This window comes from Deltaproteobacteria bacterium (assembly GCA_003696105.1).
Lineage (GTDB): Bacteria > Myxococcota_A > Polyangia > Haliangiales > J016 > J016.
Genome location: RFGE01000289.1, coordinates 1 through 56539, shown reverse-complemented (window position 1 = coordinate 56539; position 56539 = coordinate 1). Strand labels below are relative to the sequence as shown.

The window sequence follows — 56539 nt, the reverse complement described above, 5'->3', positions numbered from 1 at the left end:
GCCGGGGAACTCGGCGCGGCATTGCAATGTGTGTTCGTACCACGACGCGAACGTCACGCGCGCGATGGGCGCTCCGCGCGGGTCCACCAGGTCGTAGCGGGTCGTGTACACGTCGATGTCGTACTCGACGACGTGCGCGACGGCGCGGCCGCGGTGAAACAGCGTTCCGTCCGCGTACGCGTAGCCGGGGGTTTGGGGGGCGAACGCGCCGCGACGGCGCGACATCGGCGTGCACGCCATCGCGCACCACGCGACCGCCGCGGCGGCGAGCCAGGCCGCGCCGCGACGGTCGCGTCGCAGTGCCATCGGAGTCATCGCGCGCGGGCTTTGAGGCCGAACAGCTCCTGCTGGAGCCGTCCGAGCTGGGTCATCAGCGCCGCCATGTCCTGGTTGATCGAGTTGCTCTTGCGCGCGAACGTCTGCACGTCCGCCGTGCTCGGCGCGTCGCGAACCTGGTCGGCCCACGCCAGCAGTTCGTCCTTGCGTTCCGGCAGGGCGTTCGATGCGGCTTGCGCTTCGCGGTACTGCTTGTCGAGCAGGGCGAATTGCGGATCGTTTTTGGCCTTGGGCGGCAGGGATTGGAAGTAGCCCTCGACCTTGGCCATCGAGTTTTCGAGCTGCGACCACATCTGCTCGTAGTTGCGCTGGAACGAGTCGATGTTGGTTTCGAGTTGCGCCTTGTTGTTTTGCGCCTGCTGTTGCGACAGGTCCGGCGTGGCCGGCGGCTTCGGCGACAGCATCGAGCATGCGGACAGTGAAGCGACGAACAACACACAGTAGAGCTTGGTCATGGCAGGTTTCCTCCTGGGCCGGCGTGCGCCGGCGGTTGTCGGGGTGGACTTCACCCCGGGGTGGACGCGGGGCGGGCGGCCGCGCGGCGTGGGCCGCGCCGGCGCCGCACATCAGTCGGCGGGCAACGGGACCGCGTAGACCGGGCCGTCGACGCCGACGGAGCCGCTATCGCTCGTGAGCGCGGTGACGTAGACGGTGCCGTCGGCGGTCACCTGCGGATCGTCGTAGACGATGCGCGCGCCGCCGGGCAGCGTGCGCGGTTCGAGCATCAGCGGGGTCACCCGGTCCCGGTCGAGGTCGTAGGCGAACAGCCCCGACTGGCCGATGTAGACGACGGTGCCCTTGTGCAGGCGGGCCTGGCGGGCGAAGTGGTGCGCCGTCGCAAACGTGTCGTTGATGCGGAAGTCCGAGGCGGCGACGCGTTCGCTCAGGTCCGACGTGACGCCGTCCGCGATGCGGTAGACGCGAACGCCGTCGGCCTGCGCGTACACGACGTAGCGATCGTCGAACCCGATCCCGCCGGTGATCTGCTTGTCGTTGCCGAGCCAGGTCGCCGGTTCGCCGGCGAGGGTGCCGAGCCATACGCGGCCGCTTTCGATCGCGACGAGGCGGTCGCCGTCGGTCGCCAATGCATCGACGGAGCCGGTGATCCCGGCCCGTGCGAACGTCCACAGGGCGACCGGGTCGTCCGGCGGCGTCCACTGGACGAGCGAGTGTGCGCCGTCGACGTCCATCGCGAGGTAGACGTCGCCGGCGTGGACGGCGAACGCCCACCACCGTGCGGCCGGCGGCTTCGGGACGGTGAGCGTGCCGAGCGGCCGATCGGGCTCGCCGGCGGCGTAGGCGCGGTAGACGACCTCCTGCTCGCCGAGTTCGATGGTGACGACGACGTTGTCGCTGGCCTCGTAGGCGTAGTCGTCGTCGATCGAGATCGAAAATGCGTAGGTGACGTCGACGCCGTCTCGCTGCGAGTGCAACACGGGGTCGAAGGTGGGGAACTCGAGCCAGTACAGGCGGCTGCCGACCGCGCGCAGTTCGTCGGCGCGTTCGTCGAACGCGAGCGTGCGGTGCTGGTCGAGTTCGGCGACCAGGGCGTCGTAGTCGGCCAGATCGGCGTCGAGGCCGTCGCCGCCGCCGTCGCCGCCGCCGCCGGCGACGCACGCCGCCGCGAGCACGGACGCGACCGCGGCGGCCGCGCGAGCCAAGGTGGGGTAGGAGGGCAGGGTCTGTCGTCGCACATCCAGTCCGGACGGACGCCGGTTCGCCAGGTCGCGCGGTGAAACGATGTTTTTCTGCGCGCGTCGGGGTTTTCCGCGCGTCGGGGTCTTCCGCGCGTCCGGGGGGGGTCCGCGCTTCGGGGGTTTTCCGGGCGCGGCGGGTGGGCGGTTGCGGACGCGGTGGCCGACGTAGCCAGTTTGCGCGGCGAAGCGATCGGATTGGGCGTATGGCGCGGGCGGTCAACGCGCCGGACATCGGAGCGGCGCGGTGACGGGCCGCCCGGCGACGGTTTCGAGGCGCCGCTGCGTGGCGATCGCGTCCGCGCAGCGCCCGAGGCGCGCCTGGCACTGCGCGATGCCGATGCCGAGTCGGAGGACGTCGCCGATGTCGCCGTCGTCCGCGTCGTCCGGCGTGCGATCGGCCAGCGCGGCCCACACCGGCGCGGCGCCGGCGCAGCGCGCGTCGTCGTCCCCGTTGACCTGGACGTAGAGGCGGGCGATGCGCTCGGCGCGCGTGTCGGCGAGTTCGGCCGGGCAATAGGACGTGAGCAGGTTCCGGATCGTCGACGCCAGCTCCCGTTCGGTCTGCGTGGGCGCGAGCGCGGCGCGCAACGTGGCCACCCCCCGCTCGCACTGCCCCGCCAGCATCTCGCACGAGGCGCGTACGAGGGCCACGCCTGGCGGCAGTGGCGAGGCGAGATCGCCGGCGTCGAGGGCGGCGATGCAGCCGGGGCCGTCGCGGACCTCGAGCCGCTCGCGGGCGCGCTTGAGGAGGACGGCGACGGGGGCCGCGTTACTCGCATCGACGCCGGGCAGCGCGATCGCGGCAGCTCCGGCATCGGGGCCGGCGGCGGCTGGCAATGCGGGCGGGCCGGCAGGTCCGGCGTGCGCGGCGAAGTGCGCGGCGACGGCCAGTGCGGCGTCGGGGCCGGCGGCGGCGCGCGCGCCGGGCGCAGCGGCGGGCCGGCCCCGCGTGCCGGCGAGCGCGGCGGCGATCGCGACTGCGGACGCGACGGCGCCGATGGCGACGCGGCGGCGGGCGGTCTGGCGCCGTGTCGCGCCGGTCGCGATGCGCTCTAGCGCGTCGGCGAGGTCGGCGACCGAGGGGAACCGGCGGTCGGGATCGGGCTCGAGTCCTCGCGCGATGACGGCGCCGAGCCCGGCCAGGCCCGGCGGATCGGGGGCGCGGGCGCGACGGCCCGCGCGCACCTCGGCACCGTAGGCCGTCGCGGTGGCGCCCGCGAACGGGCGCGCGCCATAGACCGCCTCGAACAGAGACACGCATAGCGCGAACTGATCGGACCGCTCGTCGGGCGCGACGCCCGCGTACAGCTCGGGAGCCAGGTAGGCCGGCGTCCCCGCGAACGAGGCGGTGGCCTCCGCGCCGCCGGGCGCCGGCGCGCCGCGGGCGAGGCCGAAGTCGGCGAGCCGCACGCGCCCGTCGTCGCCGACGAGGATGTTGTCCGGTTTGACGTCGCGGTGGACGATGCCCGCCGAGTGCGCGGCCGCCAGCCCGCGTGCGGCCTGTACGAACACGTCGACGACCGCGCGCGGCGAGGGAGCGTTCGCGGCCAGCCACGCGCGCACGTCGCGCCCGCGCACGAGTTCGGTCGCGAGGAACACCGCGTCGTCGTGCACCCCGGCGTCGAACACGGCGAGCACGTTCGGATGCGCGAGGCGAGCGAGCGCGCGCGCCTCGCGCAGGATCCGCGCGCCGAGTTCCTCACGCGCTGCCGGCGCGGCGTCGGGGCGAACCAGCTTGACGGCCACCTCGCGGCCGAGGCGGCGGTCGAACGCCGCATAGACCGCGCCCATCGCGCCGGCTCCGATGCGTTGGCGCAGCTCGTAGCGGCCGGCGATCTCCGTCGTGGTCGCATCGGTTTCCAGTTCGGGGGACAGCGCCGCGAGCCACTGTTTGCACGCGGTGCATCGGTCGGCGTGTCGACGGATCGCCTCGCCGGTCGCCGCGTCGGTGCGGCCCTCGAGCCACCGCGTTACGGCGTTGTCGTCGGGACAGCGATCCGGACCGAGCATCCGATGGTCGAGCGTAGCCCATGCGTGCACATGCCGCATCCGCCGCGGGCCACCGGCCCGAGACCGCCCCCGATCCCGACCGACCGTCGTCCATTGCCGCGATCCGGCCGTCGATCTGGATCGACCGGAGTTCTGCGCGCCCCCGATCACGCCGATTCGGCCCCACCGTGGTCTTCCGCGCGCAATGCCCGAGGTTCCGTTCCGACGTTTCGATACAGGCCGACTGCAGTCGGCCCCGACCGTCGCGAGGGGGACCGCCGATCGTCACGGCGGACGATCGTTGTCCCGCGAGCCGCGAACGCTCCACGCAATTCGGCGCAGTTCGGATTGGTACGGGCCTTCTATCGTGAGTACGGGCCTTCATGGTCGCTGCGGGCCTTCATGGTCGGTACGGGCCTTCATGGTCGGTGCAGACCTTCTGACCGGCAGAACACCCGCTTGGGCCGCGGGCATGATCGCCAGAGATGACAGGCGGCGCGTGCCCGGGGAGGCGGCGGTGGGTACCGCGGACAGCCCCGGGAAGTCATCCGCGGCGCATCGGGCCGCGGTGCATCGGGCCGCGGCGCATCGGGCCGCGGCGTATCGGGCCGCGGCGCATCCGGGCCGCGGTGCATCCGGGGGCTTACCGCGTTGGCCGTACGCGCACGGCGGGGCGAGACGCCCCGCCGCGAGTAGTGCGAGCGATAGGGTTTGAACCTATGACCCCCGCCGTGTGAAGGCGGTGCTCTCCCGCTGAGCTACGCTCGCAAAAGCAGCTGCGGTTCTATCGAGTTCGCCAAGCGGTGTCAATGGCCGGGCGCGCCGGCTAGGAGGCTGTTGCGCATAGCCGCTGGCTGCGGTCGCGATCTGCGGGCGATCTTCGGCGTACGTCCTCGCGCCCTTCGGTTCCGTATGTGGATACGCGCCCTCGTGCGCTGCGGGCGTGCGCCGAACCTCGCCTCGCATCTCGCCACCTCGCTGGCGCGCCTATACGCGACAGCCTCCTAGTCGAGTGGCACGACGGCGATGGCGTCGATCTCGACCCGCGCGCCCCGCGGCAGTCGCGACACCTCGACGGTCGCGCGCGCGGGCGGGTCAGTGCCGAACCGCTCGCCGTAGACCGCGTTGACGGCAGCGAAATCATCCATATTCGCCAGGTAGATCGTCGTCTTGACGACCGAGTGCCAGCCCGCGCCCCCCGCGTCGAGTACGGCCTGCAGGTTGTCGAGCACGCGACGGGTCTGGGCCGCGACATCGTCGCCGCCGACGAGCTCTCCGGTAGCCGGGTCGAGGGCGATCTGCCCCGAGCAGAACAGCAAGTTGCCGGCGCGGATGGCCTGCGAGTACGGGCCGATCGCCGCGGGCGCGCGGTCAGTCGCGATCGCAATTCGAGGGCTCGCCATGGCTCCGTTGTATCACGTGCGGCGTAGCGTTCGCGTATAGTCGCGGGCATGTCAGGCGCGCGGGAGGTTGCGGCGGTCGTGGCGTTCGCCGCGGCATGCGGCGGGACGGCGGGGCGCTACGTCGTACCGCGGCACGCGATCGCGGCGGCGCGCGGCGCGCCGGACGTGACGTCCGTCGTGGACCTGGGCGACCTCGGCGCCATCCCGAGCGAGGGACCGTTGCCGCCGGCGGACGCGGACGGGCGGTTCGCGGTGGGCGAGCTGGTGCTCATCGCCGGGGACGACTTCGGGAAGTTGCCGACCGTGCGCATCGGAGGCCGGCCAGCAACGGTGGAGGCGCGCGTGGACGGTGGCGGAATCGTTGCGCGCATTCCGCCGGGCGTGCCGGCGGGACCGGTGCGCGTCGAGGTATCGCACGCGGGCGGCCGCGATGGGATGACGATCCGCGTCGACCGGTACGCGCTCGTGGCGCCTCCCGGCGGCGGTGAACTGCGCGTCCTGCGCGACGTCGGCGACGGCCAGCTCGCGCCGGTGGGATCCCTGGCGGTGCAGGGCGCGGTGGACGTCGCGTTTTCGCCCGACGGCCAGGCGGCGTACGCGCTGTCGACCTCGCCGCCGGCGCTCGCCGTCATCGCGCCGACGGCGGCCGGTGGCCCTCGCGTCGTGCGCCGGCTGTCGCTGCCGGCGACGCTGCGCTCGCCGCGGTGGCTCGCGGTGGCCGCCGACGCGCCGGTCGCGGCCGTCGTCGGCGCGAGCTTCGCCGCCGTCGTCGATCTGAGCGATCCGCGCACGCCGGCGCTGTACCGGCCGTTTTCACTGCGACCGCGCCCGCACGCTGTGGTGCCGCGCGCCGCCGCCATCGCGCCGGACGGCCGGACGCTGGTCACGTTGGTCGCGGAGACCAACCAACTTCGGGTCTACGATATCGCCGACCCGGCGTCGGCCACCGTGGCGCGCACGATCGACGTGCTGCCCGACGCCCGCGAACCGCTCGCTCGTGCGATGACGCTGTCGCCGGAGGGCGACCGGGCCTGGGTCGTCACGGGCGACAGCGAGCGGACGCTCGCGGCGGGCCGGCATCCGATCCAACTCGTCGCGCTGCCGCTCGGCCAGGGCGAGCAGCCGCCGCCACCGGCGCGCGTCGCCGCGGCAGGCGCACCGCTCGCGATCGCCGCCGCACGTCGGACAGCGCCCCCCGGCACCGCGATCCGCTCCGCTGCGCGCGCAGCCCTCGCGATCGTCGCCGTCGTCGATGCGGGCTGGCTACCGGCGGCGCGCCGGCCCTGGCGCGACGCGGGCGACGGCGGTCCGGCCGCGGTGTTGCGCGTCAACCTCGAGGGGGAGGCGCAGCCGTTGTGGGCATCGCCCGGGCCGGTCACCGCCGTGGCGCTGTCGCACGATGCGCGCTCGGTCGTCGCCGTGTACGCGCAGCGGGCGCCGGGCGGCGGCGCGTTGGGGGTCGCGGTCGTACCGATCGCCGGCGGCGACCCGCGCACCGTGGGTCTCGGCCCGCTTCCCACCGCGGTGCGCCCGCTGGACTCGGCGGCGCTCGCGCTGGCGCCCTGATCCATTCGCGCCTGCACCGCAGCCGCTCAACACAGGAGGACACCGTGCCCGAGATCGAATCCGTCCTACACGAAAACCGCGTGTTCGAGCCGCCGGCGGCGTTTCGCGCCCGCGCGCGTGTGGCCTCGATGGAGGCATACGAGCAGCTCTACGCCCGCTCCGTCGACGAGCCGGACGCCTTTTGGGCCGAGGTCGCCGGCCAATTGCACTGGTACGAACCGTGGACGCGCGTGCTCGAGTGGACACTGCCCGATGCCAAGTGGTTCGTCGGCGGCAAGACCAACATCGCGTACAACTGCCTCGACCGGCACGTCGCCGGTGCGCGGGCCGACCGGCCCGCGTTGGTGTGGGAAGGCGAGCCGGGAGATCGGCGCACGCTCACGTACCGAGAGTTGCACCGCCAGGTGTGCCGATTCGCCAACGCACTCGAGTCGCTTGGCATTCGCCCGGGCGACCGGGTGACGATCTACCTGCCGATGATTCCGGAAGCCGCGATCGCGATGCTCGCGTGCGCTCGAATCGGCGCGGTCCACTCGGTCGTCTTCGGCGGCTTCTCGGCCCAGGCGGTCGCCGAGCGCAACCGCGACGCCGGCGCCAAGCTGCTGATCACTGCCGACGGGGGCTGGCGGCGCGGCGCGGTCGTACCGCTGAAGGCCAATGCCGACGCGGCGTGCGCGGCATCTCCGACGATCGAGCGGGTCGTCGTCGTCAAACGGTGCGGCAACGCGATCGACTGGACCGACGGGCGCGACCTGTGGTGGGACGACGTCGTGGCCGCCGCGCCGGACGACCACACCGCGCGGCCGGTCGACAGCGAACACCCGCTGTTCCTGCTGTACACCAGCGGCACGACCGGCAAGCCGAAGGGCATCTTGCACACGACCGGCGGCTACATGGTCGGGACGTATCTGACGACCCAACTCGTGTTCGACCTGCGCGACGACGACGTGTACTGGTGTACGGCGGACGTCGGCTGGATCACGGGTCACTCGTACATCGTCTACGGTCCGCTCGCGAACGGGGCCACGTGCGTCATGTACGAGGGAGCGCCGAACCATCCCGCCCCGGACCGGTTCTGGCAGATCGTCGAGAACCACAAGGTGACCGTGCTGTACACCGCGCCCACCGCAATCCGCGCGTTCATGCGGTGGGGCGACGAGCATCCTCGCAAGCACGATCTGTCGAGCTTACGGCTGCTCGGCACGGTCGGCGAGCCGATCAACCCGGAGGCGTGGATCTGGTACCACCGCGTCATCGGTGGGGAGCGGTGTCCGATCGTGGATACGTGGTGGCAGACCGAAACCGGCGCGATCATGCTGTCCCCGCTGCCGGGTGCCACCCCGACGAAGCCCGGCTCGTGCGCCAGACCGATGCCCGGCGTGGTCGCGGATGTCGTGCACGACGACGGCACGCCGTGCGCGCCGAACGAGGGCGGCTACCTGGTCATCCGGCGGCCATGGCCGTCGATGTTGCGCGGCATCTGGGGCGACCGCGAGCGGTTCGTGTCGACCTATTTCAGCCAGATCGAGGGTTGCTACTTCGCGGGAGACGGCGCGCGGCGCGACGAGGACGGCTACTTCTGGGTCATGGGGCGCATCGACGACGTGCTCAACGTGTCAGGACACCGACTGAGCACGATGGAGATCGAGAGCGCACTCGTGTCGCACCCGGCGGTGACCGAGGCTGCGGTCGTGGGCCGGCCGGACCCGCTCACCGGTCAGGCGATCGTCGCGTACGTGACGCCGGCCGCCGGCGTATCCCCAGGCGACGCGCTCGCCGCCGAGTTGCGCGAGCACGTCGCCCGGGAGATCGGCGCGCTCGCCAAGCCCAAGGCGATCCGGTTCGCGGAGGCGCTGCCCAAGACGCGCTCCGGCAAGATCATGCGCCGTCTGTTGCGCGAGTTGGCCGCCGAGGGCGAGGCGCACGGCGATACGACGACGCTCGAGGATGCGTCGGTGTTGCGCGCGCTCGCGCAGACGCGCGGCGACGAGGACGCATGAGCGCGCACGTCCCAGCGGCCCGGGAACGCGCGGCCGGAGGATCGTCGTGATGCGGACGCAGCTGCCCGTCGGGGCGAGGGTGTGCGACTGCCGGCGCGAGGGCGACGGCATACGCTTCATCGCGGTCACGGGCGGACCCGGCGCCGGCAAGACTGCGGTGCTCGAACTCGCGCTCCGCGCGCTCTGTCACCACGTAGCGATCGTGCCCGAGGCCGCGAGCATCGTGTTCGGCGGCGGTTTTCCGCGTCGCAACACCGACGCGGGCGGCCGCGCGGCGCAACGCGCGATCTTCCACGTTCAGCGCGAACTCGAGGCGCTGGCCGCCGCGGAGCCTGCGCTCGCCGTCGCGCTGTGCGACCGCGGCACGGTCGATGGCGTCGCGTACTGGCCGGGGCCGCCCGACACGTTTTGGCCCGAGGTCGGCACGACGCGCGAGGCCGAACTCGCGCGGTATGCGGCCGTCGTTCACTTGCGGACGCCGGGCGCGGACGAGGGCTACAACCACCGGAATGCGCTGCGGACGGAGTCGGCCGAACAGGCGCGGGCGATCGACGAGCGAATCCTGGCGGCGTGGGAGGGGCACCCGAACCGCATCGTCATTCCCAGCAGCCGCGACTTCTTCGCGAAGGCGACGCGCGCGATCGACGCGCTCCGGGCGCAGCTGCCGGCCGGCTGCCGTGACGCCGTCGCCCGGTTGACCGCCGCCCCGGCGCAATCGTCGGCGGACTGACGCGCTCGATCCGCCAGCAGGCGGCCGTCACGTCCGTCACTGCGCGGCGCTCGGCTGCGGAACCGCACGGGGCGGGCCGGCGGATCGGGCCGCGTCCGCGGCCCGTCGGTCGACGGCGGCGGCGTCGTGCGGGCGTCCGTCCGGGGCGTACGCGCCGCCGTCGTCCGCGCGGTCGGCGCCGGCACCGTCGGCGCCTGCGCCCGGCGCGTTCGCTTCCCCGTCGGCCGCGCCGCCGTCCTCGTCCGCCGTCTCCGCCTCCGCGCCGCCGTTCTCGGCACGGTCGTCGTCCGCCGTCTCCGCCGCCGCGCCGCCGTCCTCGGCACGGTCGTCGTCCGCCGTCTCCGCCGCCGCCTCGCTGGCCGCCGGGGACGTCGTATTTGCGCCCGCGGCGTCGCCCGCCGCCACCGCGCCGCCGGCGCCAGGCGCGGGCTCGCCCGAGCCGCCGGCTTCCCTCGCTGCGCGCAGGAAGTCGAGAATGCGTTCGGCGGCCCGCCGGTGCTCGAACCGGACGACGTTGCGTCGCCGGTGTCGGTGCCCGTTGGTGACGAACGCAAAGGCCACCTCGCGGCCTCCGACCTCGACGAGCCCCGCGAGCGCGATCACACTCGTGAGGGTGCCGGTCTTGCCTCGCAGGATGCCCCGCAGCGGCGACCTGGCGTATCGGCGGCGGAGCGTGCCATCGACGCCGGCGATCGCGAGGGACCGTACGAACGCGCCGGCGCGGTCGTCCTTCGCACCGCGGCTTGCGGCGGGCCGGATGAGCCCGCCCGCGCGCAATCGGCCCGCGATCGGCGCGGGCTCGGGCGCCGGCGGTGCCAGCGCCGACCGCAGGCCGGCTGCCGTGCGCAGGATGCGCACGATGTGCCGCGTCGACATCCGCGTGTTGTAGGACAGGCCACTGCCTGTATCGACGACGACCTCGTCGGGCTCGACGCCGGCCCGGCGCAGCCACTCGCGCATGGCGTCGACGCCGCGGTCGAGCGACGGCGGGCCGCCAAACCGTGCCGCGCCGACGGTGGCGGTAATTCGATCGGCCAGGAAGTTGTTGCTCGGCTTGTTGACGCGCGCAATGAGTTCGCCGAGCGGTCGCGTCGCGCGCCGCGCCAGCTCGATCGGCAGCCGCCCGCGCGCCGCCAATTCGGCGACGTACGAGTCGAGATCGACCGTGCGTACACCGCCGCGCACGTCGATGCCCGCCTCGACGAGTGCGGCCCGCAGCACGTGCGCGGTGAACCACGCGCCGGCCGACACTCGGCGCCGCGCCGTGCGCGTGTGGCCGGGCCGCACGGCACCGGACACCCGCACCAGGAGCCGACGCGCGTCGCCGGCGGCCTCGACGACCTCTGCGCTCACCGACAGGGGCGGGCGGCGTCGGCGCCGGACGGTGGTCGCGGCATTGACGACCTCGACGATCGGCAGCGCCGGCTCGACATCGACGATGGGCGGCTCGCCGACGGCGCCGCCGCGCACGCGCACGGTGAGCGTCGGGTGGGCGAGGGCGTCGCGAATGGGCAGGTCGCTGACCGCGACGCCGCCGTCGATTCGGCGGATCCCGAGCGCGACGAGCTCCTCGGCGAACCGGTCGAGGTCGCGGCGGCCGAACGTCGGGTCGCCTGCGCCGTACAAGTAGACGTCGCCCGCGATCGTGCCCGCCGCGTCCGGCGCCGGGCCGACAAGTTGCGTGACGTATCGCCACCCAGGCCCGAGGACGTGCAGCGCGGTCGCGGTCGACAGCAGCTTGACGTTCGACGCCGGGTTCAGCGGGCGGTCCTCGTGGACGGCGAATAGCGGCTCGCCCGTGTGCGCGTCCACCACATACATCGCGGTCGTGCCGCGCCGAAGTGCGCGGCCCGCCCAGATCGCGCGCAGTTGTTCGGCCAGCGCCGTGGCCGGGTCCTGGTCGCCGGGCGCGGCCGCGGTGCGCCGCAGGTCGATGACGGGGCGCCGCGGCGGGGGAACCGTGGTGCGCGCGCGGCGATCGGCCGACGCGGGCGCACCGATTGCGACCGTAACCAGCGCGACTACAGCCGACAAGCGCCCCATTTTTTTAGAATACATCAACGCCACCGCGATCCGAAATCCGTGCGATACGGCGCGGCCGCGTTGCGGATGGCAACGGCCCGCGACCGCGGACGACCCGGTCCGGCGTTGCGTTTGACAACGCGGTGCGCCACGCGCGCGCCATCGTCGCCGCCGACGCGGCGCAATGTCGGCCGGTTGCGGGTCGGCCCGCGGTTCGCATGACGTCGCGTCGATGACGACCCCGCGCGTGGCTTACTTTTGCATGGAGTACGGGCTCAGCCCGGAGCTGGCGATCTACTCCGGGGGGCTCGGCGTGCTCGCAGGCGACACGCTCAAATCCGCCGGCGACCTCGGGTTGCCCGTGACGGGAATCGGAATCCTGTGGAGCGAGGGCTACACGCGTCAGACCCTGTGCAACGGCCAGCCGGTCGACAGCTATCCGCCGACGCGACGCGACGCGCTCGAACCGGTGGACGCCGCCATGGCGGTGACGATCGAGGGCGAACGCGTCGCCCTGCGCGCGTTCCGCGTCACGCGGTACACGACCGCCGACCTGTTCCTGCTCGAGCCGGTCGAGGACCGCCACCGGTGGATCACGCGGCGGCTGTACGGCGGCGATGCGCGCGATCGGGTTGCGCAGGAGATCGTGCTGGGCGTCGGCGGCGTCCGCTTGCTGCGCGCGCTCGGCCGCGAAGTGGACGTCTATCACTTCAACGAGGGGCACGCGGTGTTCGCGGGCCACGAACTGATCCGCGAGCATCGCGCCCGCGGTGCGACGTTCGAGCAGGCGTGGCGTCGAGCGCGCGACCAGATCGTATTCACGACGCACACGCCGGTGCCGGCCGGCAACGAGGTGCACGCGATCGACTTGCTCGAGCGCATGGGCGCGACGCTGGGCCTGTCGCGGGACGAACTCGGCCAGATCGGCGGCGACCCATACGGTATGACCGTCGCGGGGCTCCGGCTTGCGCGCGCCGCGAACGCCGTGGCGAAGTTGCACGCGCAAACGGCGCGCGACATGTGGCGCGGTGTGTCGAACGCGGCGCCGATCGACGCGATCACCAACGGTGTGCATCCGGGCACGTGGCAGGATCCGGACATCCGCGACGCGGCCGCCCGCCGCGACACCGACGCATTGTGGGCGGCGCACGTCGCGCGCAAGCGCGAGTTGTTGGCCGAGATCGAGCGCCGGACCGGGGTGGCACTCGATCCGAACGGCCTCGTCGCCGGGTTTGCGCGGCGCGCCGCGACCTACAAGCGGGCAGACCTCGCGTTCGGCGACCCGGAGCGGCTCGAGCGGTTGTTCGCGCGCGGATTGCAGCTCGTCTACGCCGGCAAGGCGCACCCGCGCGACCTCGACGGCAAGCGCATGGTCGCGCGCGTCGTCGAGGCGGCGCAGCGCTGGCCGCGCAACGTCGTGTTCCTCGAAAACTACGACATGCAACTCGGTGCGCTGCTCACGCGCGGCTGCGACGTGTGGCTCAACAACCCGCGCCGGCCGCTCGAGGCGTCGGGGACGTCTGGCATGAAAGCGGCGATGAACGGCGTGCTCAACTGCAGCATCCTCGATGGGTGGTGGCCCGAGGGCTGCCGCCACGGCGAGACCGGTTGGAAAGTCGAGGCGGACCACACAGGGGCCGTCGACGAAGCCGAACGCGACCGTCGCGACCGGGACGCGCTGTACCGCGTCCTGGAGGAGGAGGTGCTGCCCGCCTACGCGGATCGCGCGCGGTGGCTAGGGATGATGGCCGCCTCCATCGACATGGCGGCGCAGTTCTCGAGCGATCGCATGGTGCGCGATTACTACGCGCGCTTGTACCGACCGGCCGCGGCTGCGCCGCGCGCTGGCGCATCACCGGTCGAGTGTCGCCAGCAGGCGTGAAAACTCGACATCGGCGTGGGTCGTGCGGGCGCGCCGGCGCCGGTGGACCGGCAGCGTGACGCCGGCCTGTGCGAGGAAATAGATCAGGTCGTCGTCGAGTCGCTCGGGATCGTCGCTCGGCGCCGGGGCAGAGCCGCGCGCGCGGAGGCGCTCGTCGACTTCGGCGGTGGTCGACGCGTCGGCGGCCGCCGGCAGGTCGGACGCCGAGCTAGAGGCGGTCGCATCCGGTCCGTTCGGAGCGTCGGCGAGCGCGGGCAGCGTCCACTCGTGCGGTGGGCCGCACAGCGCGCGGACCTCGCGGCGCAGTTCGGTGAGCGAGATGCCGAGTCCGTACGTGTCGGCGACGCGCTCGAGATCGGCGAGCAAGTCGGCCGCGCGTGCGTAACGGCGGTCGCGGTCGCGCGCGAGCGCGCGCAGGACGACCCGGCTGAGCGCCTCGGGTACGTCCGCACGTAGCGCCGTGGGGGATGGGATCGGCATGTGCAGCACGCGGTCGATGGTGTCTCGGTCGCTCGCGCCGCGAAACAGCGGCCGGCCGACGAGCGACTCGTGCAACATGACGCCGAGGGAGAACAAGTCGGCGCGCGCGTCGATGTCGTCGACGCCGTGGAACTGCTCGGGGGCCATGTACGAGAACTTGCCCTTCACGACGCCGCTGCGCGTTTGGTGCACCTGGAACGAGGCGCGGGCAATGCCGAAGTCGATCAACTTGATGGTTCCGTCGTAGGCGACGAGGGTATTCTGGGGCGTCACGTCGCGGTGGATGACGCCGAGCGGGCGGCCGTACACATCGCGCAGTGTGTGCAGGTGATCGAGCGCCGCGGCGACCGCTCGGCCGACGGTGACGGCGGTGCGAACCGACACCGCGCCGCGGCCGCGCTGCGCCAGCCGCAGCAGGTCCAGAAACGTCGGCCCGTGAATGAACTCCATCGCGAGGTAGTGCGCGCCGTCGACGTCGCCGAGTTCGTACGTGACCGGCAAGTGCGGGTGCGACGCGCGCAGCGCAACGGCTCCCTCGGTGAGAAAGTGGTCGACGTAGTCGGGATCGTCGGCGCACGCGGGGTGGATTCGCTTGACGATTACGAATCGGCAGCCGCCGACCGGCAGGGAGTCCACCGCGAGGAAGATTTCGGCCATGCCCCCCGCGGCGAGTTTGCACACCAGGCGATAGCGGCCAAACGGCTGCAACGTCGGCGCCGGCGGCGGGATCATCCCCCCCATTGTTCGCAAACCGCGGCGCCATGTCAAAGCGTAACTATTTGTAATCACAGTTACTGTCGCCGCGTCGCGAGTCTGCGACACCGGCGCCGCCGCGCCCACATGCTCGCGCGCGGCGCGCCGCCGTGCGATCCTCGTCGCGATGCGCAATGCGGTAGCGCTCGGGCTGGTTGCGTCGGCGGTCGCTGTCGGCGGCTGCGTCGAGGAGTTGGAACTGCCGCCGGCCGATGCCTGTGAGTTGCTGGTGCAACCAGAGACGGCCGCTCCGGGCGACACGCTGGTTGCGCGCTTGGTGTGCGACGCGGCGCCGCCTCCGTGGGTGGAGTTCGACTTCGGCGACGGCAGCGAACTCGTGCGCACCGCGGCGGTCGAATGGGAGCACGTCGTCGCTGCCGGCGCGTCGCGCCAGCGGTTCCTCCGCGTCCAGGCGTTCTATCCCGACGCATCGGGCGCGCTGGTGCGCGTCGCGGTCACACTGCCGCGGCGATGACGCGCGCGGTTACCGGGCGTACGCGGCGGCGACGATGGAGTCGATGACGTCGGCGGGAGGGGGCGCGCCCGCGCCGATCTCGAAGTCCCATGCGACGTTGTCCGCGATTCGGCGGCGGGCGACGTCGCGCGGGTAGTTGAGCCGCCGCAGCAGGGCGGCCCGCTCGGCCAGTTCGGCCCGGTACATCGCGTCGCGGCGCGCCGCGCGCAGCTCCGCGGGCAGGCCGCCACGGTTTTGGATCCAATCGAACGACATGGCGCTCCGCCGTTGTACCACATCGGGCCGTGTACAATCGCCGTGTGAGGTGGGCGCTCGCGTGTGCGGCGGCCCTGGCCGTCGCGTCGGCTGCCGGGCCGGCGGTGGCCGCCCCGCGCGCCGGGATCGTGGTGCGCGCGGCGGCGCGGCCGCCTGTGCCCGCGCGCGCCGCCGCGGAAGCCGTGCGCGCCGCGGCGAGCGCCGCCGGGGCCGACGCAAGGGTCGATCCGGCGCCGATTCCGGGCGCGGTGCCGCGAGAGCGACTGCGGCCGTTCGGTCGCGCGCGGGCGCTGGCGGACGAGGGTTGGCGCGCGTACAAACGCGTCGAACCCGAATTCGCGGAGGCGCGACTGGCGGAGGCGCGGCGCGTCGCGCTCGACGTGCTGGCCCTCGACGGCGGCGCGGAGTTGATGGCCGAGATCTCCCTGCGGCTGGCGGCTGTGCGCCTGTACCGCGGGCGCGCCCGCGAAGCGGACGACGACTTCCGGTTCGCCCACGCGCTCGCGCCGGACCGCCCCGTGACGACCGCCGAGTTCCGCCCGCAGGTCGTCGATGCGTTCGCCCGCGCCATCGCGCAGTCGCCCGCCGAAGTGACCGTGTCCGTCAGCGCACCGGCGGGCGCGGCGATCGAGGTCGATGGGCGGCCCGTCGGCGCGGCGCCGGCGGCCGTTCGCGTTCGCGTCGGCCGGCATGCGTTCGTCGCGCGCAAGCCCGGGGCGCTGCCGGCCGCGCGGGTCGTGTCGGTGACGGCCGAGGGCGGCGCGGTGGAGCTGGCCCTCGAGCGCGATCCGCTCGCGGCAGCGGCGGTCGCGCCGCTCGACGTGGGCGTCGACGAGGTGCGCGCCGCGCAGCGGGTCGAGGCGCGCATCGTGGAGGCCGACCTCGACCTGCTCGTGCTCGCGGCGCCGGTGTGGCGCGGCGGCGCGCCGGCGCTGGTCGGTCAACGCTGTGAGGGGACGCCGGTCGCGTGCGGGCCGGTGGTCGAGATCCGGTTCGCGGACGCCGCGGGGCTCGCGGGGGCGGCGCGCGCGCTGTGGGTCGCGTTGGTCGAGCGGCGGGACCTGCGGTTTCCTCCCACGCTGCTCGCGGACGCGCGCGTGGCGCGCGGTGAGCCGCCGCCGGGGGACCGCACGGCGCGACCCGCGCGGCGCTGGTGGCAGAGTCGGTGGCTGTGGGCAGGGGTGGGCGCGATCGCGATCGGCGCGGTGACCGCGGCGGTCGTGACCGGCGGCGACGATGCCCGCGCGATCGTCGATGTCGCGCCGTGCGACTTCGGCGCGTGCGAGCCCTGACCCGCGCGGCGGGCAGGCGTCACCGGGTGAAGTCGGCAAATGGCGCGCGCGCCTGGCCGTTGGCCGGCACGTCGACGTCGAACGTCCGCGCCGTCACGCCGTCGGGGCCGACGACGCGCACGCGGTGCGCGCCCGCGGGGACGAGGCGCTCCAGTGGCGCTTCGCCGACGTACTGGTCGTCGACGTAGACCTTGCCCCAGGGGTCCGCGCCGACGATGAGCGTGCCGAACTGGCGGGCGCGCACGGCCGCATCCGGCCACACCGGACGGCGTGCTCCGCCGCCGGTCGCGCGCGCAAGCGCCGCATCGGCGCGGCGCCGTCGAGTGGCGGCCTCCGCTGCGTCCGTCACCCGGCCACCGTCCGTGCGCGGTGCGCGCGTCGCCGGCGCGGCGTCCACGGTGGGGAGCGCCGCGTCCGCGCGGACGGCCGAGGCGCTCGCAAACGGAGTGGTCGGTGCGGTCGGGCGGCCGCCGGGCGCCGGAGGCCACAGGGCGGCGACGGCCGCGCCGGCGATCAGGACCAGTGCGGCCGAGATCCACAGGGCGGGTCGGCGCCGGCGACCGCGGGCCGCCGCGGTGGCGCCGCCGACCGCGGGCAGCGATTCGCTGCGCGTCGCGGGTGCGGCGGCGTCGCCGTGGGCGGCCCCGGCGGTATCTGTGGCGGGCGGGCTCGTCTGCCGCGCGTCGTCCGGCGCGTCGGGGGCGGGGGTGCCTCGCGGATCGATCGCGTCGATCGGAAACAGCGGCGTCGCGCGCTCGAGCACCTCGCGAAAGCCGGCGTGCGTCGCGAACGTTTGCGTCTGGCCGCGGCGTTTGCCGCGCGCGCGACCGGGCAGCGGGCGCGTACCGTCGACCGGGTGCGTGTCGTCGACCGGGCGCGCGTCGTTGGGATTCGGCGTGGCGCTCGCGGTCGCCGGGCGGCGCTCGGAGCGGACCTCCGGGGGGCACGCGCGCGCGACCAACGCCGACAGCGCGTGGGCGGTCACCGGCGCGTCGAGCGAGTACAGATAGCGCGTGAGCTTGGCGTGAAACTCGGCCGCGCTCGGTATGCGGCGCGCCGGGTCGCGCTCCAGCGCGCGCGCACACACCGCGTCGAGTGCGGACGGCACGTCCGGGTTCAGTTGCGACGGCGCCGGGATGTCGGCCGAGCAGACCGCCTCGAGCGTCGCTTCCGGCGTGTCGCGCGCGAACAGGCGCCGCCCCGCGAGCATCTCCCACAGCAAGATGCCGGCCGAGAACAGATCCGACGACGGCGCGAGCGGTTCGCGCCGCACCTGCTCGGGGGACATGTAGGGAAACGAACCGACGGGCTGGTCCGTGCCCGAGGCGATGAAGTCGTCGCCGACGGTCGCCGCGATGCCGAAATCGACCAGCTTGACCTCGCCGTCGCGCGAGATCATCACGTTGCGCGGCGACAGGTCGCGGTGGATCACGCCGGTGCCTTTGCGGTGCGCATAATCCAGTCCCTTGACGATCTCCGCCGCGATGAACGCGGCCATCGGCGGCTCGATGCGAAGACCTCGGCGCGGCGCCGCATCCATCAGTTCGGCGAGCGTCGGCCCGTCGATGTACTCCATGGCGATGAAGTACGTGCCGTCGATGACGCCGAGTTCGTAGACCGGGACGATGTTTCCGTGGCTCAGTGACACGAGCGTCTTCGCCTCGCGGACGAACAGGTCGACGAACTCGGGCCGGTTGCCGAATCGCGGATGGATCTGTTTGACGACCAACAGCTTCTCGAACCCGCCGGGGCCGAGAAGCTTCGCGAGGTAGATCTCGGCCATGCCGCCGGTCGCGAGCTTTTCGGCCAAGAAATACTTGCCGAACGTCGTCGGCCCCGCGGACATGTGCGCCGAGTGTACCATCGGGACTGATGCGGCGCTCCATTGCGCTCGCCGCCGCGGTCGCGGCGGCCGGCTGTGGCGATCCGGCGGTACGCCGCATCCGGCTTACGCGCGTCGTCCCGGCGGTCGCCCCGGACTGCGGCGCACCTCCCGGCGCGCGCACGCTCACCGTCGCTGCGCGCGGCGAGTTTGCCCCCGCCGAGGACACCGGCGCCGCCTTTTCCATCGAGGACGGCGACGTCGCGGTCGACGCATTCCCGGCCGGCACGCGCTGGATCGAAGTGCGGGTCGAGGGGAGCGCCGGCACCGAGTTGGCGATCGGCCGCACGCGCGAGTTCGTACTCGACGACCTCCCCGACGGCGCCGAGCTGCGCGTGTTCATGGCGCCGCGGCGAGGCGCGTGCCCCGTCGGCCCGATGGCCGTCGCCCGCGCCGGGGCGCTGGCCGCGCGCGCCGGCGCGGGCGTGCTCGTCGCCGGCGGCGTCGACGACACCGGCGCGCCGGTCGACCTGGTCGAGTGGTACGACCCGGACGCGGGGGCGTTCGCGCCGGTCGACGGGTCGCTGTACGCGGCGGGACTGGCCGGCGCGTCCATGACCACGCTCGCCGACGGGCGCGTCGTCGTCGCCGGCGGGCCGGAGCCGGCCTATCAGGTCTACGATCCGGCCGCCGGCGCGTTCGGACCGCCGCTGTTTCTCGAACGCAGCCGGGCACATCACGCGGCCGCCGCCCTGCCGGACGGCCGGCTGCTATTGGCCGGCGGGTGCCGTCCCGTGGGTGCGGACGGAGACTGTTCGCCGGACACGGCGCTCGCGGATTCGATCGTCGTCGACGTCGACTCCGGTGTCGTGCAGGACGGCCCGGGACTCGCGGTCGCGCGCATCGGCGCGGCGGCCGTCGTCGAAGCGGACGGCCGCGTGCTGGTCGCCGGGGGTATCGACGCGACCGGTGCGCCGATCGACCAGGCCGAGCGACTCGCCGTCGCCGGCGGTGCGAACGCGGCGATCGGCGGCGCGGCCGGCGCGCCGGTGCGCCTCGCCAGCGGCGCGGTGCTTTCGGCGTTCGCGTCGGCCGTGCCGAGCGACGCGGCCGCAGTCGTTCCGCCCGGGACCAATGTCGCGGTGCCGCTGGCCGCGGCGCCGGCGCCGCGCGCCGACCCGACCGCGACGGCTCTCGAAGACGGCACGGTCCTGATCGCGGGCGGCGACGCCGCGGGCACCGCGGCGCGGTTTGCGCCCGCTCGCGGCGAATTCGACCCGCTTGTGGCCGTTCCGCCGGTTTTCGGCGGCCACGTGGCGGTGCGGCTCGACGACGGGGCGGTACTGATCGCGGGCGGCCGCGACGTCGACGGCACGGCGGTCGCGGACGCATGGGTGTTTCGTCCCGACCTCACCGGGCGCTACACCGCGCAGTTCAACGCCGGCGATCCGGTGCAGGCGGACTCGTTGACGCCGCGCGATCCGTCGCGCGTCGTTCGCAGCGGCGAGCCGCTGCGCTACGTCGTGTCCGGTGGGCCGGGCGCCGGCGCGGCGCCGTCGGAGTGGGCGGTGGCCGCCGGACCGGAGTTTGCTGCGCCGATCGTGGTCGCACGGGCGGGCGCGCGCGGCGGCGGCGTCGCGATCCTGTTCGGCTACCGCAGCGAGCGCGACTTCGCGTACGTCGCGCTGCAGTCCGGCGAGCCCGCGCGCGCGTTCGCGATGCGCGACGGCCAGCGCGTCGATCTCGGCTGCGCCGGCCCCGCACTCGCGGGCGATGCGGTCGACGCGCGCGCGCCGCTGCCCGCGATCGAGGTGCGCATAGCGCCGGCTTCGGTCGAGGCGCTCATCGACGGCGAGCGCGTGCTCGCCTGTGATCTGGCCGACGAGTTACCCGCCGGCCACGTCGGCATCGGCGTGATCGGCGGCGTCGGTGCGGCCGTCGACGTCGAGTCGCTGGTCGCCTTGCGGCGGTGACGGCCGCAGTCACCGCCGCCGGAACGTGACGACCGCGCTTTCGATGGCTTGGTTGCGCATCGCCTCCGCGAGCGCGTCGACGGCGCACGCGCGAAGGGCCGGGTCGGCCGCGCCGGCCACCGCCGCCGGCGCGCCGTCGCGCAGTTCGACGCGCACGCTGCCGGCCGCGGTCGGCGACCGGTCGACGACGTCCAGGTAGCAGCGTCGGGCTGCGGCGACGCGCGCGGCCAGCGCGGGGGGCTCGATGTCGACCGCGGCGCTCGCGCGCGCGTCGATCCGCTGCGCGAGGCCGCCGCGCCGCGGCGTCGGTGCGGCGGCAGCCAGCGCGATGCGCCGAAACAGCGGCCGCCCGTCGGCGGTGTGGCGCGCCGCCGCGATCGCGGCGACGGTCGCCGCGTAGGTGGCGTCGGGGCCGAGCACGACCGCGAGGCCGGCCTCGTCGGGGAACGCAAGGCGGACGCGCTCGAGTGCGCGGCGGAGCGCGGAGGCCGGATCGGCCGACGTGTCGATCGCCGCGATCGCGCCGTCCGGCGCGACGAGCGACCAGGTGCGCGCGGTCACGACGAGATGCAATTGCAACGTCGCACGCCGCGGGTCCCAGTCGAACCGCCTTCCTGCATCCGAGCGGCCGCGCGCGCCGGTCGCGATGAGAGCGAGCGATACCGGCAGCACGGCGACGACATCGACGCGACCGTGGTCGGTGCGCCCGTGCCAGTAGTCCCCCGGGGGCGCGTCGAGGCGGCGCGTCGCCGCGACGGCAAGATCGATGCGCCGCGCGCCGGCCGCGGCCAACGCCGCGGCGATGTCCACGAGCGCATCGGCGCGCGCGGTGCCGGGCAGCGCGATGGCGACCGCGTCGGTCCCGTCTTCGGCCAACGCCGCGCGGACGCTGCTCGCGAGCGCATCTCGGTCCGGCACGGGGCGGCCGTCGCCGAAGGCGAACACGCGCTCGGCGCCGAGCGGTTCCGCGCGGTCGACGTGTGGCAGGCCGAGGGCGGCCGGCGACAGCGGGGCGGGCAGGTCGCGCTCGTGGTCGGCCAAGAACGCGCGCCATTGGTCGGCGACCGCGCGGCCCGCGCGCGCCAGCCGCCCGGTGCCGGCCGCGATCTGGTTCGCGAGCGCGGACGCGCGCTCGGCCAGGTCGGCCCACCGGGGCAGCGGCGGCCTGTCGCGCGGGTCGGCCGCGAAGTAGGGCGCCGGATCGGCGTCGTACAGCGGGTACAGGCACCGCGCGATCATCGCGGCACGTCGCGGCCGCGGCGCCCGGACGGCGTCGGCGAACGCGGTCCGGCACAAGCCGAACAGGCGCAGGCGCGCATTGTCGGCGAGCGGACCGCCGCCGGCCGCGATCCGCTTGAGCGCGATCACCTGGCGCAGCAGGTCGGCGCCGGTTTGCGCGGGCGTCGCGTCGATTTCCAGCAGCGTGCGGGCCGCCTGGCCGCCGCGGTGCAACCGCTTCGCGGCGAGAAGCCGGTCGGCTTCGACGAGGAGGGCCGCGACCGCGCGATCGGTCGCGCGCGGTCCGCGGGTCGGCGCGTCGTCCGGGAACCGGAGGGCGCGCACGAGCAGCGCGCGACTGTCGTCGGACCGGCGGAAGCGGGCGTCGTCGAACAGATCGATCAGGTAGTGCAGCCGCTCCCACGCCGCGCGCATGTGGCCGGACTCCGCCAGGCGGTCGAGCCGGGCGAGCGCTGTCGCCGTGTCGTCGCGCGGCGGAATCGCGAGCGCCGCGAGGTCGCGGTCGAGCGCCGCGGACGGCGATCGCGGCCGCGCCGGCGCGCGGGGACAGGCTGCGAGCGCGATGACCGCCGTCGCGGCGGCCAGTCCGATCGCACACAGGCGCATCGCCGGCAGCATAGCGCAGAAATGTTGCCCGCCCCGGTGACCGGCCCCTAGCATCGCCCCGATGGCGCGCCGCACGGGCGAACCGAAATGGCGACGGACGGCGGCGGTCGCCGCGCCGGCGCAGCGGGCGCGGGGCGGGCTGCCGCGCGCGTGGGCGGCGGCTGCGGCGGCGGTTGCGCTCGCCGTCGCCGCGCCGGCGTGGGCCTACGACTTCGAGGTCCGTGCGCTGACCGTCGGGCAGGGCTACTCACTTCGGTGGCTACGGCCCGTGTCGGGCGACTCGGAACTCGCACGGCGGCGGTTCACGCAGTCGCTGTCGCTGTCGATCTGGAACATTGGCCGGCCGCCGCGTCGACTGCGCTACGACACCGCGCTCGACCCCGGTCCCGACGTGTACGTGACGGCGTGGCTGCGCATCGACCACGACTTCGGCAGCTTCACCGGCGGGTCGCTCGTCGTCGACGCCAACCGATACGACGCCGTCGATCTGATTCCGGAACTGGAGTCGTCGAGCCTCGCGGTCGACGTGTTGTACGCCTACGCCGGTGTGCGCGGTCTCGCCGGCGTCGTGGATGTCGCGGTCGGCCGCCAGCTCGCGGTCGACACGCTCGACTGGTGGAGCTTCGACGGCGCGACGGTGCGCGTCCACACGCCCTGGCGGGCCGCGATCGAGGCGTTCGGCGGCATGCGCGTGCGCGACGCATCGCCGGTCGCCGCCGCGACCCTCGAGCCGGACGGCACGGCCGGCGGCGAATGTCCCGAGTACGTCGAAGGCGTCGCGCCCGGCACCGGATCGTGGCGGCCCATCGACCGCCCGGTGCCGGGCGGCGGCAATCCGTTCGAGGCGGACTTCGATCGCTGCCCGCAGCGGGACGAATGGATGCCGACGTTCGGCGCCGCGATCGAGACCGACGACCTCCCGGTGGTGCTGCGCGCGTCCTATCGGCGGTCGGTATCGCGCACGCCGGGGCTCATCGGCGGCGCGGTGACGATGGGCGCGCCCGATCGCGGGCTGTACCCGAACGAGCGCGGCCAGGCGCCCGGCTGGGGCGTCAACGAGGAGCGCGTGTCCACGTCGGCCCGCTACGTGCGACGGCTGGCGCGGGGCGCCGGGCAGGTGGCAACGTTCGCGGCGGCTCGCTACAGCCTGCTGCACGGGCTGATCGACGAGGCACTCGCCGGCGTGCAGCTGCAGTGGGGCGCGCACCGGCTGTCGCCCGAGTACTTCTACTCGTACCCCACGTTCGACGGCGACTCGATCTTCAACGTGTTCTCGACGCGGCCGTACCACGATGCCCGCCTCACGTACGAACTGGCGCCCGACGCGAGCGCGCTGTCGGGGTACGTGCGCGGGTGGTTGCGCGCGTACGGAACCGAGGACGCCGCGCCGGCCGGCGACGGTGGCGGCACTGCGCTGGGCGCGCACGCCGGCGGCCGGTACCGCGCGAGCCCGTGGTCATACGCGCGCCTGGACCTGTTTTGGGAAGACGGCTACGGCGGCCGGCGCGCCGGCGGGTTCGCGTCTGCGCGGTGGCGGCTGACCGGCGCGTGGGACGTCGCGTCGCGCGTGAGCGTCGTACGCTTCGACGACGAACTGATCGAGCGCCGCCGCGCCACGTCGTTCGGCGGCCAACTCGGCGCGACCTATCGCATTGCGCCCGGCATCGCCGCGCACGCCACGGTGGAGGACAACTACAATCGGCTCGACCGGCGCCAATTGCGCGTGCTCGCCGTGCTCGACCTCGCGTTCCACCCGGAGGTGCCGTGATGCAGCGGGCAGCCTCGCTCGGCGTCGCCGTCGGCGTTGCCGTGGCGGTCTGGTCGGCGGCGCGCGCCGGCGCGCCGCGGCTCGCGGAGTTTGCGCGGCAACCGGTGTCCGAGGTCGTGTTCCCGCCGCAGTCGCTGCCGCTTCGTTTCTCGCACGCGCGCCACCTGCGCCTCGGCAGCGTCGACTGCGACTTCTGCCACGAGGACGCCGCGGAGTCGACGTCGTCGCTCGACAACCTGATGCCCGGCGAGGACGTGTGCGCGATGTGCCACGCGATCGACCGCGACCAGCCGACCAAGCCGGTCGCGGCCGGCAAGCCGCCGGCGGCGTGCGCGGCATGCCATCCTGGGTTCGCCGCGGGCGGGGCGGTCGCGCGCGTCGTCGTGCCGGCGCCCAATCTCAAGTTCAACCACAGGGCGCACGTCGGCCGGAAAATCAGCTGCCAGACGTGTCACGGCGACCTGCTGGCCGACGGCGTCGACCTCGCGACGCGCGACCAGCTGCCGCGCATGCGACTGTGCCTGCAGTGCCACGATGGACGAACGGCGACCGATGCATGTACGACCTGTCACCTCGCCGAAGGCGACGGCCGCATCCAGACCGCGTTCGCCGAAGGGCTGCTTCAGCCGTCCGGCGTGTTGCGCGGCGACGCGCACGACCTGTCGTTTCGCACGCGCCACGCGGCGGTGGCCAAGCAGGACGCGGCGTATTGTGACAACTGCCACCACAAGGCGTTTTGCATCGACTGCCATCAGGGCACGGCGAAGCCGATGGACTTTCACGGCAACGACTACGTGTCGATCCACGCGATCGATGCGCGGCGCAACAACCCCGACTGCTCGGCGTGTCACCGGCTGCAGACCTTCTGCGTCGGCTGCCACGGCCGCACCGGCGTCGGCTGGTCCTACGACCCGGTCGAGGGCGGTGGCCGCAAGGGGAGCGAGTTCGCCGGCGCGTTTCTCACCGGCGACGGCTCGCGGCGGTTCCACCCGGACGGGTGGGCGACGTTCGGTGCGCGCGGCCCGAACCACCACGCCGTCCAGGCCCAGCGCAACATTCGCCAGTGCGCGAGTTGCCACCGCGAACCGTTTTGCACCACGTGCCACTCGGCCGAGCCGGGCAATCCCTATCGCGTGAATCCGCATCCGGCCGGATGGGCGACGAGTCGCCGGTGCCGGGCGCTCGCCGCGCGCGCCGGGCGCATGTGCCTGCGCTGCCACGTCGACGCGGTCGACTTCACGTGCCGGTAGGAGGCCGTTGCGTATGGGCGCGCCAGCGAGGTTGCGAGATGCGAGGCGAGGTTCGGCGCGCGCCCGCAGCGCGCGAGGGCGCGTATAATCCTACGTTGCCGAAGGGCGCGAGGACGTACGCCGACGATCGCCCGCAGATCGCGACCGCAGCCAGCGCCTATCCGCTACGGCCTCCGAGCGGCGAGTTCGGCGAGAAGCGCCCGCCAGGCGGCGCGTTCGCGGCGGGGATCGACCAGCGGCGTCGCGCGCCGGCACGCGGCGGCCAGCTGTCGGTAGAACGCGGCGTCGCCTTCCGCGCGGCGCAGCAAGCGGGTGAGCTTGCGGGTGTCGCGCGGGCGAAAGTAGCCCGGGTAGTGCGCGCCGAGCGTGCCCATCAGTCCCGGGATGCGCGTTGCGACCACCGGAGTGTGCGCCGCCAGCGCTTCGGACAACACGTTGCAGCTGCCCTCGGCCAGCGACGTGATCGCGACCAGGTGGCTCGACGCGATCAGACGGCGCACGCGGCCCGGCGTGAGTTCTCCGAGCCACCGGTAGCGCGGGTTGCGGTCCATTTCGGCACGCGCCCGGCGCGCGAACGACTCCGACAGCGCCCGGCCGGCGTGGCGCACGACGATGCGCGAGTCCTCCGGAAGTTCGCGCACGGCCAGCGCGGTGCGCAGGGGGTCCTTGACCGCGCGCAGGTGGCCGACGACCGCGACGCGAAACTCGCGCGATGGCTTCGCCGGCAGCGCGCGAGGCGGCTCGGCAGACTGAAAGATGACCCGCGCCTTGACGCGGTGCGCGCGCGACAGCGCGGTCAGCGCGCGCGGCTGAAGGGCCACGATGAAGGTTGCGGCGTCGAGCGCCGGCGCGAGATTTCGCCGGCCGTAGATGTCCGTGCCGGTGAGCGCGACGACGGCCGGCCGGTCCGGGTGCGCGCGGCGGAACGCGAGCAGCGCGCGGCGCGTCTTGACCGCGTGCAGGGCGATCAGCAGGTCGGCGTCGCCCGGCGCATCGTCCCAGCGCAGGCGCGGCCGGTGGCCGAGTTCGCGCAGGATCGCCGCCCACCGCCGCGCGGTCGCGTTGTTGCCCGACGGAAGATCCGCTGGCGGCGGCGCTACGAGGTCGACGCGCATGTGCGGAAGCCGTACCACAGGTCCCGGCGGTCGGGCGTGGCGTAGTTGCGATATGTGCGCCGCGCGATGCGCGCGCGCGTGGCCCAGCATCCGCCGCGAGCGACGCGGTGCGTGTGAAACCACGGCGCGGAGTACTCGCGGTACATGTCGGGCTCGAACCCGGGATAGGGCGCGAACGCGTCGGCGGTCCACTCCCATACGTTGCCGAGCATCTGCCGGCAGCCCCAGCGGCTGTCGCTGGCGGGGTCTGCGCCGACGTCGACACAGCCGCCGGCGGTCCAGTCCAGGTTGCCCGTGCGCGCGCCGTCGGCAGCCACTTCCCACTCGGCCTCGCTCGGTAGGCGGCGTCCGGCCCACCGGCAGTACGCCTCCGCCTCCCACCACGACACGTGGACCACCGGACGGTGGGGCTCGACTTCCACCCACCGGTCGAAGTGGCGGCGGAGCCACCGGTCGGCGTCCCGCCGCCAGTAGACCGGGTGGTCGGCGGCGGCCGCGCAGCGCCACCGCCAGCCGTCCTCGGACCACAGCTCGCGACGGCGGTAGCCGCCGTCGTCGACGAACGCGGCGAACTCCGCTTGCGTCGTCGCCGCGCGCGCGATCGCAAACGGCGCAAGGTCGACCGCGTGCTGCCACTTTTCGTTGTCGAAGCAGAACGGATCGTCGAGCGATGCACCGATGAGATAGGTCCCGCCCGGGATGTCGACGTCGCCGGGCAGCGGGCCACCGCCCTGGGGCGGCCGCGGGGGGACGCCCATGCGCGGCGGCGGATAGCCGAGGGTCTGTCGCGTCCACGTGAACGCCTCGGCGTGCATGTCCTCGTGGAACACGCAGTACAGGTGGATCGCCCGCTGCCGCGCGGTCAGCTCGCCGGCGGCGGCACGCTCGCAGCAGCGGTCGAGCACGTCGCGCATGTACGCGAGCGTGTCGCGCCGCGACGGCAGCGGCAGATCCCACCGCGTGTCGTGCGCGACGCGAATCGAGTCCCACAGCGCGTCACCGTCGTCGCGCGCGGGCCGTTCGCCTCGCAACCATCGCAGCGACCAGTGCTCGTGGAACCACGCGACGTGGCCGATCTCCCACAGCAGCGGGTTGACGATCGGCATGCGCGGCCCGATGAGCTGGTCGTCGGACAGGTCTTCCACCAACTCGAGGGTGCGGTCACGCGCTTCGCGCAGCAGGCCGACGACGTCCATCGGCCGGCAGTATACTCGCGCTACCGGGCCGTCCAGTAGCGCACGCGGCCGGTGTCCGCGTGTATGTAGCCGCTGTGCGTGTAGAAGCCGACGCCGCCGAGCTTGCGCGAGCGAACGTAGCGGTGCAGCGCGCGCACGCTCACGCCGGGGATGTAGAAGTCGAGCGCGCGGCCCGCCATGTGCTGGCTCCGCCGGCTCACGTAGCGGCCTTTCTTCTGCAACATGAGGTTGTATTTGGGCGACCGGTACGCGGACACGACGTCGACGCGCCTGGCGTGGAAGTGCCGAGCCGCGTCGACGACCAGCGACAGCAGCCGCGGGTCGATTTCGGTCGTCTCGTTGGTGAACCGGCAGCGGAAAAACCAGTTGAGGTCGTCCTGTGCGACGTCGGCGTCGCCATCGGCCGGCAGCGCGAGGAACTCCCGCGTCCAGCGGTTGTAGACCGTGATGGGCGGCGCGGGCGCCCGGTCGCGGCGCGCGTCCAACTCGGCGTGCCAGCGCGCGCGCCGTTCGCGCGACATCGGGACGGCCGCCCGTTTGGCGGCCAGGTAGCGATCCTTGGGGGCCGCGGGGGTGCGATCGGCGCGCGCGGAGCCGGCAGTGGCTACGAGCCCGACGAGCACCGCCGCCGCCGTGCGCATCAGCTCGCCTTTGGAGCTCCGGCGCGCAGCGTCACGAGCGCGCCCTCGTTGAGGGCTCCCGAGCGGAAGCCGGCCAGATCCAGCGCGACGTAGGTGAAGCCGCACCGGCGGCCGAGGGCCACGATGTCGTCTCGCAGATCGATCGCGCGGGCCATCTCGTCGCGCAGCAGCTCCACCTTGCCGATCGTATCGTGAAACCGCACCCGAAGTTGAGAAAAACCGAGCGCGCGCAGCCCCTGTTCGAACGCGTCCACTTGGCGCAGCCGCTCCGGCGTGATCTCGGTGCCGTACGGGAAGCGGGACGACAGGCACGCGAGCTGCGGTTTGTTCCACGTGCGAAGCCCGAGTTCGCGCGACAGTGCGCGGATGTCGGCCTTGGTGAGACCTGCGGCCACCATCGGCGCGACCGCGCCGCGGCTCGACGCCGCCGCGATGCCCGGACGGTGGTCGCCGAGGTCGTCCACGTTCGTGCCGAGCGCGATCGCGGCGAGACCGTGCTGCGCGGCGAGCGGTTCGGCGTGTTCCATCAGCTCCGTCTTGCACATCGCGCAGCGGTCGACCGGGTTGGCGCGAAACCCGGGGCGGTCGAGTTCGTGCGAGTGGACGATGTGGTGGCGGTCACCGAGGCCGAGTTCGGCGCCGAGGGCGCGCGCGTCGGCCACCTCGGCCGCCGCCATCGTTTCGGACACGCAGGTGAGCGCGTGGCACCGGTCGCCGAGCACGTCCACGGCGACCTTGAGCAGGAACGTCGAGTCGACGCCGCCGGAAAAGCAGATCAGCGCGCTGCGGTAGTCGGCGATGAGCGTGCGCAGTCGGTCGAGCTTCGCGTGCACTCCGCCACGCTAGCACAGGAGCCGCGGGTCCGCGCTGCGCCGTCGAAGCTGCGGCCGGCGCCTCGGATCGGCGGCTACGAGCCGTAGGCGGCGATCAGGATGTCGGCGACCTCCGGCCGCGAGAACTCCGGCGGCGGGCGCTCGCCCTTGGCCAGCATGGCGCGGACCTTGGTGCCGGACAGGAACACGTGGGCGTCGGCGTCGTGCGGACAGGTCTTCGCGGTGCCCATGCCGCTGCAGCGCGTGCAATAGAAAGCGTGTTCGAACCGCAGCGGCGTGATGCCGATTTCGGCCGGGTCGTACTCGTCGAAGATCGCCTGGGCGTCGTAGGTGCCGTAGTAGTTGCCGACGCCCGCGTGGTCGCGGCCGACGATAAAGTGGGTGCAGCCATAGTTGCGCCGCATGATGGCGTGAAAGATCGCCTCTTTCGGGCCCGCGTAGCGCATCGCCGCCGGCAGGGTCGCGAGCGCGACGCGATCGGCGGGGAAGTAGTGCTCGATGATCGCCTCGTAGCAGCGCACGCGGACGTCCGCCGGGATGTCGTCCCCCTTGGTGAAGCCGACGATCGGATGGATGAGCAAGCCATCGCAGATTTCGAGCGCACATTTGATGATGTACTCGTGCGCGCGGTGGATCGGGTTGCGGGTCTGGAACGCGACGATGCGCCGCCAGCCGCGCTCGCGGAACAGCGCGCGCGTCGCGCGCGGGTCCAGCCCGTACCGCGGGAACGCCGGGGCCGGGCGGTCGAGCAGCGCGATCGGCCCGCCGAGCAGGCGATCGCCCATCTCGCCCATCAGGTAGGCGACGGCCGGGTGGGCCGTGTCCTCGGTGCCGAACACCTGGCGGGCCTCGCGCGCCTTGTCGTATGCGAACACCTCCGCGATCTCGATCGACCCGAGCAGCGCGCCGTCCGGGCCGACGAGGCCGACCGGCTCGTGGCGCGGCAGCGCCTCGGCGCGCGCCCGCGGCGCCGACAGCGTGATCGGAATGGTCCACGGCACGCCGTTGGCGAGCCGCCCGCGGTCTACGACGCTGTCGTAGTCGTCCTTGCCCATGAAGCCGACGAGCGGCGTGAACGCACCGTTGGCGAGCAGCTCGAGGTCGGAGACCTCGCGGGGGTTGAGCTGCAGAGTCGGCAGATCGCCGCGCGCGTGGCGTGCGCGCAGCTCGTCGCGGGTCGCTTCGTCGGCGAGGCGGTCGACGAGGGGGCCGCCGCCGTGCGGGAGGATGGCGTCGCTCGGTTCGGTCATCGAGGGTCAGGTCCTTTCATCGGTGCGTTTGGTGACGGGGATGTGCCATACGCCGGGTTCGACTTCGCGCACGTCGCCGACCTCTTGCCCCCATTCGCGCGCACTGCGCGGCACGTTGCGGGTGGCCGGCTCGTGGTCCACGACGACGACGAGGCGCTCGCCGGGCGCCATCTGCTCGAGGCGCAGGCGCGCGCGCACGAAGGTGTACGGGCACACCTCGCCGCGCAGGTCGAGGACGGGGTCGCAGCGGTTACCAGACGATGACGACATCGAACGAAAAGATGAGAGTGACGAGCTCGTCGGGATCGGTGTCGGCCAGCGCGACGATGCGATCGCCCGGCGCCGGGCGGCATAGGGCACGACGGTGCTCCGACCGAATGATATGCAGAACGCGGCGGGTCACGTCCACACCTCGACCGCATCGGCGTCGCGCGCCGCCGCCGCGGGGTCGTCGCTGGTGCGAGTCACCGTGTGGCCCAGCGCGCGCAGCGTGCCGAGCGCCCGCCGTACCGCCGGGTCGGCGTCGTCGACGGCCGTCGCCAGCACCACGCGGACCGCGTCGCCGCGCAGCGACAGGCCGACCGCGGCGCGCAGCGCCTCGCGCACGCGATCCGGCCGCCGCGCGGCCACGACGACGCACAGCTGTTTGCGCGGCCCGGTCACGTGAATGCCACGACGCGGTTGGCGCGGTGGACGATCGCCGCGTGGTCGTCCTGACTGCCGAGCAGCACGCCGACGTCCGCCTCGCGCAGGCCGCGCTCGTGTGCGCTGGTGGCGCACGCGACCAGTTCGCAGTCGTGGTCGTCGGCGAGGGCGGCGAGTTCGGCGCGGACCGCCGGCAGCGCACCCACCGCGTCGGCCATGAAGAACGCCGCCACCTCGACGCCCTGGCGCCGAGCCGCGCGCGCGAGGGCGAGCGCGGCCGGTACGTCGCCCGCGACGCTCACGACGAGCGCGAGCCGCCGGGTCACAGCGCCGCTCCCTCGAACCGCGCGACTTCGAGGAAGTCGCCGGCCGCGTCGGACCACGCGAACAGCGCCGCCTCGGTGACGCGCTCGGCGTCGATGCCGATGACGAGCTGCTGAACCGGGTAGGTCGGCCCGTCGCCCCACGGACTGGTCGCCACATCCCGGTCGGTGGCCGACAGGTAGGCGCGCCCGTTCGGATGCGAGTGGTACAGCACGCGCGGCGGCGCGTCACCGTCGAACGCCCGGTTGAACGCGAGCAGGTCGTCGCCGGCGATCACGTAGGCGGTCTCGGCGGTCCGATCCGCGGCGGTCGGGTGGTCCCCGTCGCACTGGCGGTTCGCGCACGCGCGCAGATCGTCGACGCGGTCGGGCGAGCTGCCGCTGAGCCAGCCGCAGCACTCGTCCGGGAACGCAGCGCGGGCTTCGCGGTAGGCGCGCTCGAGCAGCGCGCGCGGGATTTCGATCGGGCGCGGCTCAGTCAGCATGGCTGGTCCCACGGGATCGGGTCACGGGTCACCACACGTCGGATTTTTCCCACTTGAGCGGCACGAAGTAGCGGTCGCCCCGGTCGGGCAAGATCGTGACGACGACCGCGCCGGGCCCCGCGGCGCGCGCCACGCGGAGCGCGCCGGCGACGTTGGCCCCGGCCGAATGGCCGACGAACAGCCCCTCGTCGCGCACCAGCGCGTCGGCGGCATCCCACGCCTCGTCGGTCGGCATCGGCAACATCTCGTCGATCAGGCCGTCCGGCTGCCAGATGGCCGGCACGATCGAGCTGGGCAAGTGCTTCATGCCCTCGAGGCCGTGCAGCGCGTCGTCCGGCTCGATCGCGATCACGCGGATGTCGGCGCGGTGTTCCTTGAGGCGCCGCGCCGTCCCCATGATGGTTCCCGTCGTGCCGATGCCGGTGCAAAAGTGCGTGATGCGGTCGCCAAGCGCCTCGAGGATCTCCCGCCCGGTGCCGAGGTAGTGGGCGAGGGGATTGGACGGGTTCGAGTACTGATCCGGGTAGAAATAGTCGTCGGGATGTTCCTCGACGATCTTGCGCGCGAGGCGAATCGCGCCGTCGCTGCCCTCGAGTTCCGACGAGAACACCAACTCGGTGCCGTAGGCGCGCGTGATCTCCTTGCGCGCGGCCGATACGTTCGCGGGCATCACCAGGGTGACGGGATACCCGAGGGCGGCGCCGATCATCGAATAGGCGACGCCCGTATTGCCGCTGGTGGAGTCGATGATGCGCTGGCCCGGTTTGAGTCGGCCGTCGGCGATCGCGTCGAGAATCATCTGGCGTGCCGCGCGGTCCTTGACCGAGCCGCCGGGATTTTCGAACTCGCACTTGGCCCAGATCTCGACGTCGCCGCCTGCGCGGCGCTCGACCGAGCGCAGCCGCACGAGCGGCGTGTCGCCGATCAGGTCGAGGACCGAGTCGACCCGCGCGTTGCGGTGCAGGTTCACGCGGTCGCCTCCGCGGGCGCGTCGCCTCGCGCGACGCGGGCGATGAACGTGGCGGCCGCCGCGCCGCCGGCGACGAGCGCGTCGGCGACCGCCGCGCGGCCAGCGGTCGGCGCGCTGTCGATTGCGAGCGGCACGTCGTCGGCCTCCGCGCCGAGCGCGACGGCGACGTCCGGGTTGAGCGCGCGGAGCCGGCGCGCGATCGCCGCGCCGCGCGGCGCGCCCACGTCGCCGGCGCCGAGCAGGATGCCGGTGGCCACTTCGGCGGCGCGTACCGGCCCGGCGGTGTCGCCGGCCAGCGCGATGCGCCCCACGCCCGCCGCCGCGAGGTATGCGAGCGCCACGTGCGCGGCGGCGGCCGGCGGGGTGACGTCGACCGCGACCCGCGCGGACAGCAGCCGCCGCTGGCCGACGCCGCCGACGTCGGGCAACAGGATGTGGCGCGCGTAGCGGCGCATCTGGTCGGCGGTCAGCTCCACGTCATCCCGCGATCACGTCCAGCGCGATCGGCTCGACCCGGACGCCGCGCTCGCGAAAGAACGCGATCGCGGCGTCGATGCGGTCGGGGTCACCGGACAGCTCGAGCCCGATGATGCCGATCTCGTCGGTCACCGATGCCGTGCGCACGTTGAACTCGACGCGCAACTCGTCGTACATGCGGCACACCAACGGCTCGCGTACCAGGTGGGCCGGATACGTGAGGTAGACGCGCTTGGTGATCGCCACGGCCCGTCAGCGGCCGCCCGCGATCGCCGGGACGATCGAGATCTCGTCGCCGTCCGACACGGGCGTGTCGAGGTTCTGGAGGAACCGGATGTCCTCGTCGTTGGCGAAGATGTTGACGAACCGGCGCACGTTGCCGTCGTCGTCGCAGATGCGCGCCTTGATGCCCGGGTAGCTCGTCTCGAGAGCGGCGATCACCTCGCCTATGTTCGAGCCGGCGACCTGCACCTTGTCGGCACCGCCGGTGAGCTTGCGAAGCGGGGTAGGGATGCGTACGGTCGGCATGGCTATCGCTCCTTGGTGATTGCGTCGAACTCCGCGAGGGACGGCGCGATGACTGGCGGTTTCGGGAGGGTCTCGACCAGAGGGTCCATCGTCTTGAGGCCCTGCCCGGTGATGCACACGAGGACCGATTCGTCGCGGCCGATTCGGCCCTCGTCGATGAGCTGTCGGGTCGCCGCGAGCGTCACGCCGCCCGCGGTCTCGGTGAAGATTCCCTCGGTCTCGGCCAACAGCCGGATCGCGGCGAGGATCTGGTCGTCAGTTGGCGCGGCGGCCCACCCGCCGGTGGCGCGAATCGTCTGGACGGCGTAGTAGCCGTCGGCCGGGTTTCCAATCGCCAGCGACCGGGCGATCGTGGCGGGCTGCTTGACCGGCTTGATCAGATCGCGGCCGGCGTGGACGGCCTCGACGATCGGTGCGCACCCCGCCGCCTGGGCGCCGTGGATGCGGGTGTGCACGTCCTCGTCGAGCAGGCCGACTCGGCGCATCTCGGTCCAGGCCTTGCGAATCTTGGTGATGAGCGATCCGCCGGCCATCGGCGATACGACGTGGTCCGGCGTGCGCCAGCCGAGCTGTTCGGCCGCCTCGAACGCGAGGGTCTTGGAGCCTTCGGCGTAAAACGGCCGCAGGTTGATGTTGGCGAACCCGAACGGATAGCGGTCGCCGATCTCCGCGCACAGCCGGTTGACCTCGTCGTAGGTTCCGCGAATTCCGACGACCGTGGCGCCGTACACCAGGGTGCCCAGGACCTTGTGCGGCTCGAGGTCGTGCGGCACGAACACGTACGCGGGAACGCCGGCCGCGGCGGCGGCGGCCGCGACGGCGTTGGCGAGATTCCCGGTCGACGCGCAGGCGAACCGTTCGAAGCCGAAGTCGAGCGCCTTGGCGATCGCGATGGCGACGACGCGGTCCTTGAACGACAGGGTCGGAAAGCAGACGGCGTCGTTTTTGATCCACAGCTCGCGCACGCCCAGGTGCTCGGCGAGCCGGCGCGCGCGCACCAGCGGTGTGAAGCCGACCGGCGGCGCGCGGTCTGGCACGTCGCAGGGCAGCAACTCGGCGTAGCGCCACATCGTCGGCGGCCGCGCGGCGATCGCGTCGCGCGAGATCGCCGCGGCGATCGCGTCGTAGTCGTAGTCGACCTCGAGCGGGCCGAAGCACAGCTCGCACACGTGAACCGGGCGCGGGTCGTACGGCGCGCCGCACTCGCGGCATTTCAGTCCTCGGATCAGCGCAGTCGTCATGGAGCCTCCGGCGCGGCCGAACGGCCGGCGGGTGTGCAGGCGGGGCAGCCGGGCCGCCTGCGGAACGACACGCGGCGTGCGCGCGCGCCGCGGGACAGGTCGTCGAACACGAGTAGGCTGCCCGCATCGGAGCGATCGCCGGCGGCCAGCGCCAGGGCGGTGCGCGCGCACGCCCCCGCGACGACGGCGACCGCCGCGCCGAGCACGCCGGCGTCGGCGCAACTGTCGGCGTCGGCGTCCGGCGGGGGCGCTTCGAACACGCAGCGGTAGCACCCGGACTCGGGCGGCGCGGCTGCGAGCACCTGGCCGGTGTAGCGCAGCACGCCGCCGATCGCGAACGGCAGGCCGGCCGCCGCACACGCGTCGTTGACCGCGAACTTGGTGGCGAAGTTGTCGGATCCGTCGACCACCACGTCGGCGCGGGCGAGCAGCTCGGCCGCCGTGCTGGCGTCGAATCGGGCTCGGACCGGGCGTACCCGGCCGGCCGCGACGCCGCGCCGCGCGAGTTCGCGGGCCAGGGCGTCGACCTTGGGCGCGCCGACGTCGGCGGTCGCGAACTGGATCTGGCGCTGCAGGTTCGACAGGTCGACGACGTCGTCGTCGACGATCGTCAGGGTGCAGTCGCCGGCAGCAGCGAGGGCGTAGGCGATCGGTCCGCCGAGACCGCCGGCCCCGATGAGGACGAAGTGGGTCATCGAAAGAAGTCGTTGAGCGAGAAGTAGCGTTCGCCGGTGTCGCACAGGACCGTGACGACGACGTCCTCGGGGCCGAACGCGCGGGCGACGTCGCGGGCGACGTGGACGTTCGCACCGGACGAGATGCCGACGAGCAGGCCCTCTTCGCGCGCGAGCCGGCGCGCCATGTCGTAGGCGTCGCGATCGGTGACGGTGCGCACCTCGTGCATCACGGACCGGTCGAGTACGGCCGGGACGAACCCGGCGCCGATGCCCTGGATCTTGTGCGGTCCGGGCCGGCCGCCGGACAGCACCGCGCTGCGCGCGGGCTCGACGCCGACGACGCGGCACGCCGGCCGCACCTCGCGCAACACCGATCCGACGCCGGTGATCGTGCCGCCCGTGCCGATCCCGGCCACGAAGGCCGCGATGCGCCGGTCGCCGAGCTGGTCGAGGATCTCGCGGGCGGTGGTGCGGCGGTGCACCTCCGGGTTCGCGGGATTGGCGAACTGGTCCGGCATGAACGCGTCGGGATCCCGCTCGCAGATCGCGCGCGCCCTGGCGACCGCGCCCTCCATCACGCGGTGCTCCGGAGTGAGGACGATCTCCGCGCCGTAGGACTGGAGCAGTTGGCGGCGCTCGAGCGACATGTCCTCCGGCATCGTGAGCACCAGCCGGTATCCCTTGGCCGCGCAGACCAGCGCGAGGCCGATGCCGGTGTTGCCGCTGGTCGGCTCCACCACGGTGGACCGCCCCGGTGCGATGCGTCCTTCGCGCTCGGCCGCCTCGATCATGGCGAGCGCGATGCGATCCTTGACCGAGCCGCCGGGGTTGTACTGCTCGCACTTGGCCCAGATCTGCGCGTGTGCGGGCTCCGAGATGCGGCGCAGGCGGACGACCGGCGTGCGCCCGACCAGGTCGAGCAGTCCTTGCGCGGTGTGGCGGTCGGCGACCATGGCCGGGATCAGATGAAGTACATCGGCTGCTCGCTGCCGGCGCGCGACAGGCCCAACGCCTCGCCGCGCTTGACCAGGTCGGCGATCGTCACGCCGTCGAACCACGCGATGACGTGGTCGGCGAGGTCCTTCCACACCTGCGCGGTGACGGGGTGGGAGGCCCGCGCGGCGTCGTCCGGGTCGCGTTCGATCACGAACATTTCCTCGATCGGTCCCTGCAGGGCGCGCACGACGTCTCCGAGGGTGATCTCGGCCGGGTCGCGCTTGAGGGTGTAGCCGCCGCGCGGCCCCCGCTTGGAGTCGACGAGGCCCGCGCGCCGCAGATCCTGAAAGATCTGCTCGAGGTAGCGCAGCGGAATGCGTTCCCGGCGGGCGATGTCCTTGGCCTGGGCGGCGCCCGCATTGCGCGCCCCGTGATGGTGAAATGCGATGTCGAAGATCGCGCGGACGCCGTAGCGGGTCTTGGTCGAGAGGCGCATCGGTTTTCCTATCGGGAAATGAGAAAATCCTAATGCCGCAAATTGGGACGCGTGTCAACCGAAACCTGTGGGCGGGACCCGAGCGTGGCCCGGAACGGCGGTCGCTGGGCCGAGGCGATCAGGCGGGGCGCCGGCAGACCTTGCAGCGCCCGTCGGGGCCGATCAGGCCGATGCACAGGTCGTCCGGGCACAGCTCGCGTTCGTCGAAGTCGCCGGCGTCGTCGGAGCCCGCGGCCACCGCGCCGTCGGAGCGCGCCGCGGCCGGGCCGACCGCCGCGTGGCGCCGCGAGGCCACCGCGCCGCACGCCTTGCAGCGGCCGTCCGCGCCGACCAGGCCGATGCACAGGTCATCGGGGCACAGCTCGCGTTCGTCGCCGGCCAATGCGTCGTGGTCCCCGTCCGTCTCCGGGGTCAGACCGAGGACGCGGGGGTCGGACACCGCGGACCGGCCGACGCGGCCGCATTCGCGGCAGCGGCCGTCCGGCCCGATGACGCCGATGCACAGGTCGTCGGGGCACAGCTCGCGCGCGACCAGATCGAAGTCGGCGGACATCAGTCGGCGTGGACGAGCAGCTCGTACAGCTCGCCGGCCGGGTAGAAGCTCGTGCGCACCTCCCCGAACACCACCTCGGCCCCCGGCGCGATCGGCGCCTCGCGGCGCGGTTCGAGCCGTACCCCGTCGATGCGCGTGCCGTTCTTCGAGCCGGCGTCGCATACGACCCAGCCCGCGTCGCGCCGCTTGAAGTAGGCGTGGAACCTCGACACGGTGACGTCGTTGAGCACGACATCGTTGTTGCCGGTGCGCCCGACGGTGATCATGTCGGAAAAGGGCGCGCCGGGTTTCTTCTCGAGCGGGAACACGGCGAGGCGAGGGCGGCCGGCGGGTCGGGCCGGGGGAAGTTGTATGGCGGACGCGATCAAGGTCGCCTCGGCTTCGTCGGGGACGTCGCCGCCGAGCGGCCCGCCGTCGCGCACGAGCGCCGCCGGGGCCGCCTGCCGGAGAAACGCATCGCGTCCTTCGCGCGCGAGTTCGAAGTAGCGCATACCCTGGTCCACGACCGCGTTGTACCGCCTCGCGGCCGGCGTGCCAACGGCGGGATCGCGGTTTGGCCGGCCGCGTGAACTACGGTGCGGGGGACGCGACGTCACCCTCGAGCCGGTTGATGCACTCGCCCATTTTCGTGAGCGCCGCGACGATGCGCCGCTTCGCGTCATCGGGCGGTTCGGCGGCATCGCGCAGCAGGTCCATCAACCGCTGCTGCACGGCCTCGGCGCACTGCACGTCGCGGCACGCGCACGCCTCGTCGGCGAACGCGGCGACCCGGCGCTCGATGTCGTCGCGGCAGCCACCGGCGAATCCGAGCGCGAGCGCGCACGCCCAAATTCCGCGCCGCGCGCCGGCCCTCACCGGCCGCCCCCGCGCTGGGCGATGCAGTCGGCCGCGCGCGCCATCGCCTTGGTAATGCGCGCGACGTCCGCCTTGTCGGGCGCCTCGACCGACGCGAGGAGTTGTTCCATCTCGCGGCGGACATCGGCCGCGCACGCCGCGTCCGGGCAGGCGCAGGCGCGCTCGGCCAGCGCCTCCACCCGGTCCGGCAGCTTCGCGCCGCAGCCGAGGCCGGCCGCCACCGCTGCCGCTGCGGCCACCGCCGCCAGGCGCGCTCGGCGCCGGGGCCGGCGTGGTGAGGCGGAGCGCGCGGCAGCGGACGTCATGCGGTCGTGGTGATACGCGATTTCGTCGCGGTCGTAAAGCGGCTTCGTTGACGCGGGCATCCGCCGCGGGGTATGCGAAGGCCATGTACGAAACCTCGGACATCCGGAAGGGCCTGAAGGTCCTGATGGACGGCCAGCCCTACACGGTCGTCGAGTTTCAGTTCGTCAAGCCCGGCAAGGGCAGCGCGTTTACGCGGACGAAGTTCAAGAATCTGCTCACCGGGGCAGTGATCGAGAAGAACATCCGCTCGGGTGAGAAGCTCGAGCCCGCGAACGTCGAAGAAAAGACGATGCAGTACCTGTATGCCGACGGGGACGACTTCGTCTTCATGGACACCCAGACGTACGAACAGGTGACCGTATCGGGCGACGTCGTCGGCGAGGACGCCGATCTACTGCTCGACAACGCCGAGTGCACCGTGTTGTTCTTCAACGAGCGCGCGGTCGGCGTCACGTTGCCGACGTTCATCGTCGTCAAGATCGTCGAGTCCGAACCGGCGGTGAAGGGGGATACGGCGACGAACGTGACCAAGCCCGCCAAGATCGAAACCGGCGCGACCGTCCAGGTGCCGCTGTTCATCAACGAGGGCGACACGATCAAGGTCGACACGCGTACGCGCCAGTACGTCGAGCGGGTCAAGGTCTAGCGCGTGCGCGAGCGCGAGCGACTCGGGCCGGCGCGCATCGCGGCGCTCGAGACGCGGGCGCGCGTGTTGCGCGCGATTCGCGCGTTTTTCGACGAGCGCGACTTCCTCGAGGTGGAGACGCCGCTCCTCGTGCCGTCGCCCGGCCTCGAGGTGCACTTGCGCGCGGTGCCGGCCGGCGCGGGGTGGTTGATCACGTCGCCGGAGTACCAGATGAAGCGGTTGCTCGCGGCGGGGTTCGAGCGGATCTACACGGTGTGCAAGTGCTTTCGCGCCGACGAGCGCGGGCCGCACCACAGCGTGGAGTTCACGATGCTCGAGTGGTATCGGGCTGGCGGCGACCTCGCCGACATTCGCGCGGATCTCGAGGATCTCGTCGCCGCCTGCGCCGACGCGGTCGGCAGCGCCTGCGATGTGTCGCGGCCGTGGCAGCGGATGACCGTCGCCGACGCGATGCGCCGATGGGCAGGGGTCGATGTGCGCGGCGACGAGTCGGCCGAGGAGCTGCGCCGCGCCGTCGTGGCAGCCGGGGTCGACGTGGGCACCGCCACCGCCTGGGACGACGTATTCTTCTGCGCGTTTGTCGACCGGGTCGACCCGGCGCTGGCGCGCCACCGCCGGCCGGTCGTGCTCGAGGACTGGCCGGCGCCGCTGGCGGCGCTGGCTCGCCGGAAGCCGGGGGCGCCGCACGTGGCGGAGCGATTCGAGGCGTACCTCGGCGGGCTCGAACTGGCCAACGCGTTCGGCGAACTGGTCGATCCCGTCGAGCAACGCGCGCGGTTCGAGGCGGACCTGGCCGCGCGGCGCGCGCGCGGCCTGCCGGAGTACCCGATCGACGAAAAACTGCTGGCCGCGCTGGCGGACGTGCCGCCCAGCGCGGGCATCGCGCTCGGCGTGGACCGCCTCGTGATGGCGCTCGTCGGCGCCGGCGACATCCGCGAGGTCGTCGCGTTCTCCGCGGACGAGTTGTAGGCGCCGGCGCCGCGGCTACGGTCGCGGCGGCCGGCGAGCCGCTCGCCCGCGCGGCGCGGCCCGGCTCGGTCGACGCGCACCCTGGCCCGCGCCGGGCGATCCCGCGGCCAACTGGTCCCGCAGGAACCGCCCGGTGTGAGAGCCGGGAGCGCGGGCGACCTGCTCGGGAGTGCCGGTGGCGACGATCTCGCCCCCGCGGTCGCCGCCTTCCGGTCCCAGATCGATGATCCAGTCCGCCGTCTTGATCACGTCGAGGTTGTGCTCGATCACGACGACCGTGTTGCCCGCGTCGACCAGGCGTCCCAGCACTTCGAGCAGCTTGCGCACGTCCTCGAAGTGCAGGCCGGTGGTCGGCTCGTCGAGGAAATACAGGGTGCGGCCGGTGCTCCGCTTGGCCAGCTCGCGCGACAGCTTGATGCGCTGCGCCTCGCCGCCCGACAGGGTGGTCGCGGGCTGGCCGAGCGCGATGTAGCCGAGCCCGACGTCGACCAACGTCTGCAGAATCTTCGCGAGCTGGCGGTGGTTTGCGAACAGCTCGAGCGCTTCGTCCACCGGCGTGTCCAAAATGTCGGCGATCGTCTTGCCCTTGTACTCCACGCGCAAGGTGGCGTCGTTGTACCGCTTGCCGCGGCAGACCTCGCAGGTGACGTAGACGTTGGGCAGAAAGTGCATCTCGACCTCGCGCACGCCCGCGCCCTCGCATGCTTCGCAGCGGCCACCGCCCTGTTGCGCGGTCACGTTGAACGAGAACCGCCCGGGTTTGTAGCCGAACGCGCGCGCCTGCGGCGTCTGCGCGTACAGCGCGCGGATCAGGTCGAAACACTTCGTATAGGTCGCGGGATTGGACCGCGGCGTGCGGCCGATCGGCTTCTGGTCGATGACGATGACCTTGTCGATCTGATCGAGGCCCGACAGCGACCGGTACGGGCCGACGCGTTCACTGCTGCCGTGCAGCTTGCGGCGCAGCGCCGGATAGAGCGTGCCGTTCATCAGCGACGACTTGCCGGCGCCGGACACGCCCGTTACGGCCACCAGTACGCCGAGCGGTACGCGCGCGGTGACGTCCTTGAGGTTGTGTTCGCGCGCGCCGGCGAGTTCGATCCAACCGCGCGGTTCGCGGCGCCGCGCCGGCACCGGAATCGTCCGGCGGCCGGCGAGATAGTTGCCGGTGAGACTGTCCCGCGTGCGCTTGACCTGCGCCGGGGACCCCTGCGCGACGACGCGACCTCCGTGCCGGCCCGCGCCAGGCCCGAAGTCGATCACGTGATCCGACGCCTCGATCGTGGCCTGGTCGTGTTCGACCACCAGCACGGTGTTGCCCAGATCGCGCAGGCGCCGGAGCGTGGCGATCAGGCGCTCGTTGTCGCGCTGGTGCAGACCGATCGACGGCTCGTCGAGAACGTACAGCACGCCCGACAACTCCGACCCGAGTTGAGACGCGAGCCGAATGCGCTGCGCCTCGCCGCCCGACAGGGTCGCCGCGTTCCGATCGAGCGTGAGGTAGTCGAGGCCGACGTCGAGCAAGAACGACAGGCGCGCGCGGATCTCCTTGACGACTTCGGCCGCGATCGTCTTCTTCGCGCCGGTGAGGCGAAGGCCGGCGATGTGCGCGGTGGCGTCGGCGACGGTCATCGCCGTGACCTCCGGCAACGTGACGCCGGCGAGCACGACGGCGCGCGACTCGGGCCGCAGCCGCGTGCCCTCGCAGCTCGCGCACGGTTGCGCCCGCAAGAAGGCGTCGTAGTAGCGGCGCATGCGCTCCGACCGCGTCTCGCGGTGGCGGCGCTCCAGTTGTGGGATCAACCCTTCCCACCGCATGGCCCACTGGCCGCCGCCGTTCTTGCTGTCCCACTTGACGGTGACCCGCTGGCCGTCCGTTCCGTACAACAGGATGCGGCGCTGGCGGTCCGTGAGGCGACGCCACGGCCGGTCGAGCGGGATCTTGAACTTGGCGGACAGCGCGCGCAGGATGTTGGCGGTCCACCCGCTGTCGCGCAGCGCCCCGTCGCCCCATGCGGCCACGGCACCCTCGGCGATCGAGCGATCTGGATCCGGTACGAGGAGGTCGGGATCGACCGCCATGCGCGTGCCGAGACCATTGCAGTCGACGCACATGCCGAGCGGCGAGTTGAACGAAAACGACTGGGGCGACAGCTCCGGGAAGCCGATGCCGCAGGTCGGGCAGGCGCGGTCGCGCGAGTAGGCGCGCGGTCGCGCTTCGCCCTCGACCAGCACGAGCAGTTTGCCGCCGCCCTCGCGCACCGCCGTCTCGACCGAGTCGGTGAGGCGGCCCGGGTCGTCCGGATCGATCGCGAGGCGGTCGACCACGATTTCGATGGAGTGCTTCTTTTGTTTCTCGAGCGCCTGAACCTCCTCGAGCCGGACGACCATGCCGTCGATGCGCGCCCGTACGAACCCGGCGCGGCGCGCGTCGTCGAGCACGTCGCGGAACTCGCCTTTGCGGTTTTCGACCTTCGGTGCGAGCACCGTGATGCGCGCCCGCGGCGGCAGCTCCAGCAGCTCGCGGACGATCTCGGCGGCCGACCGGGCCGACACGGGGCCGCCGCACCGGTGGCACCGTTGCTCGCCTGCGCGCGCGTACAGCACGCGCAGGTAGTCGTAGATTTCGGTGACGGTGCCGACGGTCGACCGCGGATTGCTCGACGCGGTTTTCTGTTGGATCGCGATGGTCGGCGACAGCCCGCGGATGTGCTCGTACTTCGGCTTGTCCATCTGGCCGAGGAACTGCCGCGCGTACGACGACAGCGACTCGACGTAGCGCCGCTGGCCCTCGGCGTACAGCGTGTCGAACGCCAGCGACGACTTGCCCGACCCGGACACGCCGGTGACGACCACGAGCTTGCGCTTCGGGATCGCGAGGTGGTCGACGCGCAGGTTGTGCTCCCGGGCGCCGCGAACGACGATCGCGTCGGGCTCTCGGGAAGGCGTACGGCGTCGCGGCGCAGGCATGGCCGATGCACACTACGGAACACGTGTTCAGCCGTCAAGCCCGGCGTCGCTGCGCGCCGCGGCGAAGCGCCGGGAGACCTCAAGCGGCCGGCCGACCGGTCGATGTGGCGGGCAGGGGCCGCTCGGGGCCGGGAGACGACGATGGACGAAGACCGAACGCCGCGAAGGAAGGCGGCCGCCGCGCGCCGGCTGGCGGCGCTCGCGGCCGCGCTGGCCGCGGCCTGCGCGGCCGACGGCGGGGCCGCGGGGGACGGCGCGGGCGGTCGCGGGCCCGATGCGGGGCGCGGTCGCGGCGGCGACGCGGCGGCCGCCGACGGCGCGGCCGGGGATGCGCGCCCGGCGGCTGCCGATGCGTCGGGCGGCGGCCCGTCATCCGACGCCGGCGCGGCGTGCGCGGAGTTCGCGTTCTCGGTGCCGCCGATGGACCTCGCCGCGATCGCGACGATCATTCCGATCGGTTCCCTGGGCAACTACAAGGGCGGGGTTCCGATTCCCAAGACGTACCAGACGCTCGCGGATCGATCGGTCGCCGCCGAGGTCCGCGCGCCCGCCGACCTCACGCTGTTTCGCTTGTTTCACCACCGGAATCCCGACGGCTCCTACGACGCCGGCTTGCTGCTGGCCGCCTGCGGGGCGGACATCGACGCGCCGGTCGTGGTCGAGCTTTCCCACGTGACCGCGTACGCACCGCGGGTGGCGGCTCTGTTGGCCGACGCGAGCTGCGACGAGCAGCCCGACGGCGCGATGGACTGCGACTGGCAGGGGGACGTGCCGGTGGCCGCCGGCGAGCCGCTCGGCGCCGCGGGCGGCCCGACGGCGACGAGCGCCAACGCGCTCGACTTCGGAGTGACCGACCGCCGCGCGCCGCCCGCCGACCTGATCGGTTCGCCGGAGTTCTGGAAAGGCCTCGAGTACGCCCGGTGCCCATACGACTACTTCGGCGACGAGGCGCTGCGGGCCGGGTACGACGAACTGCTCGCACGCGGCGGCGCGCGCGAGCCGCGCTGCGGCACGCTCGAACTCGGCGTGGTCGGCGCGCTGCAGGGGCCGTGGTTCAGCGCCGAGGTCGGCGTCGACGCCGCGCGCATCAACCAGACGCCGGTCGTCGGCTTCTACCCGGCGGTGGAGAATGCGTCGCGCGAGGCGATCAACGCGTTCTTCGGGTGGGACGCGTCGCTGCTCGCTTACTACGAGGCGGAACACGGGGGCCGGCGCAACCGCGCGGCTGCCGAGGTCGTGCCGGGGCCGGATCTGTACTGCTACGACGACCTGAAGGCGCACCCGCTCACGGACGATCCGCTGCCGGGGCACGCGCTCGTGCGCGTGGACTCTGCCGGCCAGATGTGGTTCGAGTACGTCCCCGACGGGCCGTGCCCGGCGAACCTGGACGCGGCGTCCCTGTCGCCCGCGGCCGCGGCGTTCGTGCGGTAGTCGGCGCGGGTCGGGCGCGGTCGCCGGAGTCGCACCACGTGCGCGCGGCGCGGCCGCCGAAAAGCGGAGCGCGAGGCCGCCGAAGCGGCCCCGCACTCCGGGAGGGGGGACGAAGGGCGAGACGCCGCGGGATCAGAGGACGCCGTTGCAGGAACTCGGCAGGTCGTCGGCGCTGCAGCTCATCGAGTCGATGTCGTCGATGCAGTCGTCGATGTCGTCGTTCGTGCCGGACGGTCGCGCCGAGCAGGCGGTCTGCGAGCAGATGTAGTCGACGATCTCGTTCGTGCATGCTCTGCGGTCGCTCGCGGACAGCTCGCCGCACTCCACGGCGCGGTTGCACAGCGCGCCGCCCATCGCCTCGGCGGCCTCGCGAATGCTGTCGTATCGGTGGCTGTCGCCGCCGCCGCAGCCGGCGATGGGGGCGAGACAGCCGAGGAGAAGGCAGAACAGGAAGGTACGCATCGTGAGTCTCCTTGTGGTTCGGATGGCGGCGCGTGGCGGCGCCGCCGGGTGCACGACCGGTATCGGGGGTTGCGCGCGCCGGTTGCGCACAAAGTGCATCGCGGGGGCGGAAACCCGCCGTGGTGCGCGGCCGCGCCGGTCCCCGGGCGGTCGCGCGCGGCGATGCCGCCGTCCGGCGCCGTGTCAGCCGGCGCCGGACGCGGGTGGGGCAGGTGAGGCTCGAACTCACACGCTCAAAGAGCCCGGGATTTTAAGTCCCGTGTGTCTACCGGTTCCACCACTGCCCCGCGAACGCCGGCGGTCGCCGCTACCGCGTCAGCCGATCGAGCCGGATATACGTCGAGAACACGTCTCCCGCCAACCCCCGGGCGTAGTGGCCGCGCCGCACGCGCAGCCACGTGTTCAGCACGCGGCCGTCGCGATCGCGGCGGTCGCGCGGCCGCGCGACGTGGACGTAGCCGCGCCGGACCACGCCCATCCCGAGGTAAATGAACTCGACCGTCCCGTCGGCGCGCGACGCCGTCACGACGCCCACGAGGGCGGCCGGACCGGCGCCTTGCAACCCGTCGAACACGACCAGATCGCCGAGCGCGACCGGCCCGCGGCGAAACAGCGCGCCGCGCGCGCGCGCGGCGGCGACCAGGGCCGGGCCGTCCGCTGCTGCGGCCACCTCCGGCGCGAGGCGCAGTCCGAGCCGTTCGAGCGCGGCGACCGCGAACCGAGCGGGGTCGCCGCCGGCGCGAGTGCCGACCAGCGCGTACAGGGCTGCGCGAGCCGGCGATACCGGCCCGGTCGGTGCGCGCGGCGCCCGCCGGCGGCGCGTCTCCGGCGCGAGCGGCACCGGCGGGGTGATCGCCCGGCTGGTCGCGAACTCGGCGCGCTGCGGGCGCGGGGCCACCGGTGCGGCCGCCACGCCGTCGACCAGCGGCGCGCGAAAGCGGTAGGGCACGGGCCGCCGCGCGCAGCCGCTCACCGCGGCTGCCACGCCGAGGAAAACCGCCGCGCGCACCATCACCCGCCAGCGTACGAGCGATCGCGCGGCGAGCCAAAAAAACGGCGGCGCCGCCCAGGTCAGATGGTCTTGGCCAGGACCTTGTCGCGCAACTGGTCCTTGTAGCGGCGCAGGCGGTCGGCGAGCGCGCGGTCCGGCTCGGCGCCGCCGAATGCGAGGATCTGTGCCGCGAGCAGGCCGGCGTTGTAGGCGGCCCCGATGGCGACGGTGGCGACCGGTACGCCGTTGGGCATCTGGACGATCGACAGCAGCGAGTCCATCCCGTTGAGGTGGCCGATCGGCACGGGCACGCCGATGACCGGCAACGGCGTGTGCGCGGCGACCATGCCGGGCAGGTGTGCGGCGCCGCCGGCGCCGGCGATGATGACCGCGATGCCTCGCTCGGGCGCGCGTGCCGCGAACGCGGCCATCTCGTTGGGCGTGCGGTGCGCGGACACGATGGACATCTCGTACGGCACCTCGAGTTCGTCGAGCGCATCGGCGGCTCGCTTCATCACCGGCAGGTCGGAGTCCGACCCCATGATGATCGCCACGCGCGGAGTGTCGGTTTGCGTCGTCGTCATGTTCCTTGCCTTTCGAAGGACAGCCCCGCCCAGAAGCGGCGCTCGTAGTCGCGCAGCGCGTCCCGCATGCGCTCGATGGCACCGGCTATCGCGGCGCGGCCGGTGAGGTGGCCCATCTTGCGGCCGGCCGACACGGTGCGCTTGTCGTACCAGTAAAGCAGCGTGCCCGCCGGCGGCGGCTCGCTGGGAGCGGGGCACGGATGGGCGCCGCGCAGCGAAAACGGGCCGAGCAGATTGCGCATGACGAACGGGTCGCGAACGGCCGGCGCCGACAGCGGCCGGCCGGTGACGGCCTGCACGTGGAGGTCGAACTGGCTGGGCTCGTCGCCGAACAACGTGTAGTGGCCCGTGTTGTGCACCCGCGGCGCCATCTCGTTGGCGAGCAATGCGCCGTCGCGGTCGATGAACCACTCCACGGCGAAGGTGCCGCAGTAGTCGAGGTCGGTCGCGAGCGCGGCCATGTGGCCGGCGACATCCCGCTCGATGTCGGCCGCGACGCCGAACGCCGTGGCCGGGCCGAACACCTCGCGGCACACGCCGTGGTCCTGGCGGCTCACGACGAGCGGAAAGAACACCTGCCGGCCATCGTGCGCGCGCGTCGACACCATCGCGACCTCGGCGGCAAAGTCGACGCGGCGCTCGGCGTAGATCGTCGCGCCGGCCGCCTCGCCCGCGCGACAAAACTCGGCGATCGCGTCGCGCTCGGCGGCGCCCGGCCGGCCGACGACCCGGTTGCCGCGCCCGTCGTAACCGAATCGCGACCACTTGAGCACGAAGCCGCCGGGGAATCGGCCGGCGGCCCGCCGCAGATCGTCGTCGAGCGACGCCACCCGCACCAAGGTGTACTCCGCGGTCGGGATGCCGAGGCGCGAGAACACTCGCTTTTGCTCGAGCTTGTCCTGCGCGAGGGCAATGGCCGGCCGGGATGGGTGCAGATGCACCGATGGGTGGCGCGCGACGACCGCACCGAGCCGATCCAGGTCGAGAAACTCGTTTTCGACGGTCAGCACGTCGCACCGCGCGGCCAGCGCCTCCAGCGCAGCGGGCTCGTCGAGTGCGCCGAGGACCAAGTCCACGCCGGGGATGGCGGCGGGCGCGTCGGCCGCCTCTGCGAGCACCGCCACGCGCAGGCCGTGTCGCATGGCGGACTCGGCGAGCATGCGCGCGAGCTGTCCGCCGCCGAGGATGCCGAGGCGCGGCCCGACCGCGGTCACGGCGCGCCTCCTTCGGAGGGGGCAGCCGTGGCGGCGGCGGCGCGCTCCAGCCGGTCGCGGACCGCATCCCACGCCGGGTCGCCGGGCGGCCGCTCGACGACGATGGCGACGCAGCCCGCCGCCTCCGCGTCGCGCAGGCGCGCGTACAGGACGCGCGCGTAGGCGGCCGGCTCGGGCGGCAAGCTCCACCAGCGGCAGCCCGGGACGGGGGCGGCGGTGTCGCGCCGCGCCAGCACGGCGATCGGCTGCCCCGACGGCGACAGCGCGGCGGCGGTGCGGTCGACGGCCGCCGCGTCCACCAGGTGCAGCGGCACGGCGGGCGCGTAGTGGGCCGGCAGGCGGCCTGGCGCGCGCGGCGCGTCGCGGCCGGCGGCCTCCACCGGCTCGCCGACCACCTCGGCCACTTCGTTCGCACCGATCGCGCCGGGGCGCAGGATTCGCGGTCGTGCGCCCGTGAGGTCGACGATGGTCGACTCGATGCCGACCGCGCACGGCCCGCCGTCGACGACGCAGTCGACGGCGGGGCCGAACTCGGCCAGGACGTGCTCGGCCGTCGTCGGGCTCACCCGGCCGAACCGGTTGGCCGACGGAGCGGCGACTCCGGTGCCGGCGGCGGCGACCAGCGCGAGGGCGACGGGGTGGCCCGGCACGCGCACGCCGATGGTGTCCTGGCCGCCGGTGACCGCGGCGGGCACGCCGGGGGCCTTGCGCAGGATCAGCGTGAGCGGTCCGGGCCAGAACCGCGCGGCGAGCGCCCGCGCGGCGGCCGGCACGTCCTGCGCCCAGCGTCCCAGCCAGCTGGCGTCGGCCAGATGGACGATGAGCGGGTGGTCGGCCGGCCGGCCCTTGGCCGCGAACACGCGCGCGACCGCGTCCGGGTCGTCGGCGCGCGCGCCGAGCCCGTAGACGGTCTCGGTGGGGAAGGCCACGAGGCCACCGCGCCGCAGCACGGCGCCGGCGGCGTCGATGTCGCGCGCCGAGGCGCCGACGAGGCCGATCTGCAGCGGTGCCCGGGTCACGGGGCGGCCATCATGCAACAAGACCGGGGGCGTGCAAACCCGGGAGCCGGCGCGCGACGGCCCGGCGCGCCGCCGGCGGCCGTCGCCGCCGCGCGCCCGTCCGGTCGCATTTCGGCCGGCAGTCGAGTACCGTCGCGACCCACGCCCGCCCGATGGACCGCACCAAGCTATCCGACCGGCTCGGCCACCTGCTGGCGCCGTGGCGCCTGGAGACGATCACGAGCGGCATCGACGTCCAGTCGCTGTGGCGGTGGGCCAAGCTGTCGCTGATCGTGGGGGCGTTCGCCGGGCTGGCCGCGGCGGGCGCCTTCTACGTGCTCGAGTGGGCCGAGGCGGCCGTGCTGTACCGCCTCGTCGGCCTGCGCAATCCGCCGTACGGGGCCGGCGAGCACCTGTTTTCCCACGAGTCGGCGGGCCCGGTGGTGTGGTGGCTGGTGCTGCTGGTGCCGGCCGCCGGCGGGCTGTGCGCCGGGCTGCTGTCGTGGCGGTTCGCGCCGGAGGCGCGCGGTCACGGCACGGACGCGATGATCGAGGCGTTTCACTTCAAGCGCGGGCGCATCCGCGCGCGCGTGCCGTTCGTCAAGCTGCTCGCGTCGCTGTTCACGCTCGGCACCGGCGGGTCGGGCGGCCGCGAGGGGCCGATGGCGCAGATGGGCGCCGGGTTCGGCTCGTACCTGAGCGACCTGCTCGGCCTCGGCGTGCGCGAGCGGCGCCTGCTGCTGCTCGCGGGCGCCGCGGGCGGCATCTCGGCGCTGTTTCGGGCGCCGCTGGGCGCCGCGCTGTGGGCGCTCGAGGTGCTGTACCGCGACGACTTCGAGTCGGACGGGATGTTTCCGTGCCTGATCTCGTCGGTGACGGCCTACTCGGTGTTCACGTCGATCTTCGGTCAGGGCTCGCTGTTCGCCGCGCCGGTCACGTACGAGTTCCGGCCGGAGCAGCTGGTGTTCTACGCCGCGCTCGGGCTGGCGTGCGCGCCGCTGGGCGTGCTGTGGATCAAACTATTTTACGGCACGGAGCGGCGCGTGTTCGACCGCCTGCCGGTGCCGCCGTGGCTCAAGCCGGCGCTCGGCGGTCTGGCCGTCGGCGCGCTCGCGCTCGCGCTGCCGTGGGTGTTCGGCGGCGGCTACGGGTGGATGCAGGATGCGCTGCGCACGATCGACGACCCGCTGCGCCAGCTGCCGGTCGGCTACGCCGGCTTCGGTCTGCTGCTCGGGCTCGCGGTCGCCAAGATGCTCGCGACCGCGCTCACCATCAGCTCGGGCGGGTCGGGCGGCGTGTTCGCGCCGTCGCTGTTCGTCGGCGGGTTCGCGGGCGGCGCGTTCGGGCTGCTGTTTCACGAGTGGGCGCCGGGCATCGTCGACCAGCCCGGCGCGTTCGTGCTCGTCGGCATGGGCGCCGTGTACGCCGGCGTGTCGCGCGCGCCGATCGCGACGATCATCCTCGTGTCGGAGCTGTTCGGCTCCTACGACCTGCTCGTGCCGCTGATGTTCGCGGAGATGATCACCGTCCTGCTGTTGCGGCGGGTCACGCTGTACGAACAGCAGGTCGTCAACCGGCTCGAATCCCCCGCGCACGTCGCGGATTTCACGGTCGACGTGCTCGCCGATCTGCGCGTCGACGGCCACTACACCAAGGGGCGCGCGACCGAGACGATCCCGGCGAGCATGGACCTGCGCACGTTTCTCGACCGGTGCGCGCACAGCCCCGATTCGTTCTTCGTGGTGCGCGGGCCTGACGGCCGACTCGCCGGCGTGGCGTCCCTCGGCGCCGTGCGCGCGGTGGTGGCGGATCAGGACGTGCTGGACGTGTTCGTGGTGGGCGACGCGATGACGCCGCTGGTGTCGGTCGCGCCGGGGGACAACCTGCGCACGGCGCTCGACCGATTCGTCCAGACCGGCTACGACCGCCTGCCGGTGATCGATCCGGACCGGCCGGACGAGGTGCTCGGCGTGTTGTCGCTACACCAAGTGTACTCGGCGTACCACGCGGAGCTGCTGCGCCGCCGACTGGCGGACGAACGCGAGCCGGGGCGGCCGGCGACGGCCGCGTGACGGCGGCCAGCGCGGGCCGGTTCAGCGCAGCGAGAAGTCGCCGTCGAGCGTGGCGGGCGGCGATCGCGTGATGGCGAACACGGTCGCGCCGGTGGCGGCGGCCACCGTCGTCCCGGCGACCGCCCACACCCACCACTTGCGGTACCAGGGCGTCGGCGGCGTGTAGCCGAGCGGGATCTCGCGCGGCCGATCGCGGCCGGCCCACACCAACACTTCGTTGCCGCGGGCGTCGAGCGCCGTCGCGTACACCTCGAGAGTCGCGGGTCGGTCGCCGCCGGCCGGCGGCAGGATGACGCGCCGGTACCGGCCGGGCGACTCGAGCGGGACGTCGACGACGCGGAAGCCGCCGGTGCCGCGCTCGCGCACGTACAACTCGGCGCGCGCGAGCGACCCGGCGGGATCGGCGACGACCTCCACGTCGATCGGGACCGGCCGGGCGACGTCGAGTTGGCGGGGCCACTGGACGTCGATCGCCGGCGCTTCGCCCGCGGTGCGCCGCGCGCGCTCGAACAGGAACGTGACGCGCGGAGACAACGTGTAGCTCAGCAGGTGGCCCGGATCGAGGCGCAACAGCGTCGCGAACGCGGCGAGCGCGTCGTCGTCGCGTTCCAGATATGCGTACGCGATTCCAAGTTGTTCGTACAACCGGACGTGATCGGCGTAGGCCAACGGCCCGCCGTCGCGGGCCGCCTCGAGCTCCGCGAGCGCGGCGTCGACCTGGAAGTCGGCCAGCAGCGCGGCGCCGCGCGCGATGCGGTCCGCGGCGTCGCCGCGCGGCGCGCAGCGGCGGCCGTCGAAGTAGGTGCCGGCGTCGCACGGCGGCCGCAGGGCGGCCGCGGGCAGCGTCGGCGTGGCGCGGCGCGCACATCCGCCGGAACCGGCGGCCAGCGCGACGGCGACGGCGGCAACCGCGGTGCGGGGGCTCACGGCGCGCCTCCCGGCGCGATCACCACCTCGTCGGCCGACGCGATCCACAGGTCGTCGATGCCGTCGCCGGTCGCGTCGGCGACGAACAGGCGCGGGCCGGGCAACTGGGCCTCGCGCGACACGCCGGACAGGTGCGGGCCGCCGGCGCCGAGGGTGACGCCGAGGGTGATCTGGCTGCGGAACGCGGTCTCGTCGTCGTCGGTGCGGCCGAATTCGAGGATCGCGGCGACGTCGAGCACGCCGTCGCCGTCGAAGTCGCCGCCGGCCGGCGTCACCGGCACGGTGATCGCGTCGTCCGCGCCGATCTTTTGCAAGTCGAGGCCCGCGGCGCCGGACGCGACCAGCTCGTAGCGGGCGATCGCGAAGCCGTCGATGTCTACCTCGACGCCGAGCAGCGGCGCCGCGCGGCCGGGCAACGCGCGCGAGAACCCGACTGCCTGGCCGAACACCGGCCACACCGTCTGGCGACGGCCGTTGAGGTCGGCGACCACGACCGGCGGCCCGCTGTCGACCGCGTACAGCGCGACGCGACGCAGTGCGCCCGTGGTGGCGGTGGCGCAGCCGGTGCCGAGCAGCGCCTGGGCGCCGTCGGGCGGCGTCGCGAACACGCTCGCCGCGATCGCGCGCTCCGCGGTGAGCGCAACCCACTGGTCGCCGGCGTGGGCGAGCACCACGTCCGGGTCGCCGCCGAGGTCGCACGCGCCCACGGAACGGATCTCGGTCGCGGTGAGTCCCGAGGTCGGCAGCGGGGTGGCCGACAGCGAGCCGTCGGGGCGGATTTCGATCCAGCGGTCTGCGACGATCGTGAACACTTCGTCGCGCTCCGCGCCGCGGGCGAGGCCGAGCGCCAGCAGGCCCGGCACCGGCGGCGACTCGGCGGTGCGGAACGCATCGCCGTCGCGGTAGGCGAAGAACACGGCGCGGCCGCTACCGCCGCCCGACGGCTCGCCGAATACGGCGAATCCCGGCTCGCCTGCCGGTCCGATGCGGCCGACGACGTAGCGCACGGCGTTGCGCGGCAGGGCGGGCACGCCGACGGGGACCGGGACGGACAGGGTCTCCGGCTCGCGGAATCCGACGATCGGTTCCGGCGGTGCCGCCATCCACCGCGACGCCGCGACCACGGCCGCCGGCCCGGGCGCGGCCGGTACGTCGACGGTGAGCTCGGCGCGCCCCTGCGCGTCGGTGACCGCGTCGCCCGGCTCGCCCTCACCGCCCGGGCCGTACACGCGCCACACGACCGGCGCGCCGGCCAGCGGATGCCCGGCGAGGTCGGTGACCGTCGCGCGCAGCGTCGACGGAAGCGGATCGCCGAGCGCCACCGACGGCGGCGACAGCAACGTGACCGGCTCGGGTACGAGGTCGACCGACACGTCCTCATCGACCGTACCGAGCGACGCGCAGGCCGCCAACACGGGATCGTCCTGGCGGTCGAGCCCGCGCGCGACGAACAGCTTGTCGCCCTCGCGCGGCACCTCGATCGGCACCCGATCGGCGGAGGTGAGCACGACCTGCTGGACGCGGCCGAGCGCGACCGTGTCGGGCGGCACGCTCTGAAACGCGACCGCGTCGCAGTCGAACGGTTCGGCGGGGGGCGGCACGATCACGTCGAGCGTGACCGCCGCGAGGGCGCCGCGCAGGTCGTCCGGAAGTTGCATGGACACGTGGACCACCGGATCGTTACACGCGGCGAGCGAGAAACTCGCGAGCGCGGCGGCACGGCGCCAGGCGCGGGTCGTCACCGCAACCATCGTAGCATCCGCGCCGCGGCGCGCGCGTGTCACAGCGCACGCGTTGTTGCTATCCTGCGGCGGGGACGCATGTCGGTCGACCGCAAGACGCTGATGCAGACCGGGCTCGCGATGCGCGCGACGCGCGAGCGCACCGCGCCGCGATCGTGGGTCGTGCAGGTCGTCGGCGCGGCCGAGCCGGTTCAGGCATCGCTCGGCGCGCGTCCGATCGTCGTCGGCGCCGGGCGCGACTGCGACCTGATCCTCGACGACCCGCAGGTGTCCCGACGCCACGCGGAGCTGCGGGCGACGCCGGAAGGCGTGTTCGTGCGCGACCTCGGGTCGACCAACGGCACGTTCTGGCAGGGATCGCGCGTCACCGAGGCGGTGATTCCAGTCGGCGCGACGGTGACGTTCGGCGCGACTGCCGTGCGAATCGTGCCGGCCGAGGTGCCGTCGGTGCCGCCGAGTCCGCGCCGGCGATTCGGCGGGCTCGTCGGCCGCAGCCTCGCGATGCGGGAGCTGTTCGCCGTGCTCGAACTCGCCGCGCCGACCGACGCGACCGTGCTCATCGAGGGCGAATCCGGCACCGGCAAGGAGCTGGCGGCGCGCGCGATTCACGACCACTCGCCGCGCGCGCACGTGCCGCTGGTGGTCGTCGACTGCAGCGCTGTCACCGACACGCTGCTCGACTCGCACCTGTTCGGTCACGTGCGCGGCGCGTTCACCGGCGCCGTGGCCGATCGCAAGGGGGCGTTCGTCGAGGCGTCGGGCGGCACCCTGTTTCTGGACGAACTCGGCGAGCTGTCGCTGCCGTCGCAGGCCAAGCTGCTGCGCGCGCTCGAGGACCAGACCGTCCAGCCGGTTGGCAGCGATCGTCGCATCGCGGTGGACACGCGCGTGGTCGCGGCCACCAACCGAGATCTGGCGCGCATGGTGGAGGAGGGAACGTTCCGGTTCGACCTGTTTTACCGGCTCGCCGTCGTCCACGCGCGCATCCCGGCGCTGCGCGAGCGGCCGGAGGACATTCCCGAGCTGGTCGCGCACTTCTACGAGGGGCGCGGCGTCGATCCGGGGCCGATCGACGGCCCGAACCTCGACAAGCTGCAGCGCTATGCGTGGCCGGGCAACGTGCGCGAGCTGCGCAACGTGCTCGAGCGGGCGTGGGCGCTGTCGGGGCCGCGCGGCGCCGCGTTTCGCGATCTGCGGCTGTTTCTCGGCACCGCGGATGCGGCCCCGCCGGCCGAATTCATCGACACCAGCCTGCCGTTCAAGGACGCAAAGGAGCGCTGGGTCGACGGGTTCGAGCGCCGCTACCTCGCGGCGGTGTACGCGCAGTACGACCGCAACATCACGCGGGCCGCCGAGCACGCCGGGATCAACCGCCGCCATTTCCGCGAACTGTTGCGCAAGCACGGGATCTACGAGGGGCCGTGACGACCACGCCGCTGCCGATCGTCGGGCGCCGCCTCGGCGGCTACGAGGTGCTGTACGCGCTCAAGACCGGCGGCATGGGCGAGGTCGTGCTGGCGCGCAAGGTCGGCGCCGGCGGGTTCGAGAAGCTGGTCGCGATCAAGACGGTGCGCACCGAGTATCGCCAGCGCGACGAGGTGCGCCGCATGTTCTTCGACGAGGCGCGCCTGGTCGCGCGCCTGCAGCACCCGGCGATCGCGCAGGTGCTCGACTTCGGCGACGACGGCGGCGAGCTGTACCTCGTCATGGAATACGTCCAGGGGGTGCGGTTCGGGTGGTTGCGCGACCATCGACCGCCGCCGGCGATCGCCGCGCGCGCCGTGGCCGAGGCGCTGCGCGGGCTGCACGCGGCCCACGAGCTGACGGATCTGGCCGGCAACCCGCTCGAGGTCGTCCACCGCGACATCACGCCCGAGAACCTGATGCTGAGCTTCGACGGCCAGGTCAAGGTGCTCGACTTCGGCATCGCGCTGGCGCGCGGCCGCCAGGCGCCCGTGACCGAGTTCGGCACGATCAAGGGCAAACCGCCGTACCTGTCGCCGGAGCAGGTCAAGTGCGAACCGCTCGACCGGCGCACGGACATCTTCTCGGCGGCGATCGTGCTGTACGAGCTGCTCACGGGCGAGCCGCTGTTCGTCGCCGACTCCGTCTACGCGGTCGCTCGGATGATCGAGCACCGCGACGTGCCGCCGCCGTCGGCGATCGCCGGGCCGCTGCCGGACGGGCTCGACGAGGCGGTGCTGCAAGGGCTCGCGAAACGGCGCGAGGAGCGGTTTCAGACGGCCGAGGCGTTCGCGCGCGCGCTCGACGCGGTGGCGGATCGGGCCGGCGGCGAGTCGCTGGTGGAGTATTCGCGCCGCGAGCTGGCGGCCGAGCGCGAGCGCCACCGGGCGTGGCTGCGCGGCGTGCTCGCCGCGGTGGATTCGGGGCTGGCCGAAGCGGCGCGTCGCGGGCGGGCCAGCGGCGTGATGACCGTGCCCGGGGAGGGCGCGGCCGAAGTCCTTGAG

55 protein-coding genes and 2 tRNA genes are annotated in these 56539 nt (G+C 73.3%); 15 read left to right on the top strand and 42 right to left on the bottom strand.

All coding sequences use genetic code 11. The annotated features are described in order from the left end of the window. From D6689_18475 to D6689_18445, 7 genes are all read right to left on the bottom strand, one after another. The coding region (locus D6689_18475; protein RMH38911.1) for a hypothetical protein at positions 1 to 306 on the bottom strand (306 nt) is incomplete at its 3' end. 5 nt (positions 307 to 311) lie between these two features. Then, positions 312 to 791 carry a hypothetical protein gene (locus tag D6689_18470; protein ID RMH38910.1) on the bottom strand — a complete coding sequence of 160 codons (480 nt, stop codon included), beginning with the start codon at positions 789 to 791 and terminating at the stop codon, positions 312 to 314. Positions 792 to 902: 111 nt separating this feature from the next. Next, entirely contained in the window at positions 903 to 1997 is a 1095-nt protein-coding gene (locus D6689_18465; protein ID RMH38909.1) for a hypothetical protein, read from the bottom strand. 252 nt (positions 1998 to 2249) lie between these two features. Continuing rightward, the gene (locus D6689_18460) at positions 2250 to 4082 is read right to left on the bottom strand and encodes a serine/threonine protein kinase (GenBank protein RMH38908.1); all 1833 of its coding nucleotides are present in this window, start codon (positions 4080 to 4082) and stop codon (positions 2250 to 2252) included. A 359-nt stretch (positions 4083 to 4441) separates the two neighbouring features. Beyond that, positions 4442 to 4657: a hypothetical protein gene (locus tag D6689_18455; GenBank protein ID RMH38907.1), complete on the bottom strand. Its 216-nt coding sequence runs from the start codon at positions 4655 to 4657 to the stop codon at positions 4442 to 4444. A 58-nt stretch (positions 4658 to 4715) separates the two neighbouring features. After that, a tRNA-Val gene (locus tag D6689_18450) sits at positions 4716 to 4790 on the bottom strand. A 236-nt stretch (positions 4791 to 5026) separates the two neighbouring features. Beyond that, complete coding sequence (locus tag D6689_18445) at positions 5027 to 5425, bottom strand: RidA family protein (protein RMH38906.1); 399 nt, start codon at positions 5423 to 5425, stop codon at positions 5027 to 5029. 48 nt (positions 5426 to 5473) lie between these two features. Here D6689_18445 and D6689_18440 point away from each other — a divergent pair, with 48 nt between their 5' ends. From D6689_18440 to D6689_18430, 3 genes are read left to right on the top strand one after another with little or no spacing between them, the layout of a single operon-like run. Continuing rightward, positions 5474 to 6991, top strand: a complete 1518-nt coding sequence (locus D6689_18440; GenBank protein RMH38905.1) for a hypothetical protein — start codon at positions 5474 to 5476, stop codon at positions 6989 to 6991. Between the two features lie 44 nt (positions 6992 to 7035). Next, positions 7036 to 8991, top strand: coding sequence for an acetate--CoA ligase (acs, locus tag D6689_18435; protein RMH38904.1), 1956 nt, complete (start codon positions 7036 to 7038; stop codon positions 8989 to 8991). Positions 8992 to 9040: 49 nt separating this feature from the next. Beyond that, on the top strand, positions 9041 to 9721 hold the full coding sequence (locus tag D6689_18430; protein RMH38903.1) for a hypothetical protein: 681 nt from the start codon (positions 9041 to 9043) through the stop codon (positions 9719 to 9721). A gap of 36 nt (positions 9722 to 9757) precedes the next feature. Here D6689_18430 and D6689_18425 read toward each other — a convergent pair whose 3' ends face one another. Further along, positions 9758 to 11788 (bottom strand): hypothetical protein, encoded by a 2031-nt coding sequence (locus D6689_18425; protein ID RMH38902.1) that lies wholly within the window; start codon positions 11786 to 11788, stop codon positions 9758 to 9760. Between the two features lie 187 nt (positions 11789 to 11975). Between D6689_18425 and glgP the strand changes: the two genes are divergently transcribed. Further along, a complete protein-coding gene (gene glgP / locus D6689_18420; GenBank protein RMH38916.1) occupies positions 11976 to 13625 on the top strand; it encodes an alpha-glucan family phosphorylase in 1650 nt (549 codons plus the stop codon). Here the strand turns inward: glgP and D6689_18415 are convergent. After that, positions 13596 to 14846, bottom strand: coding sequence for a serine/threonine protein kinase (locus D6689_18415; protein RMH38901.1), 1251 nt, complete (start codon positions 14844 to 14846; stop codon positions 13596 to 13598). The two genes, glgP and D6689_18415, sit on opposite strands and share 30 nt — an antisense overlap. A gap of 139 nt (positions 14847 to 14985) precedes the next feature. Between D6689_18415 and D6689_18410 the strand changes: the two genes are divergently transcribed. After that, positions 14986 to 15333 (top strand): hypothetical protein, encoded by a 348-nt coding sequence (locus tag D6689_18410; protein ID RMH38900.1) that lies wholly within the window; start codon positions 14986 to 14988, stop codon positions 15331 to 15333. A gap of 9 nt (positions 15334 to 15342) precedes the next feature. Here D6689_18410 and D6689_18405 read toward each other — a convergent pair whose 3' ends face one another. Beyond that, positions 15343 to 15588, bottom strand: a complete 246-nt coding sequence (locus D6689_18405; GenBank protein ID RMH38899.1) for a hypothetical protein — start codon at positions 15586 to 15588, stop codon at positions 15343 to 15345. 44 nt (positions 15589 to 15632) lie between these two features. Between D6689_18405 and D6689_18400 the strand changes: the two genes are divergently transcribed. Continuing rightward, positions 15633 to 16880, top strand: a complete 1248-nt coding sequence (locus D6689_18400; GenBank protein RMH38898.1) for a PEGA domain-containing protein — start codon at positions 15633 to 15635, stop codon at positions 16878 to 16880. A gap of 19 nt (positions 16881 to 16899) precedes the next feature. On the opposite strand, the gene D6689_18395 is transcribed toward D6689_18400, so the two are convergent. Next, on the bottom strand, positions 16900 to 18744 hold the full coding sequence (locus D6689_18395; GenBank protein RMH38897.1) for a PEGA domain-containing protein: 1845 nt from the start codon (positions 18742 to 18744) through the stop codon (positions 16900 to 16902). Between the two features lie 8 nt (positions 18745 to 18752). Between D6689_18395 and D6689_18390 the strand changes: the two genes are divergently transcribed. Continuing rightward, on the top strand, positions 18753 to 20675 hold the full coding sequence (locus D6689_18390) for a hypothetical protein (GenBank protein RMH38896.1): 1923 nt from the start codon (positions 18753 to 18755) through the stop codon (positions 20673 to 20675). Positions 20676 to 20684: 9 nt separating this feature from the next. On the opposite strand, the gene D6689_18385 is transcribed toward D6689_18390, so the two are convergent. Then, positions 20685 to 22532 carry a hypothetical protein gene (locus D6689_18385; GenBank protein ID RMH38895.1) on the bottom strand — a complete coding sequence of 616 codons (1848 nt, stop codon included), beginning with the start codon at positions 22530 to 22532 and terminating at the stop codon, positions 20685 to 20687. A 49-nt stretch (positions 22533 to 22581) separates the two neighbouring features. On the opposite strand from D6689_18385, the gene D6689_18380 reads away from it, so the two are divergent. Further along, complete coding sequence (locus D6689_18380; protein ID RMH38894.1) at positions 22582 to 24288, top strand: hypothetical protein; 1707 nt, start codon at positions 22582 to 22584, stop codon at positions 24286 to 24288. Further along, entirely contained in the window at positions 24288 to 25538 is a 1251-nt protein-coding gene (locus D6689_18375) for a cytochrome C (GenBank protein ID RMH38893.1), read from the top strand. The genes D6689_18380 and D6689_18375 overlap by 1 nt, the downstream gene beginning before the upstream one ends. A 164-nt stretch (positions 25539 to 25702) precedes the next feature. On the opposite strand, the gene D6689_18370 is transcribed toward D6689_18375, so the two are convergent. From D6689_18370 to D6689_18270, 21 genes are all read right to left on the bottom strand, one after another. Continuing rightward, a complete protein-coding gene (locus D6689_18370) occupies positions 25703 to 26743 on the bottom strand; it encodes a TIGR04348 family glycosyltransferase (GenBank protein ID RMH38892.1) in 1041 nt (346 codons plus the stop codon). Continuing rightward, positions 26635 to 27849, bottom strand: a complete 1215-nt coding sequence (gene egtB / locus D6689_18365) for an ergothioneine biosynthesis protein EgtB (GenBank protein ID RMH38891.1) — start codon at positions 27847 to 27849, stop codon at positions 26635 to 26637. The genes D6689_18370 and egtB overlap by 109 nt, the downstream gene beginning before the upstream one ends. 20 nt (positions 27850 to 27869) lie before the next feature. Then, a complete protein-coding gene (locus tag D6689_18360; protein ID RMH38890.1) occupies positions 27870 to 28490 on the bottom strand; it encodes a DUF882 domain-containing protein in 621 nt (206 codons plus the stop codon). Then, positions 28490 to 29323: an ATP-dependent sacrificial sulfur transferase LarE gene (gene larE, locus D6689_18355; protein RMH38889.1), complete on the bottom strand. Its 834-nt coding sequence runs from the start codon at positions 29321 to 29323 to the stop codon at positions 28490 to 28492. Before larE ends, D6689_18360 begins: the two co-directional genes overlap by 1 nt. A 74-nt stretch (positions 29324 to 29397) precedes the next feature. After that, entirely contained in the window at positions 29398 to 30573 is a 1176-nt protein-coding gene (gene sat / locus D6689_18350) for a sulfate adenylyltransferase (GenBank protein ID RMH38888.1), read from the bottom strand. A gap of 6 nt (positions 30574 to 30579) precedes the next feature. Continuing rightward, entirely contained in the window at positions 30580 to 30843 is a 264-nt protein-coding gene (locus D6689_18345; protein RMH38887.1) for a sulfurtransferase TusA family protein, read from the bottom strand. 129 nt (positions 30844 to 30972) lie between these two features. Then, on the bottom strand, positions 30973 to 31236 hold the full coding sequence (locus D6689_18340) for a hypothetical protein (GenBank protein RMH38886.1): 264 nt from the start codon (positions 31234 to 31236) through the stop codon (positions 30973 to 30975). Further along, the gene (locus D6689_18335; GenBank protein ID RMH38885.1) at positions 31233 to 31685 is read right to left on the bottom strand and encodes a hypothetical protein; all 453 of its coding nucleotides are present in this window, start codon (positions 31683 to 31685) and stop codon (positions 31233 to 31235) included. Before D6689_18335 ends, D6689_18340 begins: the two co-directional genes overlap by 4 nt. Then, positions 31541 to 32026 carry a hypothetical protein gene (locus tag D6689_18330; protein ID RMH38884.1) on the bottom strand — a complete coding sequence of 162 codons (486 nt, stop codon included), beginning with the start codon at positions 32024 to 32026 and terminating at the stop codon, positions 31541 to 31543. Before D6689_18330 ends, D6689_18335 begins: the two co-directional genes overlap by 145 nt. Before the next feature lie 28 nt (positions 32027 to 32054). Beyond that, positions 32055 to 32996: a cysteine synthase family protein gene (locus D6689_18325; GenBank protein ID RMH38883.1), complete on the bottom strand. Its 942-nt coding sequence runs from the start codon at positions 32994 to 32996 to the stop codon at positions 32055 to 32057. Beyond that, positions 32993 to 33472, bottom strand: a complete 480-nt coding sequence (locus D6689_18320; protein RMH38882.1) for a hypothetical protein — start codon at positions 33470 to 33472, stop codon at positions 32993 to 32995. Before D6689_18320 ends, D6689_18325 begins: the two co-directional genes overlap by 4 nt. 1 nt (position 33473) lies before the next feature. Next, a complete protein-coding gene (locus tag D6689_18315; protein RMH38881.1) occupies positions 33474 to 33719 on the bottom strand; it encodes a FeS-binding protein in 246 nt (81 codons plus the stop codon). A 6-nt stretch (positions 33720 to 33725) separates the two neighbouring features. Continuing rightward, a complete protein-coding gene (locus D6689_18310) occupies positions 33726 to 34001 on the bottom strand; it encodes a MoaD/ThiS family protein (GenBank protein RMH38880.1) in 276 nt (91 codons plus the stop codon). A gap of 2 nt (positions 34002 to 34003) precedes the next feature. After that, complete coding sequence (locus D6689_18305) at positions 34004 to 35242, bottom strand: threonine synthase (GenBank protein RMH38879.1); 1239 nt, start codon at positions 35240 to 35242, stop codon at positions 34004 to 34006. Beyond that, entirely contained in the window at positions 35239 to 35937 is a 699-nt protein-coding gene (locus D6689_18300; protein RMH38878.1) for a HesA/MoeB/ThiF family protein, read from the bottom strand. The genes D6689_18305 and D6689_18300 overlap by 4 nt, the downstream gene beginning before the upstream one ends. Further along, on the bottom strand, positions 35934 to 36872 hold the full coding sequence (gene cysK / locus D6689_18295) for a cysteine synthase A (GenBank protein ID RMH38877.1): 939 nt from the start codon (positions 36870 to 36872) through the stop codon (positions 35934 to 35936). Before cysK ends, D6689_18300 begins: the two co-directional genes overlap by 4 nt. Before the next feature lie 8 nt (positions 36873 to 36880). Continuing rightward, positions 36881 to 37351: an Rrf2 family transcriptional regulator gene (locus D6689_18290; GenBank protein ID RMH38876.1), complete on the bottom strand. Its 471-nt coding sequence runs from the start codon at positions 37349 to 37351 to the stop codon at positions 36881 to 36883. Between the two features lie 118 nt (positions 37352 to 37469). Then, the gene (locus tag D6689_18285) at positions 37470 to 37904 is read right to left on the bottom strand and encodes a hypothetical protein (GenBank protein ID RMH38875.1); all 435 of its coding nucleotides are present in this window, start codon (positions 37902 to 37904) and stop codon (positions 37470 to 37472) included. Next, complete coding sequence (locus D6689_18280) at positions 37904 to 38395, bottom strand: FHA domain-containing protein (protein ID RMH38915.1); 492 nt, start codon at positions 38393 to 38395, stop codon at positions 37904 to 37906. The genes D6689_18285 and D6689_18280 overlap by 1 nt, the downstream gene beginning before the upstream one ends. Before the next feature lie 79 nt (positions 38396 to 38474). Continuing rightward, positions 38475 to 38759 (bottom strand): hypothetical protein, encoded by a 285-nt coding sequence (locus D6689_18275; GenBank protein RMH38874.1) that lies wholly within the window; start codon positions 38757 to 38759, stop codon positions 38475 to 38477. Next, a complete protein-coding gene (locus tag D6689_18270; protein ID RMH38873.1) occupies positions 38756 to 39124 on the bottom strand; it encodes a hypothetical protein in 369 nt (122 codons plus the stop codon). Before D6689_18270 ends, D6689_18275 begins: the two co-directional genes overlap by 4 nt. A gap of 23 nt (positions 39125 to 39147) precedes the next feature. Between D6689_18270 and efp the strand changes: the two genes are divergently transcribed. Both efp and genX read left to right on the top strand, forming a co-directional pair. After that, positions 39148 to 39711: an elongation factor P gene (efp, locus tag D6689_18265; GenBank protein RMH38872.1), complete on the top strand. Its 564-nt coding sequence runs from the start codon at positions 39148 to 39150 to the stop codon at positions 39709 to 39711. A 36-nt stretch (positions 39712 to 39747) separates the two neighbouring features. Further along, the gene (gene genX / locus D6689_18260; protein ID RMH38914.1) at positions 39748 to 40680 is read left to right on the top strand and encodes an EF-P lysine aminoacylase GenX; all 933 of its coding nucleotides are present in this window, start codon (positions 39748 to 39750) and stop codon (positions 40678 to 40680) included. Between the two features lie 15 nt (positions 40681 to 40695). On the opposite strand, the gene uvrA is transcribed toward genX, so the two are convergent. Continuing rightward, positions 40696 to 43650: an excinuclease ABC subunit UvrA gene (gene uvrA / locus D6689_18255; protein RMH38871.1), complete on the bottom strand. Its 2955-nt coding sequence runs from the start codon at positions 43648 to 43650 to the stop codon at positions 40696 to 40698. Between the two features lie 141 nt (positions 43651 to 43791). On the opposite strand from uvrA, the gene D6689_18250 reads away from it, so the two are divergent. Continuing rightward, positions 43792 to 45081: a hypothetical protein gene (locus D6689_18250; GenBank protein RMH38870.1), complete on the top strand. Its 1290-nt coding sequence runs from the start codon at positions 43792 to 43794 to the stop codon at positions 45079 to 45081. 132 nt (positions 45082 to 45213) lie between these two features. Here D6689_18250 and D6689_18245 read toward each other — a convergent pair whose 3' ends face one another. From D6689_18245 to D6689_18220, 6 genes are all read right to left on the bottom strand, one after another. Further along, positions 45214 to 45543 carry a hypothetical protein gene (locus D6689_18245; protein ID RMH38869.1) on the bottom strand — a complete coding sequence of 110 codons (330 nt, stop codon included), beginning with the start codon at positions 45541 to 45543 and terminating at the stop codon, positions 45214 to 45216. A gap of 201 nt (positions 45544 to 45744) precedes the next feature. Continuing rightward, positions 45745 to 45830, bottom strand: a tRNA-Leu gene (locus tag D6689_18240). Positions 45831 to 45850: 20 nt separating this feature from the next. After that, positions 45851 to 46555: a hypothetical protein gene (locus D6689_18235; protein ID RMH38868.1), complete on the bottom strand. Its 705-nt coding sequence runs from the start codon at positions 46553 to 46555 to the stop codon at positions 45851 to 45853. A 59-nt stretch (positions 46556 to 46614) separates the two neighbouring features. After that, positions 46615 to 47118, bottom strand: coding sequence for a 5-(carboxyamino)imidazole ribonucleotide mutase (gene purE, locus D6689_18230; GenBank protein ID RMH38867.1), 504 nt, complete (start codon positions 47116 to 47118; stop codon positions 46615 to 46617). Beyond that, positions 47115 to 48332: an ATP-grasp domain-containing protein gene (locus tag D6689_18225; GenBank protein RMH38866.1), complete on the bottom strand. Its 1218-nt coding sequence runs from the start codon at positions 48330 to 48332 to the stop codon at positions 47115 to 47117. Before D6689_18225 ends, purE begins: the two co-directional genes overlap by 4 nt. Beyond that, the gene (locus tag D6689_18220) at positions 48329 to 49330 is read right to left on the bottom strand and encodes a threonylcarbamoyl-AMP synthase (protein ID RMH38913.1); all 1002 of its coding nucleotides are present in this window, start codon (positions 49328 to 49330) and stop codon (positions 48329 to 48331) included. Before D6689_18220 ends, D6689_18225 begins: the two co-directional genes overlap by 4 nt. A gap of 173 nt (positions 49331 to 49503) precedes the next feature. On the opposite strand from D6689_18220, the gene D6689_18215 reads away from it, so the two are divergent. After that, complete coding sequence (locus D6689_18215) at positions 49504 to 51402, top strand: chloride channel protein (GenBank protein RMH38865.1); 1899 nt, start codon at positions 49504 to 49506, stop codon at positions 51400 to 51402. Positions 51403 to 51423: 21 nt separating this feature from the next. On the opposite strand, the gene D6689_18210 is transcribed toward D6689_18215, so the two are convergent. Further along, on the bottom strand, positions 51424 to 52329 hold the full coding sequence (locus D6689_18210; protein RMH38864.1) for a hypothetical protein: 906 nt from the start codon (positions 52327 to 52329) through the stop codon (positions 51424 to 51426). Next, positions 52326 to 54071, bottom strand: a complete 1746-nt coding sequence (locus D6689_18205) for a hypothetical protein (GenBank protein ID RMH38863.1) — start codon at positions 54069 to 54071, stop codon at positions 52326 to 52328. Before D6689_18205 ends, D6689_18210 begins: the two co-directional genes overlap by 4 nt. 120 nt (positions 54072 to 54191) lie before the next feature. On the opposite strand from D6689_18205, the gene D6689_18200 reads away from it, so the two are divergent. Beyond that, on the top strand, positions 54192 to 55496 hold the full coding sequence (locus tag D6689_18200; GenBank protein RMH38912.1) for an FHA domain-containing protein: 1305 nt from the start codon (positions 54192 to 54194) through the stop codon (positions 55494 to 55496). After that, positions 55493 to 56539 (top strand): serine/threonine protein kinase (locus tag D6689_18195; protein RMH38862.1); only part of this gene is annotated, 1047 nt, incomplete at its 3' end. The genes D6689_18200 and D6689_18195, both read left to right, overlap by 4 nt.

What these genes read in the sequence shown, in the direction of transcription:
- D6689_18470 (RMH38910.1), bottom strand. Translation starts at nt 791, where the DNA reads ATGACCAAGCTCTACTGTGTGTTGTTCGTCGCTTCACTGTCCGCATGC.
- D6689_18460 (RMH38908.1), bottom strand. Translation starts at nt 4,082, where the DNA reads ATGCGGCATGTGCACGCATGGGCTACGCTCGACCATCGGATGCTCGGT.
- D6689_18455 (RMH38907.1), bottom strand. Translation starts at nt 4,657, where the DNA reads ATGCACCGCGGCCCGGATGCGCCGCGGCCCGATACGCCGCGGCCCGAT.
- D6689_18445 (RMH38906.1), bottom strand. Translation starts at nt 5,425, where the DNA reads ATGGCGAGCCCTCGAATTGCGATCGCGACTGACCGCGCGCCCGCGGCG.
- D6689_18440 (RMH38905.1), top strand. Translation starts at nt 5,474, where the DNA reads ATGTCAGGCGCGCGGGAGGTTGCGGCGGTCGTGGCGTTCGCCGCGGCA.
- D6689_18430 (RMH38903.1), top strand. Translation starts at nt 9,041, where the DNA reads ATGCGGACGCAGCTGCCCGTCGGGGCGAGGGTGTGCGACTGCCGGCGC.
- glgP (RMH38916.1), top strand. Translation starts at nt 11,976, where the DNA reads ATGACGACCCCGCGCGTGGCTTACTTTTGCATGGAGTACGGGCTCAGC.
- D6689_18415 (RMH38901.1), bottom strand. Translation starts at nt 14,846, where the DNA reads ATGGGGGGGATGATCCCGCCGCCGGCGCCGACGTTGCAGCCGTTTGGC.
- D6689_18410 (RMH38900.1), top strand. Translation starts at nt 14,986, where the DNA reads ATGCGCAATGCGGTAGCGCTCGGGCTGGTTGCGTCGGCGGTCGCTGTC.
- D6689_18405 (RMH38899.1), bottom strand. Translation starts at nt 15,588, where the DNA reads ATGTCGTTCGATTGGATCCAAAACCGTGGCGGCCTGCCCGCGGAGCTG.
- D6689_18395 (RMH38897.1), bottom strand. Translation starts at nt 18,744, where the DNA reads ATGGTACACTCGGCGCACATGTCCGCGGGGCCGACGACGTTCGGCAAG.
- D6689_18390 (RMH38896.1), top strand. Translation starts at nt 18,753, where the DNA reads ATGCGGCGCTCCATTGCGCTCGCCGCCGCGGTCGCGGCGGCCGGCTGT.
- D6689_18385 (RMH38895.1), bottom strand. Translation starts at nt 22,532, where the DNA reads ATGCTGCCGGCGATGCGCCTGTGTGCGATCGGACTGGCCGCCGCGACG.
- D6689_18380 (RMH38894.1), top strand. Translation starts at nt 22,582, where the DNA reads ATGGCGCGCCGCACGGGCGAACCGAAATGGCGACGGACGGCGGCGGTC.
- D6689_18375 (RMH38893.1), top strand. Translation starts at nt 24,288, where the DNA reads ATGCAGCGGGCAGCCTCGCTCGGCGTCGCCGTCGGCGTTGCCGTGGCG.
- D6689_18370 (RMH38892.1), bottom strand. Translation starts at nt 26,743, where the DNA reads ATGCTGGGCCACGCGCGCGCGCATCGCGCGGCGCACATATCGCAACTA.
- egtB (RMH38891.1), bottom strand. Translation starts at nt 27,849, where the DNA reads ATGGACGTCGTCGGCCTGCTGCGCGAAGCGCGTGACCGCACCCTCGAG.
- D6689_18360 (RMH38890.1), bottom strand. Translation starts at nt 28,490, where the DNA reads ATGCGCACGGCGGCGGCGGTGCTCGTCGGGCTCGTAGCCACTGCCGGC.
- sat (RMH38888.1), bottom strand. Translation starts at nt 30,573, where the DNA reads ATGACCGAACCGAGCGACGCCATCCTCCCGCACGGCGGCGGCCCCCTC.
- D6689_18345 (RMH38887.1), bottom strand. Translation starts at nt 30,843, where the DNA reads ATGTCGTCATCGTCTGGTAACCGCTGCGACCCCGTCCTCGACCTGCGC.
- D6689_18330 (RMH38884.1), bottom strand. Translation starts at nt 32,026, where the DNA reads ATGCTGACTGAGCCGCGCCCGATCGAAATCCCGCGCGCGCTGCTCGAG.
- D6689_18310 (RMH38880.1), bottom strand. Translation starts at nt 34,001, where the DNA reads ATGCCGACCGTACGCATCCCTACCCCGCTTCGCAAGCTCACCGGCGGT.
- D6689_18305 (RMH38879.1), bottom strand. Translation starts at nt 35,242, where the DNA reads ATGACGACTGCGCTGATCCGAGGACTGAAATGCCGCGAGTGCGGCGCG.
- D6689_18300 (RMH38878.1), bottom strand. Translation starts at nt 35,937, where the DNA reads ATGACCCACTTCGTCCTCATCGGGGCCGGCGGTCTCGGCGGACCGATC.
- cysK (RMH38877.1), bottom strand. Translation starts at nt 36,872, where the DNA reads ATGGTCGCCGACCGCCACACCGCGCAAGGACTGCTCGACCTGGTCGGG.
- D6689_18290 (RMH38876.1), bottom strand. Translation starts at nt 37,351, where the DNA reads ATGCGCCTCTCGACCAAGACCCGCTACGGCGTCCGCGCGATCTTCGAC.
- D6689_18285 (RMH38875.1), bottom strand. Translation starts at nt 37,904, where the DNA reads ATGTCCGCCGACTTCGATCTGGTCGCGCGCGAGCTGTGCCCCGACGAC.
- D6689_18280 (RMH38915.1), bottom strand. Translation starts at nt 38,395, where the DNA reads ATGCGCTACTTCGAACTCGCGCGCGAAGGACGCGATGCGTTTCTCCGG.
- D6689_18270 (RMH38873.1), bottom strand. Translation starts at nt 39,124, where the DNA reads ATGCCCGCGTCAACGAAGCCGCTTTACGACCGCGACGAAATCGCGTAT.
- efp (RMH38872.1), top strand. Translation starts at nt 39,148, where the DNA reads ATGTACGAAACCTCGGACATCCGGAAGGGCCTGAAGGTCCTGATGGAC.
- uvrA (RMH38871.1), bottom strand. Translation starts at nt 43,650, where the DNA reads ATGCCTGCGCCGCGACGCCGTACGCCTTCCCGAGAGCCCGACGCGATC.
- D6689_18250 (RMH38870.1), top strand. Translation starts at nt 43,792, where the DNA reads ATGGACGAAGACCGAACGCCGCGAAGGAAGGCGGCCGCCGCGCGCCGG.
- D6689_18245 (RMH38869.1), bottom strand. Translation starts at nt 45,543, where the DNA reads ATGCGTACCTTCCTGTTCTGCCTTCTCCTCGGCTGTCTCGCCCCCATC.
- D6689_18235 (RMH38868.1), bottom strand. Translation starts at nt 46,555, where the DNA reads ATGGTGCGCGCGGCGGTTTTCCTCGGCGTGGCAGCCGCGGTGAGCGGC.
- purE (RMH38867.1), bottom strand. Translation starts at nt 47,118, where the DNA reads ATGACGACGACGCAAACCGACACTCCGCGCGTGGCGATCATCATGGGG.
- D6689_18215 (RMH38865.1), top strand. Translation starts at nt 49,504, where the DNA reads ATGGACCGCACCAAGCTATCCGACCGGCTCGGCCACCTGCTGGCGCCG.
- D6689_18200 (RMH38912.1), top strand. Translation starts at nt 54,192, where the DNA reads ATGCGCGCGACGCGCGAGCGCACCGCGCCGCGATCGTGGGTCGTGCAG.